The organism is Campylobacter felis (genome assembly GCF_030250085.1).
In the GTDB taxonomy this organism is placed as follows: Bacteria; Campylobacterota; Campylobacteria; order Campylobacterales; family Campylobacteraceae; genus Campylobacter_D; species Campylobacter_D upsaliensis.
In genome coordinates, this window is sequence record NZ_JANURX010000001.1 from 57672 (window position 1) to 114947 (window position 57276).

Genomic DNA, 57276 nt, shown 5'->3' on the forward strand with positions numbered 1-57276 from the left:
ATAAAGAAAGACCATTTTTTAAGGATTTGGTGGAATTTATGATTAGTGGTCCTGTGGTTGTCTCCGTTTTGGAAGGCGAAAATGCTGTGCTTAAAAATAGAGAATTAATGGGTGCAACAAATCCTAAAGAAGCTAAAGCTGGAACCATTAGAGCAGATTTTGCTGAAAATATTGACGCGAATGCTGTTCACGGAAGCGATAGCTTAGAAAATGCAAAAATCGAAATTGATTTCTTTTTCAAACCTAATGAAATTTACTGATGAAAATCGCTTTTTCTAGAATTAATTCTACCGCTTATCCCTTTAGATTAAATTTAGAAAATATAGTCTTTGAAGGGAATTTAAGTAAAATTAATTCCCAGCTTGTAAAAATTCAAGCAAAAATGCAGGGTTTTGTTTATAGACCTTGCGATAGATGTGGAGCTGAAATGGAACTTCATATCGATGAAAAACTGGATCTCTTAGCAAGCGATGGTCTTTATAAGGATTCTAAAAATGAGCTAAGTGATACAATAGAATTTTTTGATTCTCATATCGATTTATTAGAAATTGCTATGGGCGAATTAGAAGCTTATTTGAGCGACTATTTTTACTGCGATTCTTGCAGTAAGTAAAGATTAAATTTTAAAAAGGAGAAAAAATGGCAGTCCCTAAGAGAAGAGTGAGTAAAACTCGTGCAGCTAAACGCAGAACGCACTATAAAGTTAGCCTTCCTAAGCCTATAAAAGATAAAGATGGAAGCTACAAAATGCCTCACCGTGCCAATCCTCTAACTAAGGAATATTGAGAATTATGATAAGCATTGCCATTGATGCAATGGGAGGCGACTTCGGTGAAAAACCTATTGTAGAAGGTGTTATTAAGGCTTTAAATATCAAACCTTTTAACGCCATCTTAGTGGGCAAAAGTGAAGTTTTAAAACCGCTTATTCCAAAAAATTTGGAATATTTTGTGCAATACGAAGAAGCTGAGGAGGTTTTTTCTATGGAAGAAAATGCCACCGATGCCTTAAAACGCAAAGATACAAGCATATATAAGGCTATCGAACTTGTCAAAAATGGCAAAGCTCAAGCCGTAGTTTCAGCTGGACATAGTGGAGCTAGTATGTCTCTGGCAACACTTAGACTTGGAAGATTACAAAATGTTTTAAGACCAGCAATAGCAACATTAATGCCAAATATTACTGGAACAACCCTACTTTTAGATGTAGGTGCAAATACAGATTGTAAAAGTGAAAATTTATTTCAATTTGCCATTATGGGTGGGGTTTATGCAAAAGAAATTATGCAAATTGCAAAACCAAGAATTGCCCTACTTTCAAACGGAGAAGAAGAGTGTAAGGGCAATGAACTTACCAAAGAAACCCACCAATTAATGAAAAAACTTCCAAATTTCATTGGTAACGCTGAAGGGCGTGATATTTTTAATGCAAATGTCGATGTTTTAGTTTGCGATGGTTTTAGTGGTAATGTCATTTTAAAATCCTGCGAGGGTGTGGCTGGAGCGATTTTTAAAATCCTAAAGGAAGATATTAAAACAAACTTAATATCCAAATTGGGAGCAGTGCTAATGAAGCCATCTTTTATGCGTCTTAAAAAGAAAATTGACTGGCAAGAATACGGCGGCGCACCCTTACTTGGCGTAAAAGGTTGCGTGATTATCAGCCATGGAAAAAGCGATGCAAGAGCTATTCAAAATGCTATTTTTCAAGCACTTCATTTTAGTGAAGCTAACATTAATAAAGCTATAGAAAATGAACTCTCCAAATTTTAAAGCCTCTCTTAAAAGCATAGCATCTTATGTACCCAAACAAATTCTTAATAATAAAGATCTTGAAAAAATGGTTGATACAAGCGATGAGTGGATAATGCGTCGCACAGGTATTAAAGAGAGAAGAATAGCGGAAAGTGATGAAAATACCAGCGATTTAGGCACAAAAGCAGCCATAAAAGCCATAGAGAGAGCAAATTTAAAACCAAGCGATATTGATGCAATTCTTGTAGCGACTTTAAGTCCCGATTATTTCACTATGCCCTCAACAGCCTGCAAAATCGCCGCAAATTTAGGGCTTTATAATATCACAGCCTTTGATATATCCGCAGCTTGCTCGGGCTTTATCTATCTTTTAGAACTTGCTAAAAGCTTGGTTGAAAGTGGTGCTAAAAAAAATATCCTCATCATAGGTGCAGAAAAAGCAAGTTCCATAATGGACTATAAAGATAGAAGCATTTGCATTCTCTTTGGCGATGGAGCTGGAGCTGGGATCATCAGCCTTGATAAAGAAAATCCCATCATTGATGTGCATACAGCAAGCAACGGAACTTATGGCGATTTACTTATGACAGAGCGTTCTAAAAGTGTGGAAATTTGCTCTCCTTTGGCAATGAAAATGAAAGGCAATGAAGTTTTTAAAATAGCCGTGCAAATCCTAAGTAACGATGTTGTAGAACTTTTAGAAAAAAATCATATACACTCATCACAAATTGACTTATTTATCCCACACCAAGCAAATCTTAGAATTATCAAAGCTGTGCAAGAAAAGCTCGGCTTAGAAGATGAAAAATGTATCATTACCGTGCAAAAATATGGCAATACTTCCGCTGCCTCCATACCTATGGCGATGAATGATGCCTATGAAGAAAAACGCCTAAAAAAAGGCTCTTTAATCTTGCTTGATGCTTTTGGTGGTGGTTTTACTTGGGGGTCAGCTTTGCTTCATTTTGGAGGAGAAAATTTTTAAGAAAGTCGAAAAGACTTTCTTAAACTACTAAGCATATTTATGACGAAATTCCTTCATAAATTCACATAGAATTTTTACTTGTTCTAAAGTTATAGCATTATAAATACTCGCACGAATTCCACCCAAAATTCTATGTCCTTTAAGTCCTATCATACCAGCGTCCTCAGCCTCTTTAACGAAGACACTTTCAAGCTCATTCTTTACTATATTAAAACTTACATTCATTAAAGATCTATCTTCTTTTTTGGCATGTCCTTTATAAAAGCCCTCACTTTGATCTATCATTTCATATAAAAGATGTGCTTTTTGCATATTTTTTTGATGAATTGCATCTAAACCACCCAACTTTAAAAGCCACTCCATTTCAAGATTAAACATATAAATTGCAAAGGTTGCGGGAGTGTTAAAGAGAGAATTATTTTCTGCGTGGATAGCGTATTTTAACATACTTGGGATATTTTTCTCTTCACTTCTTTCAAGCATATCTTTGCGTATAAAAAGACAAGAAAGCCCTGAAATTCCAGCATTTTTTTGCACACCACCATAAAAAAGAGCAATATTGCTAAAATCCACCTTCCTAGAGAAAAAATCACTCGAAGCATCGACAATTAAAGGCGATTTAGACTTAGGATAATGATGATACTGAGTGCCATAAATTGTATTATTTGAGCATACATAAGCATAATCAGCCTTATCGCTAAATTCTACCTTAGGAATATAGGAAAATTTTTCCTCTTCACTACTAGCTACGACCTTGACATTGACTCCAAGAATTTGTGCTTCTTTAATCGCCTTTTTAGTCCAAACGCCTGTATTGGCATATTCACAAACCCCTCCCATAGCCAAATTCATCGGTATCATAGCAAATTGCAAACTAGCTCCCCCCTGCAAAAATAGCACCTCATACTCATCATTTAAACCATAAAGCTCTTTAGCCTTTTGCATAGCACCAAAATGCACTTCCTCAAAAATTTTCGTCCTATGGCTAATCTCCATAATAGAATAACCCAAACCCTTATAATCACAAAGCTCTTCTTGCGCCTCTTTTAAAAGTTTTAATGGTAGAGTTGAAGGACCTGCACTAAAATTAATCTTTCTCATATTTTCTCCTCATCATAAAATTTTAGCTTCTTTTTCTACATTTTGTGAGCTAAGAAGTAGGGTATCGCCACTTTTTAACTCTTCTAAACGCACTATTTTACCATTTTTTCTAAGCGAAACTAGATGTTTGCTTTTTTCAAAGAAATTTTCGTGTTGCAAGTAGGCATTTTTTAGCTTTTCAAATTCTAAAAAACTGATTTGGATTTTATTTTTAATTAATAAATCCAATTGTTTTTTAAGGCTTTCTAAATGTTTTATTTTCTGCTCTATCATCAAAGGTAAGGAATTTGCTTTGAAAATTTTTTCTAAATTTGAAAGTTTATTTTCTAAATTTTTACAAATTATCATAAAGCTTGTTTTTAATTTATCCTCTATAAAATCAAGTTTTTGCTCCAAATCCTCTTTTGAAGGTAGCAAGATGTTAATGGCAGCACTTGGAGTAGGCGCTCTTAAATCCGCCACAAAATCACTAATCACATAATCAATCTCGTGTCCTATGGCTGAAATTATAGGCGTTTTAGCGGCAAAAATTTCTCTTGCTAAAACCTCATCATTAAAGCAAAATAAATCCTCCCTACTCCCTCCCCCTCTTGCCATAATCAAAACATCAAGCCCTATTGCATCAGCTTTTTTTAAAGCTTTTATTAAAGAAAATGGAGCATTTTGTCCTTGCGTAAGGGCATTAAAAACATAAATTTTTGCTAAAAAATAAGCCTTTTGGGTGATGATTTTAAGCATATCCTCTAAAGCGGCTGAAGTAAAAGAGGCAATAATTCCAATCTTTAAAGGAAATTTTGGAAGATTTTTTTTATGAATTTCATCAAATAAACCCTGCTTTTGCAAACTTTCCTTAAGTGCCAAAAAACGCGCTTCTAAATCTCCAAAACCTTCTTTTTTCATACTCTTAGCGATAAATTGATAACGCCCACTTTCAGTATATAAGCTTAAATTTCCCTCAAGTTCTAAAAAATCACCATTTTTTGGCTCAAAATCAAGCTTAAAATTATTCCCCTTAAACATCACGCAAGCTATGCTTGAATACTGATCTTTTAATTCAAAATACCAATGTCCGGAGCTGTGCATTGTGATTTTAGAAAGCTCTCCACTCACAAATATGTTGTCAAAATGCGATTCTAATAAAGCTTTAGCACTTAAATTTAGCTCACTAACGGTCATTTTTTCTCGCTATAAACATGGAGCTTACTCCAAAGCTAAAGCTTTTAAAATCTACATTTTTAAAGCCTACGCTTTGAAGTTCTGTGCTAAATTCCTCCTTGCTTAAAAATTCTTCAATAGAATTTGGCAAATAAGCGTAAGCTTCTTTATTTTTACTAATAAAGCCTCCTAAACTTGGCAAAATATTTTTAAGATAAAAATCCCTAAAAAACGCCACAAAACCACCCTGCTCTCTTTTAGTAAATTCCAAAACGAGTAAAATGCCACCCCTTTTTAACACTCTAGCAAATTCACCCAAAGCCCTTTGTCTTTCAACTACATTACGAATTCCATAACTAATGCTTAAAATATCCACACTCTCGCTTTCCAAAGGTAGATCCTGTGCTCCAGCTTCGATAAATTCAACATTTTTAAATTTCTTTCTCGCCTCCCTTAGCATTTGTGAGCTTGGGTCTATGCCTCGTATATGCTTTATATTTTTACGGGCTTTTTGCACACTTTCTTGCCAAATTTCTATCATATCTCCCGTGCCACAAGCCACATCGACTATATCTAAAGTATTTTCTTCACATAGCTCTAAAACCCTCTTGCACGCTTTTTTACGCCAACTTACATCTACACCAAAACTCAAAATGCGATTTGCTTTATCATAAGTTGGGGCGATTTGATTAAACATTTCTATAATTTTTTCTTGTTTTTGCATAGTTTTTATCCTTTATAAATTTTTAAATGCTTATTTGTTTTTTGAATTAGCTTTAAAATTTTTTCTCTTTTTTTAATAAATTGAATAAAAATATCCTCATTGAAAAAATTTTGTAATTTTTGCAAATTTTTCTCCCTAAAGAGAAAGGAAAAATGCTCGAGAAAAATGCGAATTTCTAGGCATTTTAGCCTAAATTCCTCATAAGAAAAATTTTCATAAAATCTCTTAAATTCTATCAATTTTAAGCGTAAAATTCGTGCTACAAAAACTTTTAAAAAAACTTCTTCCTTTGCACTTTTATAAAATTCTCCCTCTCTTAAAAATAATTCAAAATCATTCAATAAATTCCTATAAGGTCTAATATTAAAGCGCTTATTTAAATTTTGCCTAAGTTTTTCTTCTAATTTTTCAAATCCCTTTAGCAATTTTTGTGCCATTTTATCATCAAAAAGCTCTATTGCATTTTTTAAAAAGACACAAATTTTCAAAATGCAAAAATGCAATTTTACCTCATTATTTCCTTTTTTCGCTTGACTTTTAAAACTATAAAGTAAATAAAATAAAAGCACTCTAAAACCATCATTTGCATATAAAGATTGAGGAAAATTAAGTGTAAAATTTTGATTTTTTTCTATAATGTTAAAGCAAGTGTGGAGGTCAAAAAAAGCATTTTTATACTTATAAAGTATTAAATTTTTAGAATTAAATTTCCCATCAAGCTCCCTTAAAAGCCTTATTTTTTCATCAGGTTTGAATTGACGAGCCTCTTCTTCGCTTTTAAATAAAACCTTTAAAACAAAGAGTCTTTCTTCTTTATAAATTTGAAAAAGGCATTTTCTATCTCCTTCTAAAAATTCGTAACTTTTTTTAGAAAGCGTTCCAAGTATAGCTTTCTTTTTTGCCTTTTCAAAATCTTTTTTAGAAATTTCCTCTCTCAAATTATTTCTTAATAAAAAGTATCTCTCATCGACACTTTGAAATTTTAAAGTTTCTTTAGAAGAAATTTTTGTGTAAAAAGTCGTTATGGATACGCCTTTTGGCATTTGCCTCGCGTTTAAATCAAAAGAGTGGAGTAAAAAAATTCTTTGAAATAAATTATTCACAACAAGCCCCTGTTAAAACGCTTATTGTAGCCTCTTAAGTTTAATATTTATTGACATTTTTTGCAATTTTTCACATAAGCACAAACAGACAAATGCTCAATTAAATTTGAAATCTTTTTTTCAAGCTTTTCTTGATATTCGTTTAATTCTATTTCATCAAAATTTTTATCCTCGATACTTCCACACCCATTGCAAATAATGTGAATATGCTCTTTTTCATAAATGTCATAGCAGGATTTTTGATTTGCGATGTTAATTTCTACAACTAAACCTTGACTTTGAAGCGTGTTAATATTTTTATACACAGTCGCTAAAGAAATGGAAGGATATTCTCGTTTAATCTCAGCATAAAGCTCATCGATATTAGGATGTTCGTGCCTTTTTAAAATTTTTAGCACACAAAGTCTTTGCGGAGTTGCTTTTAAATCATATTTTTTAAGCATTTGCAACAATTCCATAATCTCACCTTAAATTTAGTTTCAAGCGAAATCATATAAAAAATTTATTTAAAAAATGTTTATATCAAAAAATATTTTTTATTAAATAATATCAAGTATTTTTTGACTTAATTTTTTTACATCTAAACCCAAACTTACTTCAACTTCATTTAAATTTCCATGCGTTATAAACGCATCTTCATACTCAAAGCTCACAACTTTCACATTTAAGTCATATCGATCCACAAATTCCCTAAGCAAACTTGCCACTCCGCCGATTTTAACATTTTCGCTAAAAACAAACCATATTTTAGTTTGACTAGCCAATTCTTTTAGCAAAAGCTCATCTAAAGGCTTAATAAAAATCAAATCGATCAAATTTGCAAAATCATTTCCCAAATTTTGCAAAACTTTCCACGCCTTACCAACACCCTGCCCAAAGCCTAAAAACGCCACTTCGCTCGTATTTTTAATAAGCCATTGAGACTTGGCTAAAGAAAGTTTGCACGGAGCAAATTCTTCCTCCAAAATAAAACTGCCACGCGGATAACGAAAGGCTAAAGGACCTTGATGAAAATACGCATACTCCATACATTTTTCCATCATTTTAGAATCTCTTGGTGCTATAAGAGTTAAATTTGGCACAGCACTTAAAAAACTCACATCAAAAACACCCTGATGCGTCTCACCATCTTCGCCTACAATACCAGCTCTATCCATAGCAAAAACGACATTTAAATTCATAATTGCACAATCGTGAATAACTTGATCATAAGCACGCTGCAAAAAGGTGCTGTAAATCGCTATAAAAGGCTTAAAACCCTCTTTTGCCATAGCTGCCATTGAGGTAACGGCGTGCTGCTCTGCTATGGCGACATCCCAAAAACGCTCAGGATAAGCCTCTATCAAAAGATCAAGTCCCGTCCCACTAGGCATAGCTGCTGTAACGCCGACTATATTTTCATATTTTTGCGCTAAATGAAGCAAATTTTGAGTAAAAATTTCTGTCGCACTAGACTTAGAATTTGATTTTTTGAGACTTTCACCACTATGAATATCAAAAGCGCCTACGCCGTGCCATTTTGCGTGCTTACCCTCAGCTAGCATATAGCCCTTACCCTTTATGGTTTGGGCGTGGATAATGCAAGGCTTTTGCATCATTTTAGCCTGCTTTAAAGCGTTAATCATTTCATTAATATTATGCCCATCAACAGGACCAATATATTCAAGCCCAAGCTCCTCAAATAAAAGCCCAGGCGTGATAAGCTTAAAGCCCTCCTCAAAACGCTTCGCCATATAAGTCGCACTATCTGGCAAGAAATCTAGCATTTTTTCTACGCGTTTTTTAAATTTTTGATAAAACTGCGTTGCCATCGCTTGGGAGAGGTATTTTGAAATCGCACCTATGGGCTTGGAAATACTCATTTCATTGTCATTTAAAATAATAACACAAGGATATTTTCTATCTCCTAATTCATTTAAAGCCTCATAAACCATACCCGCACTCAACGCCCCATCGCCTATTAAAACCACAGGCGTTCTCTCCTCCTTTTTAAGTCTTATAGCCTTACAAGCTCCTATAGCTAAAGAAATGGAAGTGCTAGAATGTCCGGCGATAAAATAATCCCCCTCCTCATCTTTCGTATAGCCACTTAGACCCCCAAAGGTTCTTAGCGTATGAAAACGCTCTTCCCTTCCGCTTAAAAGCTTATGTGCGTAAGATTGATGGGAAACATCGAAAATGAAAGGATCTTTTGTGCTATCAAACACATAATGCATCGCTATACTAAGCTCGACAACGCCCAAATTTGAGCTTAAATGTCCTCCGTTTTGACTTACAACCTCTATGATTTTTCGTCTTAAATTATCAGCAAGCGTTTTAAGCTCTTCTTCACTTAAAGCACACAATTCTAAATTTGTATGAGCCAACTTAGTCATTATGAATCATTTTTTTGATTTTATTTAAGCGTGAGTTAAGATTAGACTCTATGTTACCTGCATTGCTTAAAATCACAACGCTTCCTTTGCTAATAGCATCATCTAAACTCACCTTAATATGACTATCCTGATTAAAATGCTCTTTTAAATATTCAAAATCCTCCGCATTAACTCTTAATTCAAGCTCACTAGCACCCTTAAGCTCTTCCATTAAGTCCTTAGCCAAAGCATAAGCGATTTTTCTAGAATCCTCCTCAAGCTCTTTTAAAATCACTTCTTTGGCAATATCCACAGCTGTATCGGCTAATTCTTTTTCATTTTTAATCACAAAATCATCTAAATTCGCACAAGCTTCCTCAAGCTTAGAAATGCTTTTTAAATACTTATCTTTTAGGGCATTAAGCTCTTTTTCAAATTCATTTTTTGCTTCTTCAAAACCCTCTTTTGTGTATTTTTCTTTAGCATTTTCAAGCTCACTTGCAAGGCGGTTATTAAATTCATTTTCTTGACTTTCAATTTGCATTTGAAGCTTGATGATATTATTAGACATTTCGTCCGTTTTTTTAAGCAAATCCTCCACAAAACTAGGTTGAAAAGCCACTCCTTGTTCTTCAGCTTTGTCTTCTTTTGGCTCTTCGATTTTATCCTCTTTTATGGGTGCTTGAGGCATTGGAATTTTGTGGTGTGTTTGCTCATTTTGGGCTTTTTCTTGCTCACTTGTAAATTCGGAAATGACCTTAAAGCGATAGCCCTCAATGACATGTTGTTTTGAAGTTTCATTAGAAATTACATTACTACGGTTAATCATACTTTTAGCCTATTCTATCATCTCATCAGCATCGCCTGTTTGCACCAAACCCTGCTCTGCTAGTTTTTGCACTACTTCTACGACCTTTCTTTGTGCCTCCTCGACATCCTTCACCCTCACAGCACCCAAAAAGCCCATCTCCTCCAAAAAAGCCTCGCTGGCACGGGTGGACATGTTTGAGAGGAATTTTTGCTTCAGCTCCTCACTTGCACCCTTTAAACCTACCATTAAATCACGCTTATCGGCGACCTTGAGAATTTCGCGTATGGCCGGAGTGCTAAGCTTTTGAATATCATCAAAGGTGAACATAAGCTCCTTAATCGTCTCTGCCAAGCGCTCATCACTTTGCTCGATATAAGTAATGGTCGATTTAGACGCCTTTTGACCTAAGCGGTTAAGCACTTCTGCCACAGCCCTAGGACCACCCACTTCGACCTTATAAGATGTAAGACTTTCAAGCTTACTTTCAAGCACAGCAGAAACTCTTTTGATAATACTTGGAGAAATATCGCCCAAATTTGCCATTCTTATCACAACTTCAGCTCTTAATTCATCACTAAAATACTCCAAAGTCTCCGCCGCTTGGATACTATCCATATGTGCCAAAATGAGGGCTATGGTTTGTGGGTGTTCTTTGGTAATAAAATCGGCTAATTGCTGCGGCTTGATTTGCGCTAAGTAGGCGAAATTTTGATTATTTTCCATACTTTTTGTAAGTTTTTCTAAAATTTTATTAGCGATTTCTGGTCCAAAGGTGCGGAAAAGTATCTCTTTAGCATACTCAAGACCCCCGCTTTTGATGTATTGATTGGATTGGAGCAGGGTGTAAAATTCCTCCAAAACAGCCGTGGCCACAGAGCGATCGACTTGTTTTGCCATGGCAATGTAGCGCGAAATTTCCGTGATGACATCGATCTCCATATGGGAAAATACTGAAGTTGTCGCATCCTCACCCAGCTGGATGAGAAAGATCGCCACCTTTTCAGGCATCGATAAATCATCATAAATCATCTTTTGTTCTTCACTGAGCTTTATCATTATATATCCTTATTGTCGTTGAAATCAGTATCATTTTCCACGAGATTTTGCAAGAGGGCGGCTATCTCCTCGCTCTTATCGCTCACCAAAGCGCGCAACTTCTCAAGCAAGACATCGTATTGTATCGCATCCTCATTGAAACCATCCCCAAAGCCAAGCTGATCCTCGACCTTTTTCCTAGCCGCGTTGAATTTTTCCAGTGCATCCTCCGCATCGTCCAAAGCAGAGAGTGGGATTTGCTGCGCCTCTTCTTGCGCGGACATATCTTCAAGCATCTTTTGCATAAAGGGCGCGATAACCTTTTTGTAAAAAATGAAGAGCAAAATCGCCGCGATGATGTATTTAACAGGCGGAATAAAGGGCTCCACAAAACGCTGGTAGAAGGTCTTAACCCTGCTTTCAACCTTAACCGTCTCCCGATAAAAGGGTAAATTCTGCACCACCACACTATCGCCCCTTGCCGCATTGAAATTAATCGTGTTTCTAACAATACTTTCAACTCCATTAAGTTGAGCTTGTGGCAAAGGCACATATTCGCTTTTAACCTCGCCATTTTCATCGACAACATCTTCATATTTGCCATCAATAGTAACAGCAGCTGAAATGCGTAAAGGCACACCGAAAGATTTTTGTGTATTTGTAATGGTTTTCGAAATTTCGTTATTTGTTGTAACTTGATTTTTCTTATAAGAGTCTATTACGCCATTATTTGCCAAGCCCTCAACAGGACCTATATTAGAAACAGCACCCGGAACGCCTTGAATTTCTGGATCTTTTTTGCCTGTTTTTTCTTCATTGAGCGTTTGCTCACTTCTAACAACCGTATTGGGATCATAAATTTCGCTTTTTGATTCTTGTTTAGAAAAATCGTATTCTATATTAACGCTAACTTGGAGCTTATCGCGTCCTCCTGCAAAGGGTGCAAGAGAGTTGATGATTTTCTCTTCAAGCTCTCTTTCACTATCTCTTTTGTAGCGAATTTGCATAGCCAAAACCTCGCCAGATTCTAACTGCTGCTCGTCTAAAGTATTGCCATTTTGATCGCTAATTTTGACATTCTCTTTAGTGAGTCTTGGCACAGAAGCGGCGACTATATTTTTAACTCCATCAATTTGCTTTCTTGTGAGTCTAAAGCCGTCTTTAATATTAATAGTAACTGAAGCCGTTGGAGGAATTTGTCTTTCTGTAAAAACACTTTCTTTAGGTAAGGCTAAGATAACTGAAGCACTGCGAATCGGCTCTAAGGTTTCTATAATCCTTGCAATTTCTCCCTGTAAAGCTCTTTGGGCTCTAACCTTTTCCTCCGCACTTGTCGCACCAAAAATTTGCTTATCAAAAACCTCAAAACCAACGCGATTATCCTTTATCAAGCCCTCACTGGCAATAAACATTTTTTGACGATTAACTTGATCTTGAGGGACTAAAATGGTGCTTTCATTTTCTAAACGATAAGGAACTCCATTTTGCTCAAGTCTTGTAACAATAGCTCCTGCTGTGCTTGGATTCGCATTTTCTATTAAAGGAACATAGCCATTTGACCCTGCTGGACCATTACGAAAAAGAGCTAAAAAAACCAAAAATCCCACAACAACAACAATGGAAGCGGCTATAACAATACGCTGTTTTCGCGTTAAATTTTGATACAGCTGTCCAATTTGCAGCAACATATTTTTAAAATCCATAGACTCTCTCATACCTTAATTTGCCATTATTTTATAATCAAAAAATTAATTATTTTTTAATCAAAATAAAATTTAATTTTTCTTTAAAATGCTTTCAAATTCCTCAAAAAAGCGTGTGTTTTCATAAGGCTTACCTATGCTAATGCGTATAGCATTTAAACCATAGCTTCTTAAATCTCTCACAATTATACCCTTTTTAAGTAATTTTTCACTCAAATCACTGCTATTTTTTTCCTCAAAAAAATAGGTAATGAAATTTGTGTAAGAAGGAATAAAATCAAGCTGATTTTCTCTTGCAAATTTTTCAAATTCTTGCATTTGGGAAAAATTATTTTCTAGGCTATTTTTGACAAATTCTTCATCATCAAGTGCGGCAGTAGCAGCTTTTAGGGCTAAGATATTGACATTAAAAGGCGCTCTTAATTTATACAAGGCATTGATAAGCTCTTCATCTGCCATACCATAGCCCACACGCAAACCCCCAAGCCCATAAAGCTTTGAAAAAGTGCCAAGATAAAGAACATTGGGGAAGCTTTTGATTAATTTGGCAGGGTCGATGCGCTTTTCCATATCTTTAAAACTTGCAAATTCATTATAAGCTGCATCAATAACAACCAAACAATCTTCATCAATATCCTTTAAAAATTCCTCCACACTAAAGGCGTCTAAACACTCGCCCAAAGGGTTATTTGGTAGGCAAAGATAAAGAATTTTTATCTCGCTTTTATACTCTTCATAAAGGCTTTTAAGTGCGTTTAAATCGTGTGTTATACTTTTTGTTTTATAGGCTTTAGCTCCCACTTGCTTGGCATAAATTTCATACATAGCAAAGCTTACGCCACATTGTAAAAAGGCATTTTGGTGGTTTAATTTAGCATGCGTAGCAAGCTCGATAATCTGGTCGCTTCCCGCTCCTATAATGACATTTTGCATTTTGAGTCCAAATTTTAAAGCTAATGCGTTTCTTAATTCGCTCATACTATCATCAGGATATAAATGTGCCTTTGAAGCGTTTTGGATAATGGCATTTAAAGCTTTTTGAGAAACTCCAAGCGGATTTTCATTACTCGCTAGTTTTATCACTTCTTTCACGCCGTATTCTTTGGCGATTAATTCTATATCCTTACCCGGCTCGTAAGTTTTAAGCTGATTTAAAATTTCGTTAAATTGCATATTTTCTCCTTTAAAGCTTATTATCTTAGTCAATTCTTACTTAAGCTTTGATTTACAAGCTTAAGTTATAATCAAACTCATTTAAATTTTAAGGAAAATTGTGAAAAATCTCATCATAGATCTTGATGGCACACTCACCATAGAAGAGGAAAATGTCCCCTATGAAAAGAAGAAGCCAAATTTAGCCCTCATAAAACAATTAAAAGAGTATCAAAAAATGGGCTTTAAAATCACCATTTTCACCAGTCGTTCTATGCGAAGCTTTAATAATGATATTGAAAAGATCAAAACGCACACTTATCCTAAAATTTTACAATGGCTTCACAAGCATCAAGTGCCTTTTGATGAGCTTATTGTCGGTAAAGCTTGGTGTGGAGATGAGGGCTTTTATGTCGATGATAGGGCTATTAGACCGAGTGAATTTGTAACTTTAAGCTATGAAGAAATTCAAAAGCTCCTCGCAAAAGAAAGTTCACAATGCTCTTAATCACTTCGGCTAAGTATTCTTCTGCGGACTTTACCCTTGAATTTGGCAAGATAGTGCCGTCTTTTTTGCCACTTGGAAATAAAAGACTTTACGAATATCAAGCAAAATTATCAAAAGAAAAAGTCGCATTATCTTTACCAAACAATTTTAAAGTCAATCGCTGCGATCTAGAAAAACTTGAAAAATTAAACATTAAGCTTATTTTTGTCGAGCCAAATTTAAGCCTTGGAGAGTCCATTTTGTATTGCATAAACGCTTTAAATATTAATGGAAATTTAAGCATACTCCACGGCGATACCTTCTTTTCAAATTTAGATTTAAAAGAAGATAGCTTATGCGTAAGTGCTGTTAGGGAAAATTATGAGTGGGCTTATTTAGACAAGGAATTTAACATTGTAAATGAGAGGGAGAGGGAGAGTAAAATCCTCACCGGTGCTTTTTGTTTTAGCGATGCGAGGACATTAGCCAAACACTTAGTTGCAAATCATTATGATTTTGTAAAAAGTGTAAAAAGCTATTCTAAAGAAAAAATAATGTGGGCAATTGAAAATGAAACTTGGCTTGATTTTGGCTTAATGACAAATTATTTTCACTCCAAAAAAATCATATCTACACAAAGAAGCTTTAATGAGATGCAAATTTCACAAAATTACATCATTAAAAATTCTTCTTGGACTGAAAAAATAAAAGCTGAAAAGGCGTGGTTTGAAAATTTACCCTCCACACTTTTAATCTACACGCCAAAATATTTCACACAAAAAAGTGGCTATGCTTTAGAATATCTTTATCATAATACCTTGAGTGAGCTTTTTGTATTTGGGTCTTTGCCTGATTTTATTTGGAGAAAAATTTTTCTCTCTATTAAGGATTTTTTAAACATTTGCGACACTTTTAAGAGTGAAGATAAACTCAATTTTAATTATCAAGAAAAAACTTTATCAAGACTTAAAGAATTTGCCAAGCAAAGAAATATAGACCTTAATAAGCCCTTTATTCTAAATCACACCCCACAGCCCTCTCTTAATGAACTTATCAAGCAAACTAGCGAATTTTTGCCAAGCATAAAAGAATTTAGCCTCATACACGGCGATTTTTGCTTTTCTAATATAATGTATGATTTTAGAGGCAGCTTAATTAAAACCTATGATCCAAGAGGATTGGATTTTGATGGGAAAATCAGCATTTTTGGAGATAAAAATTACGATTTAGCCAAGCTAACCCACTCTGTTTTAGGGCTTTATGATTTTATAATAGCTGGCTTTTATGAATGTGAATTAAAAGATTATAATCTTAGTTTTAAGCTTGAAATTAATGAGAATATTATAGCGATTCAAAATACTTTCAAAGAAATTTTTAAGATCGACAAAGCCCTTATGACGCTTACTTTACATCTTTTTTTGTCAATGTTACCACTTCACAATGATGACGCAAAAAGGCAAAATGCTTTCTTAGCAAACGCTTATCGAATTTATGATTTATTAAAGGAAGAAAGGTGACTATTATTTTTCCTATGGCTGGGCTTAGCTCACGCTTTAGTAAGATGGGTTATACCCTACCTAAATATATGCTAAATTTAGAAGAAAGAAGCGTGTTTTCGTGGGTTTTAGAAGGCTTTAGGGCGTATTTTAAGACAAGTCATTTTTTATTCATTTATAGAGATATTCATCATACAAAAGAATTTATCAAACAAGAGTGTCAAAAACTTAATCTTAAAAATTATCAAAGCCTAAAGCTTGATAGCCCCACACTAGGACAGGCACATACAGTCGCACTTGGACTTGAAAAAATGAGCATTAAAGATAATATTTTGATTTTTAATATCGACACCCTACGCCCCAATTTTCGCCTCCCACAAAATTTTGATTTAGATAAGATTGATGGCTATTTGGAGGTTTTTAAGGGTGAGGGAGAGCAGTGGAGCTTCGTAAAAACTAGCGATGAAAAACTTTGCAAAGTCGCTAAAACAGCAGAAAAAGAACGCATTTCATCATTGTGTAGTAGTGGGCTTTATTATTTTAGAAAAAGTGAAGAATTTTTAAGCATTTTTAAGACAATGCAAGAAAAAAATAAACTTGAAAAGGGCGAATTTTACATCGCTCCTATGTATAATGCTTTAATTTCCCAAAATGCCGATATAAGATATGAATTAATCGATTTAAATCAAATTTTATTTTGCGGGACTCCAAGCGAGTATGAGAATTTAAAAAAATTTAACTTAAACCAAAAATTCCTTTAATCCCAACTATCATCATTTTAACGCCCATAGCCACGATGAAAACTTGAGCAATGCGTGAAAATACATGCAAGATAAGCTTTCCTACGATTTTTTCAATTGTCGCCGCATAATAAAATAAAATCGCCATAAATAAAAAAGCCATCAAAACAGCACCCAAAGCAACTTTAATTCCGCCATCTTCAGCGATTACAACTACACTAGCCAAAGTCCCCGGACCCACTAGCATAGGAAAAGCCATAGGGATAAGACTGCGTCTTAAAAGCTCTTTTTCGTCAAATTCTTGATAATGTGAGAAATCCTGCGTTGCCAATTTAGTCGAAAAAAGTAAATTTTTAACTGCCATTATAATAAGTATCAAACCCCCAGCAATTCGCAAATCGTTCAAATCCACACGAAAAACATAACTCATAAAAAAAGAGCCTGAAAACAAAAAAACTAAGACAATAATAAAAGCAGTATAGAGTATAGTCGCAAAAAGCTTTTTTCTAAGTTTGAGGGGCAAACCCTCACTCATAGCCAAAAACTGCGTCAAATTTCCAAAAGGATTTAGTACAGCAAGTATAGTAATGGCCGCGAAAAACATAAGGTAAAATTCGTTTTCTATATTCGCAAACATCATTTTTTCACAAATTTCAGCGATAAAGAATTGACACAATGCCTCACATTTTTAGGCGTAAAACCCTCATTTTTGAAAATATGTCCCAAATGTGCATTGCAATTCGCACACAAAATTTCAGTTCTAACTCCATCTTTATCAGGTTCTTTTTTAATAGCACCATTAATCTCATCATCAAAACTAGGCCAACCACAATGCGACTTAAATTTATGCGTAGATTCATAAAGTTTTGCTCCACATTGCTTACAAAGATACACGCCCTCTTCAAAAAAATCATTATACTCTCCACTAAAAGGCGCTTCCGTTCCTTTGTCTATGATAATTCTTTTTTCTTCTTCACTTAGCATTATTTATCCTTTGCAAAAATTTCAAGGATAAATTCTAGCACAAATATAAAAATAACTTTCTTTTTTTTTTACGATATTTTGAGTATTTTACTAATCTTTTTATTCATTTAAACTCGTCATTAAAATAATTTCAACAAATAAATGTAAAGCCAAATTTATCTATTTTAAGCAGAAAATATCTTTCTCAAAGCCTTTTTTAACGAAATTAGGGCTAAACTTATCTATGAAAAAAAGATTTTAAAAAGAAGCGAAGATGAAAAAAGAATTTTTTAGTGAATTAGAAAAAATTTTATATGAAAAAAATTTAAAGCTTAAATTTGAACTTTTTGATAATTTTTACGAAGAATTTCAAAAAGAAAATTTGATCTTTAATCACGAACATTTTGCTATTTTTCAAAATAATACTTATGAAAAAATCAAAATTTTACATCCCACTCGCATACGCCGCCCCAAAAGCACAAATAGCACACAGGCTTTAGCAAAGATTATCCACTCGATCGCACATATAGAATTTAGCGCTATTAATTTGGCTTTAGACGCGAGCTATCGTTTTAAAAATTTACCCTTGAAATTTTATAAAGACTGGCTTGAAGTCGCAAAAGATGAAATGAGGCATTTTAAACTTTTAAATAGGGCTTTAGAGGAACTTAACTTTGAATATGGCTCTTTTGAAGCTCACGAGAATTTAGAAGATGCTTTAAAAGCGACTAAAAATTCACTCAAATATAGAATGGGCGTGGTGCATAGAGGTCTTGAGGCTAAGGGACTTGACGCAAATCCTTTTGTCCTTAAAAAAATTCAAAATTCAAATCATAGCATTAAGCCCTTTTTGGAAGAAATTTTACAAATCATTTTAGAAGAAGAAATTATACATGTTAAAAAAGGCGATTTTTGGTGGAATTTTGCTAAAGATGAGAGAGATGATTATTTAAGTCTTTGTAGGCAATTTAAGGAATTTAACCTAGCTGGTAAAAAGCTCAATGATGAAGCAAGACTTAAAGCTGGTTTTAGCAAACAAGAGCTTGAAGAACTTAAAGATTTTTACTCCTAGCCTTTAGTTTTCTTTCTCACTCCAAAAAAGGTCAAAAAAAAGCGTAAAATTCCATACATCACATATAAACTAGCCAAAATTACCAAGCTTTCTAAAGGATACAGATATAAAAAAGAAAAAAGTATCATTAAGAAAACTAGCACTTTTAAAACGCTGGAGCGGTTGAAATTAAGCTTTTTAAAGCTTGGGTAGCGTATATTACTTACCATTAAAATTCCCAAAATCGCTTGCAAAATCACAAATAAAAGCCCATAAGCCTTCAAAAAATCATAACTTAAATAAGTATAAGTATAAATCGCACTTACAATCGCTGCCGTTGGTATGGGAAGTCCTATAAAAACGGAAGGCTCATAAGTGCCTGTGGTTACATTAAAACGCGCCAATCTAATTGCTCCAAAAACGACAAAAAACGCCGCAACCAAAGAGCCAAATTTGCCATAATAAACCCCTATACTCGTATAAAAAAGCACAGCAGGGGCGACTCCAAACGCCACCAAATCAGCTAAAGAATCAAACTCTACTCCAAATTTAGAAGTTGTATTGGTAAGTCTTGCTATGCGTCCGTCAAGCCCATCGAAAAGTAAAGATAAAATAATATAAATCAAAGCCTTATAAAAATCGCCATGTATCGAAGAAATAATCGAAATAACACCCAAAAAAGCCGAAGCGGCAGTGAAAAGATTAGGCAAGATGTAAATGAGTTGGGGTTTATGATTCATTTTTAAACCTTAGGAAAGATAAGCAAGAAGCGAACCTGCTTTAATCTCATCATTTAAGCCTACATGCACTCTTGTATCTTTTGGCAAAAGTAAGCTTACAGAACCATTGAGTAAAAAGCCCATTTTATCACCCGCATTTAGATGATGTGGATTATTTATAAGTTTTAATTTTCTATCCAAAGAACCCGCACAAATTCGCATTATAATATTTTTATCTCCTGCAAAAGCACGGATTATCATTCTTTCATTCATCTTTTTAGCGACCTCAAGCTCACTGCATAAAAAAAGTCCATGCCTTAAGGTTAGTTTTTCAAGTCGCATTTTTATCGGCGTATTTAAATTTCCACAATGATAGAAAGCATTTTTAATATTGATTTCTAAGCACTCACCAAAATCTTCATAATATACATTTTCAATACGCGTAATTCTCCCGTCAATCGGTGCTAAAATAGCTTTTTCATCAACACATACTAAATTTAGTTTCGAAGCCCTAAATAAAAATAAAAGTGCCAAAAGAAACAAAAAAATGATAAAAGAAAAATGCCAAAATGCCCAAAGCAATAATAATGAAAGTAAGGTAATAAAAATAATTACCCAACCTTCCCTTGCTACAAAACGACTCATTGCTCTTCTTTTTTTTCTTCTATCTGCAAGCGTGTCGGTAGGGCATTTTGCTCTTCAAATTCTTTAATAATCTCACGCACCTTAGCACCCTCTATGGTCTCCTCCTCATACAAAGCACTCACCATAGTTTCAATAGCACCTTTGTAGATATTTAGCGTTTGCTTCACATCAGCATAACGCTCGTCTAAAGTCTTTTTCACATAGTCATCTAAAGATTCTGCCATTTTTTCCGAATAGTCCTTAATGCTTTGACCGCCTGTTAAAAAGGTATTTCTTTGCTTTTCAAGCACCATAAGTCCAGCAATTTCACTCATACCATACATAGAAATCATAGCTTTAATGATATCGGTCGCTCTTTCTAAGTCATTGCTAGCACCTGTGGAAATTTCGCCTATGAAAACCTCTTCAGCGGCGCGCCCACCCAAAAGCACATCGACTTCAGCAATTAATTCGTGTCTTTGCATAAGGAATTTGTTTTCTTCAGGAGTATTAAGCGTATAACCAAGTGCCGCCAAACCCCTAGGGATGACTGAAACCTTACTCACTCTTTTTGCACCCTTTGTCGTTTCTGCAATAAGGGCGTGTCCGCATTCGTGGTAAGTTACGATTTTTTTCTCCTTATCATTAATGCGGCGTGATTTTTTCTCAAGTCCCGCAATAGCCCTTTCCACTGCCTCAACCAAATCATCTTGCTCAACAAATTTTTTCCCATCGCGTCCTGCTAAAAGAGCTGCTTCGTTAATAATATTTGCCAAATCAGCCCCAGCCAAACCAGCCGTAAGTCTTCCCACCTCTTCGACTTTGACCTTAGGTGAAATTTTCACATCTTTCATATGCACTTTTAATATTTCACAACGCCCCTTAAAATCAGGCTTATCTACTAAAACTTGCCTATCAAAACGACCCGGTCTAAGTAAAGCCGCATCTAAAACTTCAGGGCGATTAGTCGCTGCTAGGACAATAACAGGAGAGCTTTCTGTGCCAAAGCCGTCCATTTCTGCTAAGAGTTGATTAAGCGTTTGTTCTCTTTCATCATTACCGCCCATTAAGCCATTTGCCGCACGACTTTTTCCTATGGCATCAATTTCATCGATGAAAACTATGGCAGGTGCTTCTTTTTTTGCATTTTCAAACAAATCTCTTACCCTAGAAGCACCCACTCCAACAAACATTTCTATAAAAGAAGAGCCAGAAACGCTAAAAAACGGCACATCAGCCTCACCTGCTACAGCCTTAGCTAAAAGCGTCTTACCCGTTCCGGGAGGTCCCACAAGTAAAAGTCCTTTTGGAATTTTTGCTCCAAGCTTAATATAACGCTCAGGATATTTGAGAAAATCTACTATTTCCTTAACCTCCTCTTTAGCTTCCTCAACCCCAGCCACATCGGCAAATTTAACCTTAGGCTTTTCAGAATTAACAAGCTTTTTTGAACTCCCTATACCTAAAATTGAACTTCCCATATTCTTTTGCATTCTAGAAGCTAAAAACATCCAAATCGCAAAAAAGATAAAAACAGGCAAAACCCAAGAAAAAATCATATCTGTAAACCAATTTGTTTCAGAATAAGCTCCATAAGCAATATTTTTACTATCGAGCAATTTGACCAATTCGGCGTCATTGACCTTTTTTGCATTGTAAATGGTATTATTTGCACTAGAAACAGCTTTAATAGTGCTCTGCCCTATACTAACTTGACTAATTTGACCGCTCTCAATCAGCTTTTTAAGCTCGGAATAAGGCACATTTTTACTTACCTCACTACCGCTTAAATTCCCACCAAAAGAACTAGTTCCTCCATCAAAAAAACTTTTAAATACGACAACCATAACTATCGCAAAGATAGCAAAAACAAAGATGGGATTTTTGTTAAAAAAATTATTATTTTGCGGAGTATTATTATTTTTATTATTTTCGTTCATTTTTTTCCTTTTTATAAACTAAGCTTAGCCATTCATTTTTTCTAAGCTCACAAATGAGGCTTAAATCTTTAAATTTATCCTTAATTCTAGCTTCATATTTGTCTAAAATCCCAGATAAAATAAGTATAGCATTTTCCTCTAAACAATTTTTCATGTCCTTTTCCAAAATTAAAATAACATCAGCTATAATATTTGCTACAATGAAATCATATTTTTCTTTAGCCTTATCTAAGGAGCCTTGCCAAGCATTACAAAAGCTCACATTGTTAAGCTTTGCATTATTTAAAGCACTTTTTAAGGCTAACTCATCTGTATCACAAATATCAACTCTTAAACCGAATTTAGCCAAGATAATAGCCAAAATTCCGCTTCCGCACCCTAAATCTAAAGCTTTCATATCCTTTTTCGCAAATTTTTGCAAAAGCTCTATGCAAGAATGGGTGCTTTCGTGATGTCCAGAACCAAAGGCTAGAGCAGGATTAATTTGTATGTTTAAAAAACCTTTTTTAGCCTTTTGCCAAGTAGTATGGATATAAATTTGATCAATCAAAATAGGCTCAATGCCCTTTTTATATTCTTCTATCCAGTCTTTATTTTCTCTTTTTTCAAGAGCAAAATCAAAATTCAAAGAATGATTTTTTAAATGCGAAAGCTTTTCGCAAAAAAGTTCTAAAGCCCAAGCTATCTCGTCTAACTCTTCGCTTGAGCGTATATAAAAGCCTTTATCTTTTTCTTCTACCGCCTCAACTCCCAAATCAAAAACAAAGTCAAGCACTAAATCCTTATAAGGCTCATCTATCTTAAAAAACAACTCGTAGTAAAATTTTTCCATCTTCAAAAAAATGAAATTTACTCAGCCGCAGTATCACTTCCTACACCCAAAACATCCTCAAGCTTTTCTTTTAAAACTTGAGGTGTAAAAGGCTTAACGATGTAGTTATTTACCCCAGCCTTTAAAGCTGTAATAACTTCAGCCTTGCCACCTTCAGTCGTTACCATAATAATAGGCATATCTTCATATTTTTTCTCAGCTCTTACTTTTTTAACAAGGTCAAGTCCATTCATCTCTGGCATATTCCAATCCGTAATTAAGACCTTAACATCGTCATTTTTCTCAAGTAAGTCCCAAGCTTCAACTCCATGTTCAGCTTCAAGAACATCATTATGCCCCAATCTTGTCAAAGTGTTTTTAATAATCCTTCTCATAGTAGAGCTATCATCGACAACAAGTAATTTCACGGCTTCTTCCTTTCAAAGTTCTCATATTTATAAACCAAAAATGTAAAGCGAAATTATACCATTATTTGCTTATATTTTTATTTAATCTGTCTCTAAAACATTATTATTTTTATATTTTACAGCAAAAATATACACACTAAGCCCAGCTAAGAGCAAAGTAACCCCACAAATAAGATAAATCACATAAACCATTTGCGATAAATCCCCAACCGCAAGTTTAAATACCAACATCAAAGCTTCAATAGCTAAAGCAATGATAATGCTTCCTAAAAACCTTACCATAGTTTTTTGAATGCCTGTTTTTTCCTTGCGACTTTTACCAAGAACCTCTTCTTCTATAATGGTCTTAGCCAAATCAAAAATAGCCAAAGCTAGGGTAATGGCTATCGTGCTTTCAAAGATTTTTTGTATATCGACACTGTGATAATAAAAAAGACTTAAAAAGCCCTTTTGAAACAAAAAACAAGTGATGACAAAAAGCACACTCGCAAAGCAAAAATACACAAGACGACTAAATTGTAAAAAGCCAAATTCAAAATTACTCGCTTGAATAAGCTTTAAAATATCCCTTAATTTAATATCAATACAAACGACAAAAAGCAAATTTTCCCTATTATCGTAAATAGGCATAGAAGCAGTAACGCAAAGCTCATTATTTAAAATAGATGGGTAAGGATCGCTTAAAATGCAACGCTTAAGCTTCACTGCTCTATAAAAATAAGCCTTAGAACTCCTATCCTCTCCCGCTCCTTGCTCATATTTTTTTTCTAAAGTTATGGCATTTTCTATTTGTGTTCCTGAATTATCCAAAATATACAAAGCATCAAAGGCAGAAACATCGTGAGCGATTTTATCTAGTGCCTCTCTAACGCTTTCTAGATGGATATTTGGCAGCCTATCAGGCAAATTTCTTATGAGTATATAACTCATATAAGCCCTTGCTTTATAGCGGTTATCCTCAAATTTTTGAATATCTTTGATTAGCATACATTTCCTTCTTTATTATGCTTAAATTCAGGCACAATTTCTTGTAAAATCTTAGCGATTTCTTCAGGTTCTTCGCTTTTGATGAGTTTGGCAATTTGCTCTTTTAAAAGGCTTAAATTTACTTTTTCATTTTTGGCTACAAAAATGCTTTCATACTGCGTTTTAGCGTCATTTTCGTCAATAAGCAATTCTTCAAAAAGCTTTTCGCCCTTTCTAAGTCCCGTGATTTTAATCTCTAAATCCGTTCGGTTAGATAATAAAAGCATCTTTTTAGCTAAATCCATAATCTTTACAGGCTCACCCATATCTAAAACAAAAAGCTCCCCACCTTTAGCAATAGCTCCTGCTTGCAAAACAAGCTGCACCGCCTCATCAACAAGCATAAAATAACGCACTATATCAGGATGGGTCAAGCTTAAAGGCTCATTGGCAGCAATTTGTGCTTTAAATTTAGGGATAACGCTCCCACTTGAGCCTAAAACATTGCCAAAACGCACACAAGCCACTTCAAATTCCTCGCTAGAAAGTCCCAAAGTATAAAGCTCACAAACCCTTTTCGAACAGCCCATAATACTAGTCGGTCGAACGGCTTTATCTGTGCTTATCATCACAAATTTTTTCACGCCATTTTTCTTAGCACAATCAACTAAAATTTGTGTGCCTAAAATATTATTGATTACAGCAGAGTGAGGATTTTGCTCACAAAGTGGGACATGCTTGTAGGCTGCGGCGTGTAAAATAAGATCTGGCTTCATCTGTCTTAAAAGCTCATCAAGTGCCTTTTGGTCTAAAATGCTTAATAAAATCGGTGTGATTTTTTCTTTATATTTGCTTAAATTTTCATTAATTTGATAAAGATTATATTCGCTATGATCAAGCATAATTAAATGCTTCGCACCAAATTTAATGCACTGCCTACAAAGCTCACTTCCTATCGTGCCTCCCGCACCACTGACTAAGACGACCTTATCTTTTAAAAATTCCGCCACGACTACATTGTCTAAATCTTTAGGTTTTCTAGCTAACAAATCCTCTATGCTAATGTCTCTTGCTTCATTATTGGTAAAAGAAAAGATTTTCACATCGCTAATGCCATAGCCAACAAGCTCTTCAAAAAGCTCTTTAAGCTCCTCTCTTTCAAGCTTTAAAGCAATAATAGCCGTTTTAACGCCCTCATCTACAAATTTTTTAATTTCGCCTTTTTCTTTAACGACAAATTTATCACAATAAGTTCCTATAAGCTCTTTTCTACCATCGACAACAGCCACAGGAAAAAGTCCCAAACTTCCCTCTTTAGCTCCCTTTAAAAGATGCAGCGCCTTAGAAGTCGCACCTACGACTATACAAGGGCTAAGTTCATCTTTAAGGCGTGAGGGTTTAAAGTCTACAAGCATTCTTTTTGAAATTCGCAAAGTGCCGATAAACATATAAGAAAGCACAAAATCAATCCCTACAACACTTCTTGGAAAAGGATTAAAAAAACTAGGATAAAAATAAAATATCATTAAAAAAACAAGTTCCGCTAAAGCAAGGGCGAAAAAAATCTTTCTCGCCTCCCCTAAAGAAAAAAATCTCCAAGCCACCTTATAAATTCGAAAGGCAAATAAAAAAACTATCTTAAGCACCAAAAGCAAAAGTCCAGCTTTTATCATACCCATATAAAAACTTTTAGGAATTTCGCCGCTAAATCTCAATTCAAAAGCTAAAAAAATGCTTAAAACAATTAAAATAACATCACAACTTAAAAAGAAAATAAGGCGTTTATTTTTAGCTAAATTCATCTCACACTCTTTAAAATAAGCTCTGCCACTTCACGCACTTCGTCCTTAGTCATAGCCGTGCCACTTGGAAGACAAATGCCCTTTTTGAAAAAAAGCTCGGCATTGCCATTTAAATACGCCTTTTCGCTCTTAAAAACTCCTTGTGCGTGCATAGCTTTCCATAAAGGACGCGTTTCGATTTGTGCGCCTTGCAAATCCTTAATAAGCTTTGCGATTTTAGGGTGTAAAGGCAGTTCTTTCGCTCCACTTTTAACGCATTCATTTTTTGCAAAAAGTTCATTTTTATTAAAATCTATCAAAGCCGTACTAAGCCACCTATTAGATCTTGAGTTTTCAAGCTCATCTAAAAAGTTAAATTTTTCTGCTAAAAATTCCTTATACCACTCATAAATTTCACGCTTTTTAAGCACTCTTTGCTCTAAAACTTCCATTTGTGCTACGCCAATAGCTCCTAAAACATTACTAAGCCTATAATTATACCCATAGTCTAAATGCTCATAATGTAGGCAATTTTCCCTCGCCTGTGTGCTGTAAAATCTCGCTTTTTCCATTAAAACCTTGTCTTTACCCACGAGCATACCGCCACCTGAAGTTGTGATGATTTTATTGCCATTAAAAGAATAGACCCCAAAATCCCCAAAAGTCCCTAAAGCCTGCCCCTCATAAAAGCTTCCTAAAGCCTCTGCGGCGTCTTCGATTAAGATGATATTATTTTCCTTGCAAATTTGTGCGATTTGCTTAATTTTTGCCGCATTTCCATAAAGATGTGTCAAAACAAGGGCTTTAGGTTTCTTTTCACTCTCTTGTATCGCTTGTTTTAATAGCTTGGTATCCAAATTTAAAGTTTCATCACAATCAATAAAAACAGGCTTTGCCTTAAGATAATAAATCGGTGCAACCGAAGCGATAAAGGTAAAAGAAGAGGCTAAAACCACATCGCCTTGCCCCACTCCCGCCACTCTTAAGGCTAAATGTAAAGCCGATGAGCCCGAATTTAGTGCAAGAGCGTAAGGAGCTTTAGTATAGTCTTTAATGCTTTCTTCAAAACGATTCACAAATTCGCCCAAAGGCGCAATATAATTACTCTTAAAAACCTCATCGATATATTTTAGCTCATTACCTCCCATATGCGGAGGAGAAAGAAAAAATCTCATTTTTTATCCTTTTCTTAAAGTGAAAAATTATAACGCAAATTATTTAACCTAAATCCTCTTTCACTCTAGCCAAAATCGCCTCATCATTTGCAAAGTCAAAGAATTTAAACTCATTGCCGTGCTGGATATAGCCATCTAGCAAATCTCCGCTTAGGCGGTTTTTTAAATCAAGCTCGGCGATTTTAAAGCCGTCCAAAGTGCCGGCAAATTCCAAAAGGCGCGGCGGGATTTCCTTAAGCTTGGTGTAAAGATAGCAAAAGCTCTTAAGTCCTACCCGACCCACGCGACCTCTAAGCTGATGCAGGGTCGCAAGCCCCAGCCTCTCAGCCCCCACGATGATGATGGTGCTAAGGCGTGGCAGGGAAATGCCTACTTCCACAACGGTCGTGCTAAGTAAAATATCGCCCTTTTCTTTAAATTCCTGCAAAATCTTATCTTTTTCTTTATCTTTTCCGTGCGTTACAAAGACATTTTTATAATGCTTTTGCCAATAAATTCTTGCTTCATCAAGCGAGAGGTAGGGGATTTTCTCGCTTTCACTCACAAGAGGATAGATGATAATTATTTGATGATTTTGAGCGATTTCTTCGTCAATTTTAGCCTTGATTTTAGCAAAGTCCTCATTTTGAACGCAATAAGTGCTAATCTCCTTTTTAAAAGGCATTTGCTTAATAAAGCTGAAATTTAAAAGCTCTGATTGTATCATACTTAAAGTGCGTGGTATGGGCGTGGCGGAAAATTGTATAAAGTGAGGATTTAAGCCCTCCTTACTTGCAAGGGTGCTGATTTTTTGCCTTTGATTTGAGCCAAAGCGGTGCTGCTCATCTATCATCACTAAAACCGCTTTAAAACCCTCTTCATAAACGAGTGCGTGTGTGCCTATAATTAAATGAGCGTTTTGAATTTGCTCTTTTAAATTTTTTTCCTTTTTACCTCCCTTTATAAAAAGAATTTGTAAAAAATCAGGCAATAATTTTTGTGCCTCCTCAAAAAGCTGCCCCGCTAAAATGCTAGTAGGTGCCATTAATAAGGCTTGTTTAGGATACACACTTAAAGCCGCCGCAAGTAAAACAAGAGTTTTCCCACAGCCCACATCGCCCATTATCACGCGTCTTTTAGCTAAATTTGAGCGTAAATCCTCCCTAATGTCCCTTATAGCATTAAGCTGGTCTTTTGTGGGATTAAAAGGCAAAGTTAAAAGCCACTCTTTAATATCAAAAAGTTTGATTTCATAAGCGTTAAAATGATTTTTCTTATTTTTAAGCCTTTTCAAAAAATTATAAATTTCAATATATTTTAAATCCTCCAAAAAATGCTCCAAATTCTTAAACAGCTCAAAACTTTTTGCATTATAAGCGTGTAAATTTAAAAGCAAAAAGATAAATTTGTCCGCTATGCCACTTTCTTTTAGATTTTCATAACTCACATAAGTTTCAATAAGACTTTGAATTTTACTATCTTTGATACCAGAAATTTGATACTTAGGCTCGAAAATTCCTGCTTTTTTGATGATTTTAGGATTATAAAATTGCCAAGACTGATTAAAAAAGCCCAGTTTTCCACTCAAAAGTAGAGTCGCACCTACCTTAAAAATTCCCATATGCCATTTATTAAAATGAAAAAAAACTAAGCTAACATTAACCCCCCAAGCCTCACAATAAGCCTTTATTAAAAGGGTATTTGCTCTAAAATTCTGTGATACAATGCGTAATTCTTGCACACAATTTTCATTTTCTAAAGGCTGTGGAGTGAGATTTAAATTTTCTATCTTCTTCGGTAAAATAAGAGCTAAATCAATGGCACTTTTGATTTTCAATTTTTTAAAAAGCTCTAAATCACTTTCTTTAACTTTCATTTTGCACGCTTACAAAGCTTAAATTTAAAATTTCATTATGCTTTTTAATGTAGGCGTTAAGCTCCTTTAAATTTGCCTTTTCGATTTTGTCAAGCTCCTCTTTAAAAGCACCGATTTTTAAACCTTGATAAAATTCCGCAAAGGCGATAGAAAGCCTTTTGCTAAGACTTTCATAACGCAAAGGCGTGCTTCCAAGTATGAAATTTTTAGCCTGTTTTAATTCTTCTTCACTCACACCCTTTTGAATAAAATCGCTAAAAATTTGCCTAACAACCTCTTTAGCCTCTTTTGCGTTTTCATTTTGTGTTTGCAAATAGCCAAAAACACGGCTATAAGAATTACACATATCTAAACTCGCATAAGCTGAATAGGCAAGTCCTCTTTTGACGCGAATTTCCTCCATAATCCTCGAACCAAATCCCCCCTGCCCTAAGATAAAAAGGGCGATTTTAGCCAAGTGCAAATCCTCATCTTTAAAACTAGCCTTAAAAGGCGCAGCAAAATAAATATAGGCTTGCTCGCTAGGTTTTTGCAAAATCTCATCTTGAATTTTGCTCTTAAGCTCGTAGCGTTTTTGTAGGCTTTGCTTACCCTTTTCTAAGTTTTTGAGTAAAGTTAAGCTTAAATTTCGTGCCTCTTCCTCCTCTAAAGCCCCTCCCAAAACCACCGCTGCATTATTAAGATGAAAAAAATGCTTATAAAAAGCTTTTAAATGCTCTAAATTTATGGCTTTAATGCTTGTTTCATCGCCCTCATTAGCACTTTGAAATTCTTTTTCCTTAAAAATTGTGCGATTAAGAAGCTTTTTAGCTACATCATCATAGTCATTTTGCAAATTTGCAAGCTCTCCAAGTGCGTTAATTTTAAGTCTTTGCAGGGTTTTTTCCTCAAAACGAGGATTTTGAAGTAAATTTGCAAGAGCTTTAAAGGCATAGTTTTTATGCTCTTTCAAACAAGAAAAACTGAGCTCTAAATTCTCAAAACCGCTACTGGCTTCCAAATTTATCGCTCTAAATTCCAAATCCTTAAAAAATTTATCGCTCACGCCTTCGTTTAAAATCCTCGCAAACATGCTTGCCACCCCAGCCACCTCGTCAAAACTGCGCCCACAATTTCTAAAAACAAGACGAAAAAATATAATAGGAAAATCGCTATTTTTCTCAAAAATGAAAGGGACTTTTACACCCTTGCTCTCTAAATACTGCATTAAAATCTCTCCAAAATTTCATAAGCTGTATTGCGTTTAGCCGGCTTTTCCCCAAGACTTCTAATAAGCCTTATCATCTCATCTTGATTCATTTTATAACTTGCCCCTGCGGCTGAAACGACATTTTCCTCCATCATCGTAGAGCCTAAGTCATTGGCGCCAAATTTCAAAGCGAGCTGCCCAATGAGTGAGCCTTGCGTTACCCAAGAGCTTTGTAAATTTTTAAAATTGTCCAAATAAAGCCTCGCAAGTGCGAGTAATCTTAAATATTTATTAGAGCTTTGCTTTAAAATTTCAGGGTGCTTAAGTTTTAATTTCGTATTTTCACTTTGAAAACTCCATAAAATAAACGCCCTAAAGCCGCCCGTTTCATCTTGCAATTTTCTTAAATGCTCAAAATGATCAATCAATTCCTCATCATTTTCCACCGTGCCAAACATCATCGTAGCCGTGCTTTTCATGCCTATTTGATGGGCGCTTTTATGCACTTCAAGCCAAGTTTTAGTGTCGCATTTATGTGGAGCTATCTCATCTCGCACCCTATCACTTAGCACCTCAGCCCCCGCTCCGGGTATGGAGAAAAGCCCTTTTGCTTGAAGTCTTTTTAAAACCTCTTTTATACTTATCTTAGAAATTTTAGCAATATAGGCAATTTCTACCGCCGAAAAGCCGTGCACCGTGATATTTGGGTAATGCTTACTTATCCACTCGACTAAATCTTCATACCATTCGATTTTAAGCTTAGGATGCACTCCGCCTTGAAAGAGAATTTGTGTCCCACCGATGGCTTCAAGCTCCTCTATCTTTTTGCCAATTTCCTCATAGCTCAAAATGTAGGCGTCCTTGTCCTTAGCGTGCCTGTAAAACGCACAAAAATCGCAATCGATGCAGCAGACATTGGTATAATTGATATTTCTATCCACGACAAAGGTGGTGATTTTTTCAGGGTGAAGCTCTAATTTTCTCTCATAAGCCATAGCGCCAAGCTCCGCTAAAGTAGCGTTTTGAAGCAAATCAAGCGCTTCTTTTTTGTCTATTCTTTTCACTTTGTAAGCCTTAAAATAAGTTATTTGTAATTATAATGAAAAATCTTAACAAAATTAAAAATAATTTTAAGCCTATCAAGCAAAAACGCCTATTTAAACTAAAATGCTAAACTTTCGCATTTCAAATAAGGACTTTTAATGTATCCCCTAAACCTCCCTGAAGAAGAGCTTAAAAGCAAAGTCGCGGCGGATTTTTTCAGCCCAAATCCACAAAGTGAAATTGTAAAGCTAGACAAAGAGCAAAAAGCCCTTTTAAAAACTCTAGATTCCACGCAGATTCTAGGGCGGATTGATTTTTGTATAAGCTACAACGCAAAGACACTTTTTCAGCCTATAAACTTTTTGTGGGCAGAAGCCAAAAGGGGCAATAAAGCCGATATTATAGAATCTTTTATCCAGCTAATCCTAACCATAGGCAAGGAAAAAACCTATGAAAACAATCTCCCGCCCATTTTCTTAGGAGCTTTTGATTGTGAGAAAATAGCCTTTATCCCCTACCACGAGCTAGATTCTATCTTCACACAAAATGACTTTAATTGGAATGTAACCCCAAGCAACCACGATACAAAAGAGTTTAAAACACTCCACACCAAGACAAAAGAACTTTTAGAATCTAAAAAATTGCAATTTAGCTTCAAAAGCGACTATAAAGAATTACAATCTTTCATACAAGCAAATTTCACGCTAAATAACGAAAACATCGCCAAAATCCCCATAACCAAAAACAACTTCACTACCATTTATCAAAAGTGGCTTACAAGCGTAGCCCCAAGCATTGGCATTGATTGGAATCTCGCTAAAAACGCAGGGATTTTAGACGCAGATTTCTATCTAGCAGATTTACTAAGTGCTGAAAATCAAAGCCTACTAGACAAACTCTTTGTCGTGCTAAAACAAACGCATTATGAGTTTAATAAAACCACCACATTTATGGGGACACAGCAAAAAGATACCGCAAGTTTTAATGATAATCAAAAAGCCCACACAGCCTTTTGGAATCTCTATGAACGCCCACCAAAAGAAGAGTATTGGAGCTACATTATAGATAGGCGAGATTTGCTAGTGCCTAGCGATATTAGAGAACGAAAGGGCGCATTTTTCACCCCGCAAATTTGGGTTAGCAAAGCGAGGAGTTACCTAGAAAAAGCACTAGGTGAAAACTATCAAAGCGAGTATTATATATGGGATTGTGCCGCAGGGACGGGCAATCTACTCACAAACCTTACAGAATCTCACAGACTCTATGCCTCTACCTTAGATAAAGCCGATGTAGAGATTATGCAAGAATTATCAAGTGAAAATGCTCTGCACCTACTGCCAAAGCATATTTTTCAATTTGACTTTTTAAACGATGAGTTTTTTGACACAATTTGTGAAAAACATCAAAAAGAGGGCTTAAATTTCGCAGACGAAAAGTGCGAAAAATGTCAAAAATCCAAAGTCCCAAAATCCCTGCAAGAGATTCTAAAACATGAGGCAAAACGCAAAAAGCTTATTATTTTCATCAATCCACCCTATGCGGAAGCCACTTCAGGCACGACACCAGCAGGCACAGGCAAAAATAAAGATGGCGTAGCCTTAGGCAATGCCACCTATGAACGCTACAAAGATTCTATGGGAAAAGCAAGTAATGAGCTTTTCGCACAATTTTTCTTTAGAATCTATAAAGAGATTCCACACTGCCACCTAGCCGCCTTTTCAACGCTTAAATATGTCAATTCTAGCAATTTCACAAAATTTAGAAAGACTTTTAAAGCAAAATTTCTAAAAGGCTTTATCGCTCCAGCTTATACTTTTGATAATGTCAAAGGAAACTTCCCCATAGGCTTTTTGATATGGGATTTAAGCCAAAAGGAATAAAACATAAGAATTTTTGCTAAAATTCAAGCAAAAAAGGAGTAGAAAATGACTTTGATATTAGAAAATGTAGATTCTAAACTTTTGCAAGTGATTGAAAGCTTAAAGGGCTTAAAAAGTGATTTAAAGATTACAAAAGAGCCAGAATCTAAAAGCGATTTTGAAAGTGTAAGAGAGCAGTTAAAAAACAAGTTACAAGACCCAGAGATTCGCTTAGTATTTGAAAGGCTTAAAGATAAATGAGATATTTAAGCTTACAAGAAGTGCAAAAAATCCACGATGATATGCTAGATGAAATAGGCGGACTAAAAGGGGCAAATCCTAAGCAAATCGCTCTTTTAGATTCTGCTTTAACACAAATCCAAAATGATGATTATTACCCAAGCTTTATAGACAAGCTTACGCATATAATGTTTGCCTGTGTGAAATTCCACCCCTTTGCAGATGGCAATAAACGCACCGCATTGCTCATCGGCGATGCCTTTATAATGCTCAACCACAAAGCCACACCAAGGGACTTTTACCAAAAGCTAGAAGATGTAATTGTAAGCGTAGCAAGTGATGAGATAAGCAAAGATGAATTCAAAGAAATTTTAAGCACTTTACTAAAGGATTAAGAAGTGAAAAACATTATTTTAGATATTTTTGATGAAAACGGAGCGAGTTTAGGGAAAAAGCGATTCTATACAACGCTAGACAATAAAGAAAGCATTAACAAGTGGATTAAGCGATATGATGATGAAGAAAATTTTAGGGCTGGGCTACTTGATACAAGGGGCAACGATTTTCAAAATCAGCAATACATAAATATAAAAAGCCAAGATTTCATTATCACCGCACACAGCACAGGCTTTTATTTAACACATTATAATCTAATCCCTATGGCAGTATATTTCTCCGTCCGCCATTGTATCCCACATACTTGGATAAATCACAACGACCAATTCCTAAACCCAAATAAAAAATGGGAAAAGGACACAGAGTTTCATAGCGACTGCCTTATTTTTATGCTTTTTCACGGAAAAAATAGAATCACAAACAAAGAGGGTATAAATCACTTTATCCCCTTTAGCGAAAAAGAGATAAACGCAGCGGAAGCCTTTGAAAGCCACTTTATGCAAGACTTTCTTCAAGGTAAAATCAAGCAAGATTCTAAAAGCACCGATAGTAAAAGTCTCTTTAACGATGAGCTAGAATCTACCTTTATCCCCACAAAGCCGCTAATTTTTAGCGATGAAGCAAAAGAAGTGCTACAAGCAGGAAAGGAGCTTTTCAAGCACTACCACACACAAGCAAAAGATAAGGAAAATTACAATCCAAACGCCGCACTCTATGACATCAAAGCCCACTTTCAAGGCTTTAATGACAAAGGCAAAATGAACCCACCTCAAAAAGCACAAGATGAAGCCTACAAGCAAAAGCTAGGAGAGCTTAACTACGCCCTAAAAAACTTAGCTAAAAAGATAGAAGTAAAAGTCTATGAATATGAATTTTTACTAGAATGAGCGTTTATAACGCTCTTAATGCTTATGTGGGAATTTGTGGGGGTTAGAATTAGCGCTTACTTGCTTAACCGTGCCATTTTCTATATCATAAGCCGCCCCAAAGCCCTTCACAAAACGCCCCTTGCCAAATTCAAGCTTCACTAGGTGAAAATCAAGCATTTTGCGTATAGTCTTAATGCCACCCTCGCCTCCTGTTTGTCTCTCAAACTCATCATAAATCCTATCAAAGTCCTCGCCCCTTTCTAAAAAACTCGCCCTCACTCTATAACGAAGCCTTTTTCTAAGTATCACTGAAGCGGCTTTGCTTTCATCTTCTAAAAACATAATTTCAATATTGTTTGGATTTGCTTTAATATTTGCAAAATGCTCACTCACCTCGCTAATATAGATGAAATTCCCCCACTGCGTGCTAAAAAAAGGCGCATAAGAGCAAACAACCTCGCCTTTTTTATTTAAGGTCGCTAAACAAACAGAATTAAAACTAAGCATAAATTCCTTTAGCTCTTTTTCCACGCCGCTGGTATCCCCCGTGCTTTTTGCCCCCATACAAAGTGCGATGATAGTGTCTTTAAGGGTGCTTTCATCGGCTTTTTTAGGAAATTCTACGCGTAAATTTTCGTCCCCATTATAAACAATGTCTAAGCCGTTAAAATCCACGCTTTTTAAAAAAACCTCTTTCACATCTTCTACGCCACCAAATTTTTTACACAAATCCACCAAATTTGACCGGTGATGCTCGTTCATATGAGAAATAATACTTTCGTAATTCATTTTTTTCCTTTCTTTTTGCAAAATAAAATAGCTTAGAAAATAATATCAATTATCAAATTAAAAAGGACTTAAAAAATTTTAAATTCCTATTTTTTCGTAAATTTATCAAAGTTTAAGTTAAGAAATATTAAATTTTCGCCTCTTTTATTATGATATACATTATCATTATTTATTTTATTTAGGAGTAAAAATGCAAGAATCAAAAATCATCAAACTTTCCTTACTCACCGCACTTTTTTTAGCTAATTTAGAAGCTAAAGAGCTAAGCGAAAATGTGAATTTACAAAAAATCGTTGTCAGTGCTTCGGGCTTTGAGCAAGAGGCGGACTCTAATTTACGCAATGTCATTAGCATAGAGGGTAAAGACTTGCAAAATAAGGGCTACACTTCGCTAGAACAAGCTTTAGAAAGGGTCGCTGGGATAAACTTTGTAAATTTTGGCTTAGGTCGCAACATCGACTTAAGAGGGCAAGGAACTAAGTCAAATATAGCTGTAAAGGTGATGATAGACGGACGCTCTATTAATGTGCTTGACAATTCTCACGGAGTAACCCCACTTCAAAGTGTGAATTTGGATAATATCGAGCGTATAGAAATCGTGCCAGGTGGAGGCTCTGTGCTATATGGAAATGGCACAAGAGGCGGTGCGATTAACATCATCACTAAAAAGCAAAAAAAAGATGCTCTTGCCTTTAGCGTGAGTGGTGGAGGCTTTGACGGGGGGCATCTTGGCGGGAATTTGGGACTTAATGCGGCGAAAAAAATCGATGAAAATTTAGCCTTTAGCTTTGACTTGCAAGGCTTTAACAAAGACGGCTATCAAGAAGGCTATAATCAAAAGGGCTATTATCTTAATACCAAAACCTACATTAATGTAAGTGATGATGGCGATTTAACCCTAAGTTATAATTATTTTAGAACTCTTAATACAAGCAGCGGCTATCTTACCAAAGAACAAGCGCAAAATAATCCTAGTCAAAAAGGAAATAGTGAAAATATTACGCAGATTAACCGCCCTGAACTTGCTTTAAATTATCATCATTATTTTAACGATTTTTATGAATTTAGCCTTGAAACTTTTTGGCAAAATCAAAAAATACACTATTTAAAAGATGTCTCCACTATGACTAGTAGAGGAATGAGTGTGCCTGTGTATCAAAGTGGTAGTGGCTTTGAAGATACGCTTATGGGAGTGAATTTTAAAAATAAACTAAATTACGCTAATAATTCTTATTTTGTCTTTGGCTATGAATTTGCCAATCAGGACGCAAAAAGAAAAAGCATAGTGCATTATAACCTTACCAAGCCTATGCAAATGAACCACACAATGACAACGCTTATGGATATGGATAAGCAAAGCCACTCCTTTTTTATGCTAGATTCTCACGAATTTAACGACTTTTTCAGCCTTTCAGGTGGGGCAAGATATGAATTTAGCCTTTATGATACCAATAGAAATTACAACTCAAATATGATAATGATGGGACGCCCTAAAAATACTAAAGAATTTTTTAATACCGATGATACAAGTCATAATCTAGCCTTTGAACTTACGCCAAATTTCACATACTCAAACACAGGAAAAATTTACGCAAAATATGAAAGAGGCTTCATCTCGCCTAGCCCATCGCAACTTGTCAATAAAGACCAAAAAAGTCAAAAATACTATTCAGCAAACTTAGACCCTGAAATTTTTCACACCTTTGAACTTGGGATTGACGATTTTTGGTGGGATTTTTACGGCTTTAATTTAAGCGTTTTTTATACTCTAAGTAAAGATGAAATTTCATATCTTGGTAACCCACACGCAAAGGGTGGTGCTTTTTGGAAGTATTATAATATCGATGAGACAAGGCGTTTGGGAGCGGAGCTAAATCTTAGCCAAAATTTTTTAGATGAAAGCTTGATTTTAAAACAAAGCTTGACTTATTTAGACGCTAAAATTTCAAAGGGTATTAATGACGGACTTAAGATTCCTTATGTCTCTAAAATCAAAGCCTTAGCAGGGGTGGAATTTGCTTTTAATCCAAATTTCTCAAGCTTTATTGATTTAACCTATTTTTCAAGAGCTAAGGATGGTGGTAAAATCGATGAAAGAACGGGTAAAATGAGCCAAAATGCTTGGATAAAAGATTATTTTCTAAGCGATGTGGGCGTGAATTATCATTACAAAAAATTACAAGTTTTAGCAGGAATTCGTAATCTTTTTGACCGAAAATACTACACCTATCAAGATAGCGTTAATAACCAATACCTAGTAGGAAATGGCAGAAATTACTATGTGGAATTTAAATATATCTTTTAAAAATTTAAGCCTAGCACTTTGCGTCGCTTATGTGCTTGTTTGTCTTAGCTCTCTTTGTTTGGGAGATGAGAATTTAAGCCCTGCTAGGCTTTATCATTATCTTTTTAGCGAAGAAGAAATTATGCGTCAAATCATCATCGATGGGCGTTTGCCTCGCATTATTATGGCGATTTTAATCGGTATGCTTTTAGCAAGTAGCGGGGCGATTACGCAAACTATCTTTGCAAATCCCATAGCAGATCCTTACATCATAGGCATAGCTTCTGCGGCGACCTTTGGGGCGGTTTTGGCGTATTTGCTAAACTTGCCTGATTATTATTATGGAATTTTGGGCTTTGTTTGCTCGGCTTTTTTCGCTTTAGCTATATTTAAAATTTCTGCTAAAGCCTCCATAGCCACCTTACTTATCATAGGTATAGCCACTTCGTCTTTTTTGGGAGCTTTCACTTCGTTTTTTACCTATCTCATCGGTGAAGATTCTTTTAAAATAGTCGCTTGGCTTATGGGAAATATAGGCTCTGCTTCGTGGCTTAGGGTGGGAATTTTAACCCTGCCTTTAATCTTTTGCTTATTTTATTTTTATGCGCATAAAAATGAGCTAAATATCCTTTTAAGTGGCGATGAAGAGGCTAGAAATTTAGGCGTTAATGCTAGAAAATTAAAAATCAAACTTCTCATCGTCTCTTCTTTAGCCGTGTCCTTTGCAGTCGCTTTTACAGGACTTATTGCCTTTGTAGGGCTTATCGTGCCACACATCATAAGACTTTTGATAAAAAATTATAACAACGCCCTTGTTGTCCCACTTTGCACGGCACTTGGAGGACTTTTCTTACTCATTTGCGATACTTTAGCAAGAAGTCTTTTAGCCCCCGTTCAAATTCCCATAGGAGTTTTAACCTCTTTTTTTGGAGCGCCGATGTTTTTATACTTAGCTTTAAAAGCAAGGAGGTTTTTATAATGCTAAAAATTAGTCATTTAAACTTTTCCTATCATCAAAAAGCCCTGCTTAAAAATGTCAATTTAGCACTTGAAAATAACGCTTTTATAGGCATTTTAGGACCTAATGGCTCGGGCAAAAGCACACTTTTAAACCTTATCCTTAAAAATTTGGAATTTAAAGAGGGAGAAATCGCCCTTTTTAACACAAATATTAAGCATTTTAGTCTTAAAGAATTTGCTAAAATTTGCGGTTTTGTCCCACAAAACTCAAAATTAAACACCCCGCTCAAAGTCATTGATGTGCTTTTAATGAGTAAATATACAAATTTAAAACACGCCTTTAGTTCTTATTCTAAAGAGGATATTTTGGAGGTAGAAACACTTGCTAAAGAATTGAAGATAGAAAATTTTTTGCAAAGAAGCGTTTTGTCCTTAAGTGGAGGGGAATTTCAAAAAGTGCTTTTAGCTAGAGCCTTACTTAAAAAGCCCAAAATTCTGTTCTTAGATGAGCCAACCTCTGCTCTTGATCTTAATCACGCCATAGAGCTTTTAAGCCTATGCGAAAGGCTTATAAAACGCGATAATATCGGCGTTATAGCTATTTTACACGATTTAAATTTAGCCTCTTTATTTTGCGATAAAATCATCTTTTTAAAAAATGGAGAAATCAAGCATTTTGGAACAAGTAAAGAGCTTTTTACTAAGGAGATTTTAAAAGAAATTTATGGTTTAAATTGCGAATTAATCTATAAAAATTCCAAACCTTACATCTTAGCTTTAAAGGAGACACAATGAAAAAATTTTTACTTATTTTAGTTTTGCTTTTTGTAATATCAAACGCCAAAGAACGCCTAGTCGTGCTTGATCCTGCTAGCATTGAAACGCTTTTTATGCTTGATGCTGAAAAGCAAATCGTAGGCATTGCGAACTTACAGCACTCAAACATTTATCCAAGCGATAAAAGCTCAAAACTCACAAGCGTAGGCACTTTTTCAAACCCATCCTTAGAAAAAATCATTTCTTTAAAACCTAGCTTAGTCATTTTAAGTTCTTATTCTTTAAATTTGGAAGAGGGACTTAAAAATTTTGGCATTAAAAGCCTTTATTTAAAAGCCAATCGCTTTGATGATATTAAGAAAAATATCCAAATTCTTGCTCAAATCACCCATAAAAATGAAGAGGGCAAAAGGCTTATAAAAGAATTTGAAAAAGGACTTGAAAGCTTAAAAAATGAGCCTTTAAATCAAAGTGCGATTTATCTTTACTCAAATAATCCTCTTATGGCTTTTAACGACAATTCTTTAATGGCAGAAATTTTAACCCTCATAGGCATTAAAAATCTAAGCCCAAAAAGTCAAATAGAACGCCCCATTATCTCGGCTGAGTTTATCCTTAAGCAAAATCCCGACTTGCTTATACTTGGCATTAATGCAAATCAAGCTTTTTTAACGCAAAATGCACTTTTAAGCCAAACAAAAGCCCTCAAAACAGGGCAAATTTACACAAATGAAAAAACGCATATTTTATTACGCTTAAGCCCTAAAATCATCGAAAGAATAGCAGAATTTAAACAAGCCTTAAAAAGCCTTAAAGACTCTTAATTTCATAAGATATAGGCAGGGTAATTTTTAAATTTCTCTCATAACTTGGGAAATTTAAAGACGCCTTGCGTATGCTTTCTAAGGCACTTTTATCAAGTAGAGTATAGCCTGAGCTTTGGATAATTTTTAAATCTGCTAAAGTCTTATCACTCATCCACATAAACTCCACTTTTACCACACCGCTCATACGCTTTTTTTGTGCGATTAGTGGATAAATTTGAGCTTTTTGTATGGCTTCTTGTATTTTATTAAGAGCGACTTCTTCACTTTGCTTAGAATTTAAAATTGAATTTTTGGTGCTTTCATTAGATTTTAAATTTGAGTTTTCAATTCTTTCATTAAGTGGCTTTGCCGAAGTTTTGCTTTGTGATTTTTTAGGAGCTATTTTGGAGCTTTGTTTGGGGGTTAAAGCTTGTTTTTCTGGCGCTAAATAAGACTCGTTTTGAATAAAATATTTCATCGCCAATTCCAAACTTTCTTCCTTATTTATTTGAGTTTTAAAAAGACTATGTGTATAAATTAAGGTAAAAAGCAAGGGTAAAAAAGCCAAAAAAGTGATATAAGAAGCTTGAACTTTGGTGTTTAATAATGCGTTTTTCATCTATTTTTCTCCGTAATGATTTGAATTTTTTCGTGTTCTTTAGCTTTTAAAAGATCGATGATTTTAACAAAGCTTTCAAATTTGGCAAATTTGTCGCTTTTTAGTGCGACCATAGTGTCTTTATCAAGTGCTAAAATGGCATTTTTAAGCTGATTTAAATTCACCTTTTCATCATTTAAAAAAAATTCATCTCTCTCATTAATGACTATGAAAAATTTATTTTGACTTTCATTAAAACTTGTCGAATTCTCACTTACTGGGAGTTTAAGCTCTATTTTGCTATGCGCGATGAAGCTTGAAAGACTTAGAACTATGGCAAGTAAAACAAGCATAATGTCTATAAATGGGACTATGTTTAAACCTTCATTTTTTGGGAGTTTAAGCATTTTTACTTCCCTTATAAGCACTGCTTAAAAGAGTAATTTTGCGCAGCAAAGCATTATAAGCCATTAAAGAGGGAATTGCCACCAAAAGTCCTAAAGCTGTGGCTTTTAACGCTAAAGATAAGCCTATAACTATGGATTTTACATCGATATCCCCTACCACGCCCATTTCGTAAAAGGTCATCATAATGCCAATAACCGTGCCCAAAAGCCCTATATATGGAGCGTTAGAATAAATAATATAAAGGGTGGTTAAATTCTCACTGATTGCATTGTCAAATTGCTCTTGATTTTTATAAGCCTTAAAATCAAGCTTTCTAAAAAATAAAATTCTTTCAACCACACACCAAAACGCCACAAAAGCCATAATTCCAAGCATTGAAAAGATGATAAAATCAACATAATTTTTCAAAAATTCCACAAAGCACACTCCAAATTGATTTTCATTATTATAAACTATATAATTTAATATTAATATTAATTATCAAAATTTTAAAACAAAATTTGACAAATCGCACCGCTTTCTTTGGTTAATTTTGTATAAATTTTTGCTACAATTTCGCAATGAAACATTTAATCTTATTAAAAACCAATCAAAATATCCGTATCTTAGCCATAGCTCAGTTTATCGTCTATTTTGGTGCTTTATTTTCACAAATAGGCGTTTTTACCCTCTTAGTTCAGCTCAATGCCCCTACTTGGGTAACCGCTACTAGTGCGATGTTAGCTTTTTTACCCGGTGTGCTTTTTGCACCTTTAAATGGCGTTATCGTGGAGAAAAATAAGCCTAAAAATTTACTCATCGGCACGATTAGTATAGAATTAATTTCCGTTTTTTTACTCATTTTTGTAACAAGCTTAAATGATCTTTGGCTTTTGTTTATTCTCATCTTTTCGCGTCTTTGTGTGGCTATGATTTATGGACAAGCTGAAATGAGTCTTATGGCAAAGCTCTTAAATCAAGAGGATTTAAAACTCGCTAATGAAATTTACAGCATTAACTGGTCAGTTTCTTATACGCTTGGTATGGCAAGTGCTGGCTTTTTTATCCATTTTTTCGGGGTTAAAGCTGCCTTTTTATTTGACACTTTTTTATTGCTTATAGGCATACTCATTTTACTCAAACTTTCTCTACCAAATTTCGTCCAAAAAGTCGAAGGGCATTTTTTTGTTATGATAAAGGAAGGTTTTTACTATGTTTTGAAAAATAAAATTGTCCTACACCTCATCATACTGCACGCTTTTATAGGATTTACAGCTTATGAGACCTTAGTTACACTTTTAGCACAGCACGAATATAAAGAAATCCTATCCGCTGGGCTTGTTATGGGCTTTTTAAACGCTGTTCGTGCCCTTTCTTTAATCATAGGACCTTTTATTTTAAGTCGCTTTTTAAAAGATAGTGTCATAAGCTTTCTATATGTAGGACAAGGACTTGGAATTTTACTTTGGGCTTTCACGCAATTTAATTTTTATATCAGTTTCATAGGGCTTATTGGGGCTGGGTTTTTCACAACCTCGCTTTGGTCTTATACTTACACAAGCATACAAAAACACTGCGATGAGAAATTTTACGGACGCGTTTTAGCTTATACAGATATGGTTTTTTTAGCGTTTTCTGCTTTCATCTCGCAATTTATGGGCTTTTTATTTGAAGCTAAAATGAGTCTAATGAATATCACAGCCCTACTTGATATAATTTTCATCTTGGCAGGACTTTACTGGCATCTTTTTTACAAAAAATATCTTTGCTAATTTTTTTGCGGCAGGGTTTTATTTGCCATTTGATAGATAAAGGCAAAGACCTCCGCCACAGCTTTATACATATTAGGCGGAATTTCATCACCCAAATCAAGTTTGCTTAAAATTTCTATCAAATCCTCATCTTCTTTAATCGGCACTCCGTGTTCTTTAGCTAAAGATATAATCTTCGCCGCACTTTCACCCCTACCACTTGCTAAAACCTTAGGGGCGGATTCTTTTTTTTCCCTTTGATAGCCAAGCGCTACGGCTTTTTTAATAGATCTTTTAATCCTACTCATACCTTTTTATCCATACCCATTTGCAAGTCATAATTTCTCAAATCTCTAGGATCAAAATGAGAACGGATAATGTCCCCCACAAAGAAATTTGAGCTTAAAAGCCCAGCTTTATTGATATTTCGTTTAAGCTCGTGAGCATTTTCATAAATCATTTTTCTAAATTCTTTATTTTCCGCCATTATATTAATGTCAATATACTTTTCATTATTTAAAGAAACAAGAATTTCTAAATCGCCCAACTTTGCAAATTCAAGCTTGATTTGTGCGAAAAATTTATCCTTTTTTCCGCGTCTAAAAATGATCTTAGATTCATTTAAATCCTCCCACGAAAAAGGCAAATAAGTATTAATAGAGTCATTTGCTAAAGATATTAGCTGATTCATCTCAATTTGTGCTAAAAGGCGGTTTGCTTGATTATAAATGGCGTCATTATTTTCAGCTTTAGCTTGACTTGCCACTTGAAGTAGGGTTGATTTAATGTCATTTTGAATTTCATAACTCACATCTTGCACATTTTTAAGCCTGATATTTTGCAAGTCTTTAACCGCACCTATTAATTTATTTTCCAAGCCTTTAAGCTCGTTTAGATTAAGCTTTGCATTTTGCGCTAAGGGGTCAAGCTGCTTTAAATTTTCATTAATTTTTCTATTAAGAGTTGTAATATCCTTACTCAAGTTTTCAAGCCCCTCTAAATTCTGTCCTTGCGGGGCTTTAAAGGCTAGATTTTTAAACACCTCTTTAGTAAATTCTTGCTGTTTAAAAATGCTTTCTTGAGCTTTATTTTGCGGAATTTGAACTCTATCCTCTTGTTTAACCGCACCTTTTAAAGCTTCTTTTGGATACTCTCTTACCTGCTCTTTTACTATCTCTTTTGCCTGATGTTTTTGCTCCTTAGGCTCCTCTTTAATGTCAGCTTGTTTTTTAACGACTTCTTTATCTAAATTTTCTGCGTTTTTTTCCGTGTCTTTTTCTAAATTTTCCCCCACATTTTTCTCTGCATTTTTCTCTGCATTTTCTAGCTTTTCATCTTTGCTAAAATTTTCTTTTTGCACCTCTTCTTTTTCAAATTCTCTCTCAATTTCCTCTTTATTTTCGATTTTTTCGTTTTCTTTTTCTTTTTCGCTTTCGTTTTTAAATTCCTCTTTGCGATCTTTTATGTGTTCTTCTGGCTCATCTTGCGTTTTTAATTCCCCTTTTGTTTTCAAAGGCTCATCTTGACTTTCTAATAATTCTTTTGATAAATCTTCATTTTCTATCTTAACGCCACTTTCTGCTTTTTGAATGATTTTATCCAAATGATTTTGTAATTTTTCAAAGCTTTGCATAGCCTGCTTTAAAAGGACAGGGTCTTTAACGAGTAAATTTTCAGGCTTAGATAAAATTTTTATAAAATCATCTTTAATCTTGGCTAATTCCTTTGCAAAATTTTGTGCTAAAGAGCCTATTTTACTTTCTGCAAGTTGGGGATTTTTATTAATATATTTTTTAAAATTGTCTAATTTTTGAGAAAGCTCAAGTAAGGGCTTAAAAGTGCTATGACTTACAATGTTTTTATTTTCATTTTTATTTTGGATTATAATGCTAGCCAACTCCTTAAGAGAGTCTTTAGCACTCAAGCTCTTATCCGCTAAAGTGGCTATTTGTGTGGCTATTTTCTCACTGCTTAAAGACTTTATAGCATTGATGAGCTTATAAAAACTCTTTGGCAAAAGCTCTTCATTTAAAGCATTTTTAAGTTTAGCTTCAAAAAAAACGCCCGAATTTTTAAGAAGAGGGGCGAGGTCTTTAGCCTTTATTTCGCTTGCTGGCTTTAAAAGTATTTCTATCTTATTAAGCAAGGGTGCAAAATTCTCATTTTTACTAAGCTCTTTACTTAAAAGCTTAAGTTCATTGACAAAATTAGGTGCGAAATTAAGCAAATTTGCCTGTTTTAAAATGGGCGAATTTGGATTTTTATGGGTGCTAATTTGATTTAATAATTTATTGACAATTTCTTGTAATTTTTGATTAAGCTCATTTTGTGCGAATTTTTGCAAAGCCTCATTGGGAGGAGACATTTGCTTACTAAGTCCTAATTTCTGCCTTAAATTTTGCGTTAAAAGCTCGTTTGGACTTAATTTTTCTTTATCTTTAGTTAAATTTAAATCGTTTTTTAAATCCGTTCTTTGCGTAGCAACTTGTGAGTTTAGCTTAGTATTAATCATTAAAAATCACCGCGTTGCCAAGATTTTTCTTAAATTTCTTATTTAAAATATTAGGCTTATTAATGGCAAAAAGGATTAATGCCCCAAGCAAGATAACATAAAACCACACAAAGCCCCTAAAACCATAATGCTCCATCAAAACCCCCAAAATAAGAGGAGCAAGCAAAGAGCCTAGAGAATAACAAAAAAGCACCCCCCTACCAAGCTCCACCGCCCTACCCTTATCTTGTAGCATATCATTAGCCCTTGCTAAAGCCAAAGCATAAAGACAAAAAATTCCCATACCTAAAAAAATGGCAAGGACATATTGCAAATAAAGATGTGGTGTGAAAAAAGCATAGCAAAGCATAGTCGCAAAACCTATACTAGCACAAAAAATAATGGCTATTTTACGCCCCATTTTATCGCTTATCGTGCCGATAAACATTTGTACGATAAATCCTCCCATAATCGCACAAAACATAAAATAAGAAACGACCTTAGCATCATAATTTTGTAAGAGTATAAACAAAGACGCCATAGAAAAAAAACCATTAATCAAAAGTCCCGCAACAAAACTCGTCATAATCGCCAAAGGAGCAATGTCAAAAACCTTAGGGATAGAAACCTCACTCGCCTTTGGCAAAAGCGGCTCTTTAATTTTAATTAAATTGAGTGGCAAAGAAGAAAATAAAATCAAAGCCGCCGAAACAATGAAAACATTGTGAGGACTTAAATCAAAAGCAATGATTAAAATCCCCACTCCAAAAGAAAGATAAAAAACAAGCTCATAAAAGGCTAAAATACGCGACCTAACGGCATTTTTAGCCTTTTCATTTAGCCAAGATTCTATAATCATTAGCAAACTATAATAACAAATTCCTATCAAAAAGCGTAAAAAAGCCCAAAAAATCAAATTTTCACTCAAGCTATGTAACATAGCAGAGATGCCAAAAATAGCTCCAAAAAGCCCAAAAGAGCGTATGTGTCCTATGCGTGAAATGATTTTTTGCGAAAAAATCGTCCCACACATCGCCCCTATAAAAAAACAAGCACTCACAACGCCCACAGCAAAGGAGCTTGCACCATTATGCTTTAAAATAACGCCTATGGAGCTTATAATTAAAGCATTTCCGGCAAATAAAAAACCCATACCGAAAAAAAGGGCTGTCATTGATTTAATAATTCTTTTTGCACTACTCATTTTTCACACACAACATATACGCAAAAATTCCCACCAAAAAGGCAGAAATTCCGCCCAAATATCCAGCTATAAAAAGTAAATTTTGCCTTTGTAAAAACAAAAATCCACCCACCAAAATCCCATAAGCTAAAAGCTTAAATAAAGAAAAAAACAAAGAAAAATTTTTAAATTTATCTTTAAATTTTATCACTAAATCGTCATTGTAGTGTTTAAAATTTATAATTTTGGAATTTTTTGGAATTTTTTTAATAAAAAGCGCCAAAGGCTTAGGCTCATAATTGAATTTAGAGCTTTTAATTAAAATGTTTTTCTTATAATGCAAATAAGAGCTTAAAATCACAAGTAAAGTGCTAAAAAAAGCCACTTCATAACTTAAAATCAAAGCCCAACTTAAGCCCTTAAAAGCAAAAAAAGCACACAAAAAAAGCACATTAAAAATACAAAGGATGCAAAAAAGAGTCTTTTTTTGAGTCATTATCACTCTTTTTTAAGGCTTTCTTGTATCAAAGCATCGCGTTTTTCAAATTCCTCATAACTTTTCATTTGTGCCTTATAAGCCTTATAGACATTTAAAATCGCCGCCGCAACGCCTATAAAAACACCCACCCAAAACAGCCAAGGCGTGATATTTTTAAGCAAAAAGCCAAGTCCAACGCCCAGCAAAACAGCTACAACCATAGAAATGCCAAGACTCAATCCATCAGCTGCCTCTAAACCTTTGCGAATAAAAACTTTTCTCATAAGGCTTTAAAACTCTTTCTAGCGGCTTCTAGAGTTTTTATCATCATCTTCTCATTCATTTTATCGCAAATAAATCCTGTTTCAAATTGAGAGGGAGCTAAATAAATTCCTTGTTTTAGCATATTTTGATGAAATTTTGCAAAAAGTTTCAAATTTGATTTTAAAGCGTCTTGATAATTTCGAACAGGATCTTCTGTAAAAAAATAGCCAAACATCGATCCCACAAAAGTCGCATTAAAAGGCACTCCTTTTTCTTTAGCTAACTCACTTAAGCCTTGCGTTAAAATTTTGGCAAGTCTTGCGAGTTTTCTATAAAGCTCTTTGTCCTTTTTCGCCTTTGAAATGCTAGCAATGCCTGCTGCCATAGCTAGAGGATTACCGCTTAAAGTCCCTGCTTGATACACGCCTCCTAAAGGGCTTAAAATGTCCATTATCTCGGATCTTGAAGCAAAAGCTGCCGCAGGTAAGCCCCCACCTATAACCTTACCAAAGGTTACAATGTCCGCTTTAATTTTATTGACCCCAAAAGAGCCTAAAAACGAAGCTCTAAAACCACTCATTACCTCATCAAAAATCAGTAATGCCCCATTTTGCCTACAAAGCCTAGCAAGTTCTTCTAAAAATTCCTGCTCCCCTAAAACAAGCCCCATATTACCCGCAATAGGCTCGATAATCACACAAGAAATTTCCTCTTTATGCTTTTTGAAAAGCTCCCTAACGCTTTCTATATCATTATATCTTGCGACTAAAGTTTGCTTGGCGACTTCATTTAAAACGCCCAAAGAGCTAGGAGCATTAAAGGTCGCCGCCCCACTTCCAGCACTCACGAGTAAAGAATCGCTATGTCCGTGATAACAACCCTCGAATTTAAGAATTTTTTCTCTTTTTGTAAAGCCTCTAGCAAGGCGAATCGCACTCATAGTCGCTTCTGTGCCACTATTTACAAAGCGAATTTTGTCCAAATGCGGAAAATTTTCAAGCACAAGTTTAGCCAAAACACTCTCACTTAAAGTCGGTGCTCCAAAGCTTGTGCCTTTTTTTAAAGCCTTTTTGCAAGCCTTAACGATGTCCTTATCACAATGCCCAAAAAGCAGAGGTCCCCAGCTTTGCACGAAGTCTATATAACGCTTACCCTCAATGTCCTTGATATAAGCACCCTCACCCTCCGCGATAAAACAAGGCTCACCCCCCACACTAGCAAAAGCCCTCACAGGTGAATTCACCCCACCAGCTATCACCTTAAAAGCCTCTTTAAATGCCGCTTTATTTGTCATCATTTCTCCTTGCTAACTTGTTTGATATAATTATATAAAGTTATTATCTCATCATTAGTTAATGAGTAAGTTGGCATTATGGACTTAACATCTTGCTCCTTAGTCAAAGCCTCTTTAAAACGCTCAAAGCTTAAATTTTGAATATTTGGAATTTCATAAGCCTTTTTTTTATCTTTATGCGTGTAATAGCCCAAAATTTGTCCATCTCCCTTGGCTCCGTGGCATTTTTTACAGCTAATGCCTCTTGGATTTTCATAAAGCATTTTTGCATATTCTTTTGGGGTGATAAAATCTGCACAAAAACCTAAATTTAAACTCAAAAAAACAAATAAAATACCCCTCATACTTCCCTCATCTTCGCAGGAACACCCACATAAATGCCTTGTTTTAGAGCATTTTTAGCTAAAAGTGCGCCTCCGCCTAAAACACTCCCCTCACACAAGCTTAAATTCGGCAAAATGGCAGAATTGATCCCCATAAAGCAAAGCTTTCCTACCTTGACATTTCCAGCACACTTCGCCCCCACGCTAATATGAGAAAAATCTCCTATCTCACACTCGTGCTCAATCACACAAGCCGTATTTAAAATTACGCCTTTTCCTATGTTAGCCTTAGCATTAATCACAACTTTTGGCATAATCAAAACCCCGCTTTTTGCTATTTTAGCACTAGGGCTAATAATGGCACTTTTATGGATTAAATTCACTATATTAAAGCCGTATTGTTCGACTTTTTGACTAATTTTTGCACGAATTTCATTAGTGCCTATACTAATAAAAATATCAAATTTCTCAAGCTCTTTACTAAATGCCAAGCCTTTATAATCGTCCAAAAATATTACTTCCTCATAGCCCATATTAAAAGCGACATCCGCGCACACAAGCCCGTGTCCGCCTGCTCCATAAATGTAAATTTTCTTAGTTCTTTCCATTAAATTTCTCCGTTGTGGCTTGTCCTTCTTTATTAACCCCGCTTCGTTTTAGCACCTTAAAGGCAGTTAAAAAAAGAATTTTTAAATCCAAAAAAAAGGAGATATTTTCCACATAATACACATCAAGCTCGAATTTTTTCTCCCAAGAGATATTATTACGCCCATTGACCTGTGCCCAGCCTGTAATGCCCGGTCTTACCCTATGTCTTAATTTCTGCCTTGCATTGTAAAGACTTAAATACTCCATTAATAAAGGTCTAGGTCCCACAAAACTCATATCGCCCTTTAGCACATTAAAAAGTTGCAAAAGCTCATCTAAACTAAGGCTTCTTACAAGCTTACCAAAGGACTTTAAGCGTAATTCATCGGGCAAAAGCTCGCCCCTTTCATCTCTTTCATCACTCATTGTTTTAAATTTATAAATCACAAAGGGCTTTTCATCTTTTCCCGGTCTAAGCTGCGTGAAAATCACGCTTTTTTGTGTGATTTTAAGAAGTAAAGCTGTCAGTAAAATAAGAGGAGAAAAAAGCACCAAAAGCACTAAGGCTAAACTAAAATCAAACGCCCTTTTTATCACATTTTCATACATTTTTTACACTTTCATCATAAAGTTTTAGATACTTTCTAGCTATCTCATTTTCATCGTATTTTAAGGCTTCTTTAGCGGCATTTTGTGCTAAATTCGCTCTTAATTTTTCATCATCTAAAAGCAGGCTAATTTTTTCGCTTAAATCTATCGCATCGCCTGTTTTTGCCCAAAGCCCATCATAAGCATTAGAAATAGCCTCCACACACCCCTCGCAATCACTCACCACACAAGCCTTAGCACAAGCCTTAGCCTCCATAATGGTAACAGGAAAGCCCTCCCTATAACTTGGCAAAACAAACACATCACAAAGCCTTATTAAATCAACCACATCACTCCTAGCACCCAGATAAAACACCGCTTTATTTTTAAGAAATTCCATACTCGCACAAGAGATATTATCATCACGCCCTCCCACAAAGATAAAATTCGCTCTTTCTTTTAAAAGCTCTGCCGCTTCATAAAATTCTCTCACACCCTTATGCCACAAGGCTCTAGCTACCATTAAAACTAGAGGTTTATCAGGCATTTTGTGCGTGTTTAAAAAGGCGTGTTTTTGCTCTTTTGAGATAGGCAAGGGAAAAAATTTTTTAAGATTAATGCCAACGGACTTAATCACGCAAATTTGTTCCTCTTTTAAGCCTAAATCTCTCATAAATTTAGCATTGCTTTCATTGACAAAAATAAATTTATTCGCACACTTAAAGGCTAGTTTATAAAGAAAATTAATATTTAAACGCACTAAAGCACTCTTAAAACTTGTATCGATATAAAAAGAGCCAAGTCCCTCAACAAGTGCGAATTTATAAGGGATTTTAGCAAAATGTGCCGCGAAAATTCCAAAAGTATTACTTTTATGCGCACTTGTTTGCAAGAGGTCTAACTTTAAGCCTTGAAGCACTTTTTTAAGGTGTAAGAAATTTTTTATCACCACGAAAGGATTAAGGCTTGAGCGTTTTAAATCATAAAAGATAATGGGACATTCAAGCTCTTCAAGCCTCTTAGCATACTCATCATTTGGCACTAAAAGAAACACCTCATCACCCCTAGCCTTTAAAGCTTTAATAATAGGCGCTCTAAAATGATACACGCTAGCACCCGCGTGGCTTAAAAATCCTACTCTCATAATTTTAATTTATACACCTTTGCTTCTTTACTATCAACGATTAATTCATACAAACTCTCATCATACTTACCAAAGAAAAACATTTGCACGAAAGCACTCTCATACATCGCCTTATCCATTAGGATAAATTGCACATTAGGGATATTAGCGTCTTTGATGTGAAAGAGATAATATTTAGCATTTTTATCAATCTCCACAACACTATAATATTTTTGCTGCACTGAAGTAAATTCCACCAAAGAATTAATCGCATAATTCTTGCCATTTAGCTCAAAGCTTCTAAAATCACTATGAAGGAGCATATTATTACTTAAGACGAGTTTGCCGTCCTCATTTCCCAAATAATACGCCACACTATAAACAAAAGGATTTTCAAGCTCACCCGTTTCTAAACTCATATAAGAAAAACTTGCCACCGTGCCAAAAATCGCCGCCATACGAGAAGGCATATAGATGTAAATATCTCTAGTTTTAGGCGTTTGAAGAGTAAAATCCTCCTTAGAAAGTACCGCTAAAAATAAATTCACATTATTAAAATTATAATCCTTCATCATCGCTTCTAAAAGGTCATTATAAGGCGTTTTAAAGCCTTTTTCTGTGTATTCTACGCTAAGTCTTGCCATATTTGCCGCTGCGCGTGGATTTTGACTTAAAACAAAAGAAGGGAAAAAATTATCCTTACCCAAATGCTTACCCCCATCAGCTAAGGTTTTCACATCGCTATAATAACGAATAGGATAGCCATAATCCCACCAAGCCACAATATAATCTTCCCTAGAAACATTAGCTTTAAGATTATCTAAAATACTCGCTTCATTGTAATTAAAAACGGTGTGCGCTCTATAATTATAAATATGACTTAAATTCGCCCACAAAGAAAAAAGCAAAACCCCCACAATATAAAAGCTACACACAAAGCGAATGTCCTTTTTTCTCCATAAAAGCTCAAAAATCAAAGGCGTAAAAAGGGCTAAAACAAGCAAAGAAAAAAGCAAAGTATCTTCTATAAAAAAGCTCACAAAGCTCTTTTGAAATTCCACTCCCATACTCTCATAAATAGCACTTTGACTAAAATAAAAATAAGCCCCCAAAACAAGCACAAAAAGCGGAAATACTGCGTAAAAGAATATTCTTAATTTTCTAGTCTCTTGTAAGGGACGCATTTTTTGGATTAAGCTTAAAAGTTGAACGCTTAAAAAGCCAAAGCCAAGCGCCATAATAGGCACAGCATAAATAGTAAATCTAAGCCCGCCTCTAAGTGCTAAAAAACCAAGCAAAAGCATAGGCAGGGTTAAAAGCATTATTTTATGCTTTTTTAAAAGCCATAAAAAGCCAAAAAGAGAAAGTAAAAACACAAGCTCACTTCCGCTAATTCTTTGCATAAAAGTGCTTAAATCGATACTTTCAACCTCTTGTATGGTTAAATTTACATTAAAATACGCAAAACCACGCGCTAAACTTGCACTCTCATCACTTCTTAAAAGATAGAATTTAAGCTGATACAAAATAGGGTCTATCCCCCCACTTAAAGCTAAAAAGACTAAAACGCCTAAGGCTAAAAGTGCGATAAATTTAAAATTAAAAAGCGAATTTTTAAGCATAAAAAAGGCAAAAAACAAGACAACAATAGCACTTTGATAAAACCAAGCAATATTTGAAAGGGTAATGGCACACAAAAGCGCTGCCATATAAAAAGACCTTTCTTTTCTATGATAAATCAAAACATAAAGGATAAAAAGTGCGATAAAAGCGACATTTAGAGTATAGCTTGAGGGATACCACCAAAGATAAAGTCCCATAAAAAACGGCAAGGCAAGTAAAGAAATAGCATCTTTTCTTAAAACAAGCCTGATGAAAAAATATAAAATAAACATAGGAAGCACAATGGCTAACATATCTGTATCATAATATCCTGCCATAGTGCGGTTATAATAGCTTTTTGCAATGCTTGCTAAAAACGCCGCAAAAAGTCCCATTAAAGGGCGTTTAAGCTCATTAGCAATTAAAATAAGCGGCACAACTATAAGCGAAGAAAAAAACACACTCATATATAAAATAATGCTTTCAAAGCTAAAAGGCGTGATTTTATAAAGCACATAGGTCAAAATAGAAAGAGAGGAATTAATAAAGCTTAAATCATTTTCTTGATGAAAGCCCGCTATCTTATCTCTAGCACCCTCTGCGAAAGTGTAGCCGTCATTTGAGTTTATCATAAGCTGATTATTAAAAAAATATTCGTTAAAATCACTCGCCCAATAAATCCAATAAAAGCGACATAAAACACTAAAACCAAAAGCTAGTAAGATAAAAAATACTAGTCTCAAATTCGCATTTTTCACAGCCTCATTTTTCATTTTGTCCCCATTAAGTATTTTAAAGCCACTCTTGCGATTTTGACCTTATCAAATTCTAAAGCTCTCATTTTAGCCTTTTTTTTATAAGCCGCTCTTAATGTGTCATTTTCTAGCATCGTTTTTAAGCCTTGCAACATAGAATTTTCACTACCCACCTCGACCAAAAGTCCAAATTCATCACGCCCAAAAAGCTCTAAAGCCCCACTTTGATGCTCGGTGCAAACCACAGCACAGCCGCAAGCTAGACTTTCGATTAAGACATTAGAAAAACCCTCAAATACGGAAGCAAAAGCGAAAAATTCACATTTTGCCATATATTTGTAAGGATTATTATCAAAACCTAAAAGCAAAACCCTATCTTCTAAACCAAGCTCCAAAACAAGACTTTCAAGCTCCTCCCTTAAAACGCCCTCACCCAAAATCACAAGTTTTAAATTTGTCTTAAGTTTAGAAAAGGCACGGATTAAAAGAGCGTGATTTTTCCCCTTATCAAGTCTCCCCACGCTTAAGATAAAAGGTTCTTTAAGTGAAATTTCTTCCTTCATTTTTAATTCAATAGCCTCTAAATCCACAGCATTATAAAGCAATTCGCATTTTTCCAAAGCTATGTTAAAATGGCTAATTAAATCCTCCCTATTTCCCTTAGAATTGGGCAAAATCAAATCCGCCTTAGGATATAAAAACCTTATCAAAAACTTATTTGCAAAAGAATTAAAGTTATTTTTCGCATACATTACGCTAGGTGTGGTGCATTCATTAATAATTAAACGCGTTTTAGAGCCAAATAAACGCGCCATTAAAGCGATATAATTAGGACGATTTAAAAAAACAAATTCCGTATCTATGTCTAAATTTTTACAAAGCTTTTTATATTTTAAAGCTAAAAAGGGCAATTTGATAAATTTTAACAAGGCGTTTTCATTGGGACTTGAATTTTCTAAAAAATGAATTTGAACATCTTCAAGCTCGTAAGAAATTTTCTTATTCATTAAAATAATATGCACATCAAAATGTAATTTTAAAAGCGGAGTCAAAGTCGCCACAACCCTTTCAGCCCCACCACTACCTAAGGAATAGATAAAAATCGCTAATTTTTGCATAAAGCCACCCTTAATTTTGATAAATTCGCCACCACACCACTTGGCACTACGCTTAAAAATAATAAAATCAAAGCGGGGGCGTTAAACTTAATCCTTAAGCTTTTTAATAAACACACATACATTTTTCGATACTCATTTGCAAATTTCGCATAATACGCCGCCATTTTATAATAATTCGCACATACAGCCCTATAATCCTCGTCATTTTTAAGTTCATTTTCTAAAATTTTTGCAAGTTCTAAATAACCCAAATACACCCTAAAAGCGTGTTTTTGCGCCCCTAAGGTAACGCTATCTTCTCTTTTAATGCGGTAAATCCTTAAAGCCTTATGGATATAAAAACTTTTTTCCTCATATAAATTCACCCAAAGCGTAGCCTCATTACCATAAAATTCCTCATTAAAACGCTGATTTTTAAGCAAAGATTTTTTAAAAATGCTTAAAAACTCTCCGTGAAATTTTTGCATTAAAAATTCTTTCTTACTCACCTCACAATCTTCATTTAAGCCTTTGCCGCTAAATTCCTCACTCAAAATCCCATCTTTTTCTATCACGCAATTACCAAAAATATGTGAATAACCCTCATTTGCTTTTTGCATTAAAAGACTTAGCGTTCCCTCAAGCATTTCATCATCATCATCTAAAAATCCTACAAATTCACCACTTGCATAATCAAGTCCATTATTTTTATTCCCATTAGGACCTTGTTTATAGCGAGTGTTTAGCACATATTTAATGCGACTATCCTCTTTTTGTAAATCCTCCACAAGCTCTTTTGTGCCGTCATTTGAATGATCATCGCTAATGATGATTTCATACTCTTTAAAATCCTGCCTTAAAACGCTTTCAACTGCCTTTTTTAAAAGTTCTGCCCTATTATAAGTGGCGATGATAATAGAAAGTTTCATACAAGCTCCCTAATTAAATCAAGCCATTGTTTTTTAATATGAGAAAGCTCATAATCTTTTTGCCTTTTTCTTGCATTTTCCACCAAATTTTTTCTCAACTCCTCATCGCTTAAAACTCTCTCAAGTGCTAAAGCAAGGGCTTTTTCATCATTTAAAGGCACGATAAGTCCGTCTTTTTCATTTTCTATCAAATCCCTCGCGCCATTATAATACTCACTCGAAATTCGGCACACATCAAAATATAAGCTTTCTATTAAAACGGTTGGCAAACCCTCGACAAAAGAACAAAGACAAAGTGCCCTAGCCCTAGCATAAAGCGAAGCCATATCCTCAATGCGTCCTAAAAACTCCACTTTTGCACCCAAAGCCCTAGCCTCTTGCTCTAAGGCGCTCTTAAGCTCTCCGTCCCCCACTATGCAAAAACGATAATTTAAAAGCAAATCGCCCTTTAAAAGTGCCACCGCTTTAATAAACATCGAAGCATTTTTATTAAAATCCAAACGCCCAACAAAAAGCACCAAATTTTCTTTTTGTGGTAAAGAAAGCTGATTTGAAGAAAAATGACAAGGATTATTTAAAACCAAAACCTTCTTAACAAATTTTTCATAAAATGCCTTATCACTCGCACCAAGCACACTCAAAGCACTCGCATAAGGATAGCTCAGTCTTCTTAAAAGTCGCCAAAATTTAGATTTTAAATAAGCCTCATTGCTATGCTCACTGATGATTAAAGGGGTTTTAAGTCCTATTTTAGCAACGATACAAGCGATATTAGTCGTATCCAAAAAAGAGATAAAAACATCGCTTGGACTTTCTTTTAAAGCTTTTCTTAATGCAAAAATTTTCTTAATGCGACTTGCGATTTTATGGTAAAGATTATGAAAACTAAACTGTGGCAGGGTTTTTAAGACTATCTCTTTTTCAAGCTTATAAAAAGAATCTTCTGGGTGAAATTTAATAATACAAACCTCGTGTTCCTTACAAAGTGCATTTGCTAAGGTTACCAAAACCCTCTCCGCTCCGCCAGAATTTAAAGTCGCTATGATGAAAGTGATTTTCATAAAGTTTGCTCCAAGCTGATTTTACCTTTTTCGACCTTATAAATTTTATCGCAATTTTTTATCGTAGAAAGCCTATGTGCTATGATGATGAGGGTCTTATCTTGAGAAATTTTATAAATTTCGTCCATAATTTTTGCTTCACTTTCATTATCTAGTGCCGAAGTCGCTTCATCTAGGATGAGAATTTCGGGCTTTGTATAAAGTGCTCTTGCTATGGCGATTCTTTGTCTTTGTCCTCCGCTTAAATTACTTCCTCCATCGCCTACTTTAGTTTGCACACCTTCTTCTAAATTTTGGATAAAATCCTCCAAATTTGCCTGTCTTATCACTTCTTTTAGTAAAGCTTCATCAACCTCATCTCCAAAGCTAATATTTTTAGCAATGCTGTCATTAAAAAGATAAATTTGCTGAGGGATATAGCCTATCTTTCTACGAAAGGTTTTGATGTTTTTTTCACAAAGTGGCGTGTCATCGACAAAAATTTGCCCACTCGTTGGCTTTAAAAGTGAGCTTAAAATATCCACAAAGGTGCTTTTTCCACTCCCACTTTCACCGATAAATGCGATTTTTTCACCTTTTTTAAGCGTAAAATTGATATTTTCAAAAAGCATAGCTTTATTTTCGTAATGGAAGCTAAG

60 protein-coding genes (2 of these 60 running past the window's edge) are annotated in these 57276 nt (G+C 34.9%); 18 read left to right on the top strand and 42 right to left on the bottom strand.

Going from position 1 to position 57276, the window contains the following annotated elements:
- The 5 genes in view from ndk to NYG92_RS00305 are tightly spaced (at most 26 nt apart) and all read left to right on the top strand, a layout consistent with a single transcriptional unit that may run on beyond the window.
- Positions 1-260, top strand: partial view of a nucleoside-diphosphate kinase gene (gene ndk / locus NYG92_RS00285; protein WP_289233180.1) — the 3' portion only. Its footprint begins 154 nt before the window's first position; 260 of the gene's 414 nt are visible here — the last part of the coding sequence; its start codon lies beyond the left edge, outside the window; its stop codon occupies positions 258-260.
- Positions 260-613: a DUF177 domain-containing protein gene (locus NYG92_RS00290; protein WP_214146312.1), complete on the top strand. Its 354-nt coding sequence runs from the start codon at positions 260-262 to the stop codon at positions 611-613. Before ndk ends, NYG92_RS00290 begins: the two co-directional genes overlap by 1 nt.
- Positions 614-639: 26 nt before the next feature.
- On the top strand, positions 640-786 hold the full coding sequence (rpmF, locus tag NYG92_RS00295; protein ID WP_004276400.1) for a 50S ribosomal protein L32: 147 nt from the start codon (positions 640-642) through the stop codon (positions 784-786).
- A gap of 5 nt (positions 787-791) precedes the next feature.
- A complete protein-coding gene (plsX, locus tag NYG92_RS00300) occupies positions 792-1772 on the top strand; it encodes a phosphate acyltransferase PlsX (RefSeq protein WP_270976367.1) in 981 nt (326 codons plus the stop codon).
- Entirely contained in the window at positions 1753-2739 is a 987-nt protein-coding gene (locus NYG92_RS00305) for a beta-ketoacyl-ACP synthase III (protein ID WP_270976366.1), read from the top strand. The genes plsX and NYG92_RS00305 overlap by 20 nt, the downstream gene beginning before the upstream one ends.
- 27 nt (positions 2740-2766) lie before the next feature.
- On the opposite strand, the gene serC is transcribed toward NYG92_RS00305, so the two are convergent.
- From serC to hisC, 10 genes are all read right to left on the bottom strand, one after another.
- Positions 2767-3840, bottom strand: a complete 1074-nt coding sequence (gene serC / locus NYG92_RS00310) for a phosphoserine transaminase (protein ID WP_289233181.1) — start codon at positions 3838-3840, stop codon at positions 2767-2769.
- A 12-nt stretch (positions 3841-3852) separates the two neighbouring features.
- On the bottom strand, positions 3853-5016 hold the full coding sequence (gene xseA, locus NYG92_RS00315) for an exodeoxyribonuclease VII large subunit (RefSeq protein WP_289233182.1): 1164 nt from the start codon (positions 5014-5016) through the stop codon (positions 3853-3855).
- The gene (gene ubiE / locus NYG92_RS00320; RefSeq protein WP_270965826.1) at positions 5006-5719 is read right to left on the bottom strand and encodes a bifunctional demethylmenaquinone methyltransferase/2-methoxy-6-polyprenyl-1,4-benzoquinol methylase UbiE; all 714 of its coding nucleotides are present in this window, start codon (positions 5717-5719) and stop codon (positions 5006-5008) included. Before ubiE ends, xseA begins: the two co-directional genes overlap by 11 nt.
- Positions 5720-5724: 5 nt before the next feature.
- A complete protein-coding gene (locus NYG92_RS00325; protein ID WP_289233183.1) occupies positions 5725-6822 on the bottom strand; it encodes a hypothetical protein in 1098 nt (365 codons plus the stop codon).
- Positions 6823-6869: 47 nt separating this feature from the next.
- On the bottom strand, positions 6870-7280 hold the full coding sequence (perR, locus tag NYG92_RS00330) for a peroxide-responsive transcriptional repressor PerR (protein ID WP_004277556.1): 411 nt from the start codon (positions 7278-7280) through the stop codon (positions 6870-6872).
- 81 nt (positions 7281-7361) lie between these two features.
- Positions 7362-9200, bottom strand: a complete 1839-nt coding sequence (dxs, locus tag NYG92_RS00335; protein WP_289233281.1) for a 1-deoxy-D-xylulose-5-phosphate synthase — start codon at positions 9198-9200, stop codon at positions 7362-7364.
- Positions 9190-10005 (bottom strand): flagellar assembly protein FliH, encoded by an 816-nt coding sequence (gene fliH / locus NYG92_RS00340; RefSeq protein WP_270976361.1) that lies wholly within the window; start codon positions 10003-10005, stop codon positions 9190-9192. Before fliH ends, dxs begins: the two co-directional genes overlap by 11 nt.
- Positions 10006-10014: 9 nt before the next feature.
- Entirely contained in the window at positions 10015-11043 is a 1029-nt protein-coding gene (fliG, locus tag NYG92_RS00345) for a flagellar motor switch protein FliG (protein WP_289233184.1), read from the bottom strand.
- Entirely contained in the window at positions 11043-12725 is a 1683-nt protein-coding gene (gene fliF / locus NYG92_RS00350; RefSeq protein WP_289233282.1) for a flagellar basal-body MS-ring/collar protein FliF, read from the bottom strand. Before fliF ends, fliG begins: the two co-directional genes overlap by 1 nt.
- A gap of 72 nt (positions 12726-12797) precedes the next feature.
- Positions 12798-13898 carry a histidinol-phosphate transaminase gene (gene hisC / locus NYG92_RS00355; RefSeq protein WP_289233185.1) on the bottom strand — a complete coding sequence of 367 codons (1101 nt, stop codon included), beginning with the start codon at positions 13896-13898 and terminating at the stop codon, positions 12798-12800.
- 100 nt (positions 13899-13998) lie between these two features.
- Here hisC and NYG92_RS00360 point away from each other — a divergent pair, with 100 nt between their 5' ends.
- From NYG92_RS00360 to NYG92_RS00370, 3 genes are read left to right on the top strand one after another with little or no spacing between them, the layout of a single operon-like run.
- Positions 13999-14385: an HAD-IIIC family phosphatase gene (locus NYG92_RS00360; RefSeq protein WP_270976359.1), complete on the top strand. Its 387-nt coding sequence runs from the start codon at positions 13999-14001 to the stop codon at positions 14383-14385.
- Positions 14376-15881 carry a capsular biosynthesis protein gene (locus NYG92_RS00365; protein WP_289233186.1) on the top strand — a complete coding sequence of 502 codons (1506 nt, stop codon included), beginning with the start codon at positions 14376-14378 and terminating at the stop codon, positions 15879-15881. Before NYG92_RS00360 ends, NYG92_RS00365 begins: the two co-directional genes overlap by 10 nt.
- The gene (locus NYG92_RS00370; RefSeq protein WP_270968314.1) at positions 15878-16621 is read left to right on the top strand and encodes a glycosyltransferase family 2 protein; all 744 of its coding nucleotides are present in this window, start codon (positions 15878-15880) and stop codon (positions 16619-16621) included. Before NYG92_RS00365 ends, NYG92_RS00370 begins: the two co-directional genes overlap by 4 nt.
- Here the strand turns inward: NYG92_RS00370 and NYG92_RS00375 are convergent.
- A complete protein-coding gene (locus tag NYG92_RS00375) occupies positions 16596-17225 on the bottom strand; it encodes a MarC family protein (protein ID WP_270967477.1) in 630 nt (209 codons plus the stop codon). The two genes, NYG92_RS00370 and NYG92_RS00375, sit on opposite strands and share 26 nt — an antisense overlap.
- Before the next feature lie 11 nt (positions 17226-17236).
- A complete protein-coding gene (locus NYG92_RS00380) occupies positions 17237-17584 on the bottom strand; it encodes a methionine-R-sulfoxide reductase (protein ID WP_270960040.1) in 348 nt (115 codons plus the stop codon).
- A gap of 253 nt (positions 17585-17837) precedes the next feature.
- Here NYG92_RS00380 and NYG92_RS00385 point away from each other — a divergent pair, with 253 nt between their 5' ends.
- Complete coding sequence (locus NYG92_RS00385; protein WP_270968315.1) at positions 17838-18635, top strand: ferritin-like domain-containing protein; 798 nt, start codon at positions 17838-17840, stop codon at positions 18633-18635.
- On the opposite strand, the gene pssA is transcribed toward NYG92_RS00385, so the two are convergent.
- The 11 genes from pssA to NYG92_RS00440 form a co-directional block, all read right to left on the bottom strand.
- The gene (pssA, locus tag NYG92_RS00390; RefSeq protein ID WP_270976356.1) at positions 18632-19354 is read right to left on the bottom strand and encodes a CDP-diacylglycerol--serine O-phosphatidyltransferase; all 723 of its coding nucleotides are present in this window, start codon (positions 19352-19354) and stop codon (positions 18632-18634) included. The genes NYG92_RS00385 and pssA overlap by 4 nt on opposite strands.
- A 9-nt stretch (positions 19355-19363) precedes the next feature.
- The gene (locus NYG92_RS00395; RefSeq protein ID WP_115633013.1) at positions 19364-19978 is read right to left on the bottom strand and encodes a phosphatidylserine decarboxylase; all 615 of its coding nucleotides are present in this window, start codon (positions 19976-19978) and stop codon (positions 19364-19366) included.
- Positions 19975-21897, bottom strand: coding sequence for an ATP-dependent zinc metalloprotease FtsH (gene ftsH, locus NYG92_RS00400; RefSeq protein WP_289233187.1), 1923 nt, complete (start codon positions 21895-21897; stop codon positions 19975-19977). The genes NYG92_RS00395 and ftsH overlap by 4 nt, the downstream gene beginning before the upstream one ends.
- Entirely contained in the window at positions 21884-22729 is an 846-nt protein-coding gene (locus NYG92_RS00405; RefSeq protein ID WP_270976354.1) for a 50S ribosomal protein L11 methyltransferase, read from the bottom strand. Before NYG92_RS00405 ends, ftsH begins: the two co-directional genes overlap by 14 nt.
- A gap of 17 nt (positions 22730-22746) precedes the next feature.
- Positions 22747-23136, bottom strand: a complete 390-nt coding sequence (locus tag NYG92_RS00410; RefSeq protein WP_004277573.1) for a chemotaxis response regulator CheY — start codon at positions 23134-23136, stop codon at positions 22747-22749.
- An 81-nt stretch (positions 23137-23217) separates the two neighbouring features.
- A complete protein-coding gene (locus NYG92_RS00415; protein WP_289233188.1) occupies positions 23218-24123 on the bottom strand; it encodes a PDC sensor domain-containing protein in 906 nt (301 codons plus the stop codon).
- Entirely contained in the window at positions 24117-25904 is a 1788-nt protein-coding gene (gene pglF, locus NYG92_RS00420) for a UDP-N-acetylglucosamine 4,6-dehydratase (configuration-retaining) (RefSeq protein ID WP_289233189.1), read from the bottom strand. The genes NYG92_RS00415 and pglF overlap by 7 nt, the downstream gene beginning before the upstream one ends.
- Positions 25901-27058: a UDP-N-acetylbacillosamine transaminase gene (gene pglE, locus NYG92_RS00425; RefSeq protein WP_289233190.1), complete on the bottom strand. Its 1158-nt coding sequence runs from the start codon at positions 27056-27058 to the stop codon at positions 25901-25903. Before pglE ends, pglF begins: the two co-directional genes overlap by 4 nt.
- A gap of 43 nt (positions 27059-27101) precedes the next feature.
- On the bottom strand, positions 27102-28913 hold the full coding sequence (gene recG / locus NYG92_RS00430; protein WP_289233191.1) for an ATP-dependent DNA helicase RecG: 1812 nt from the start codon (positions 28911-28913) through the stop codon (positions 27102-27104).
- Positions 28903-30120, bottom strand: a complete 1218-nt coding sequence (locus tag NYG92_RS00435) for a M16 family metallopeptidase (RefSeq protein WP_289233192.1) — start codon at positions 30118-30120, stop codon at positions 28903-28905. The genes recG and NYG92_RS00435 overlap by 11 nt, the downstream gene beginning before the upstream one ends.
- On the bottom strand, positions 30120-31166 hold the full coding sequence (locus NYG92_RS00440) for a dehypoxanthine futalosine cyclase (RefSeq protein ID WP_289233193.1): 1047 nt from the start codon (positions 31164-31166) through the stop codon (positions 30120-30122). The genes NYG92_RS00435 and NYG92_RS00440 overlap by 1 nt, the downstream gene beginning before the upstream one ends.
- Before the next feature lie 138 nt (positions 31167-31304).
- Between NYG92_RS00440 and NYG92_RS00445 the strand changes: the two genes are divergently transcribed.
- The 4 genes from NYG92_RS00445 to NYG92_RS00460 are packed head-to-tail and all read left to right on the top strand — an operon-like array spanning position 31305 to position 34528.
- Positions 31305-33026 (top strand): hypothetical protein, encoded by a 1722-nt coding sequence (locus NYG92_RS00445; RefSeq protein WP_289233194.1) that lies wholly within the window; start codon positions 31305-31307, stop codon positions 33024-33026.
- 45 nt (positions 33027-33071) lie between these two features.
- The gene (locus NYG92_RS00450; protein ID WP_289233195.1) at positions 33072-33266 is read left to right on the top strand and encodes a hypothetical protein; all 195 of its coding nucleotides are present in this window, start codon (positions 33072-33074) and stop codon (positions 33264-33266) included.
- Positions 33263-33640 (top strand): type II toxin-antitoxin system death-on-curing family toxin, encoded by a 378-nt coding sequence (locus NYG92_RS00455; RefSeq protein ID WP_289233196.1) that lies wholly within the window; start codon positions 33263-33265, stop codon positions 33638-33640. The genes NYG92_RS00450 and NYG92_RS00455 overlap by 4 nt, the downstream gene beginning before the upstream one ends.
- Before the next feature lie 3 nt (positions 33641-33643).
- The gene (locus NYG92_RS00460) at positions 33644-34528 is read left to right on the top strand and encodes a hypothetical protein (RefSeq protein ID WP_289233197.1); all 885 of its coding nucleotides are present in this window, start codon (positions 33644-33646) and stop codon (positions 34526-34528) included.
- A 15-nt stretch (positions 34529-34543) separates the two neighbouring features.
- Here NYG92_RS00460 and NYG92_RS00465 read toward each other — a convergent pair whose 3' ends face one another.
- Positions 34544-35299, bottom strand: coding sequence for a HugZ family heme oxygenase (locus tag NYG92_RS00465; RefSeq protein ID WP_289233198.1), 756 nt, complete (start codon positions 35297-35299; stop codon positions 34544-34546).
- A gap of 190 nt (positions 35300-35489) precedes the next feature.
- Between NYG92_RS00465 and NYG92_RS00470 the strand changes: the two genes are divergently transcribed.
- Genes NYG92_RS00470 through NYG92_RS00485 form a run of 4 tightly spaced genes read left to right on the top strand, consistent with a single transcriptional unit; the run spans position 35490 to position 40144 of the window.
- Positions 35490-37604 carry a TonB-dependent receptor gene (locus NYG92_RS00470; protein WP_289233199.1) on the top strand — a complete coding sequence of 705 codons (2115 nt, stop codon included), beginning with the start codon at positions 35490-35492 and terminating at the stop codon, positions 37602-37604.
- Positions 37579-38562 carry a FecCD family ABC transporter permease gene (locus NYG92_RS00475; protein ID WP_289233283.1) on the top strand — a complete coding sequence of 328 codons (984 nt, stop codon included), beginning with the start codon at positions 37579-37581 and terminating at the stop codon, positions 38560-38562. Before NYG92_RS00470 ends, NYG92_RS00475 begins: the two co-directional genes overlap by 26 nt.
- Positions 38562-39338, top strand: a complete 777-nt coding sequence (locus NYG92_RS00480; RefSeq protein WP_289233200.1) for an ABC transporter ATP-binding protein — start codon at positions 38562-38564, stop codon at positions 39336-39338. Before NYG92_RS00475 ends, NYG92_RS00480 begins: the two co-directional genes overlap by 1 nt.
- Positions 39335-40144 (top strand): ABC transporter substrate-binding protein, encoded by an 810-nt coding sequence (locus NYG92_RS00485; protein ID WP_289233201.1) that lies wholly within the window; start codon positions 39335-39337, stop codon positions 40142-40144. Before NYG92_RS00480 ends, NYG92_RS00485 begins: the two co-directional genes overlap by 4 nt.
- Here the strand turns inward: NYG92_RS00485 and NYG92_RS00490 are convergent.
- From NYG92_RS00490 to exbB, 3 genes are read right to left on the bottom strand one after another with little or no spacing between them, the layout of a single operon-like run.
- Positions 40131-40745, bottom strand: a complete 615-nt coding sequence (locus tag NYG92_RS00490) for an energy transducer TonB (protein ID WP_270985766.1) — start codon at positions 40743-40745, stop codon at positions 40131-40133. The two genes, NYG92_RS00485 and NYG92_RS00490, sit on opposite strands and share 14 nt — an antisense overlap.
- Complete coding sequence (exbD, locus tag NYG92_RS00495; protein ID WP_115635979.1) at positions 40742-41131, bottom strand: TonB system transport protein ExbD; 390 nt, start codon at positions 41129-41131, stop codon at positions 40742-40744. The genes NYG92_RS00490 and exbD overlap by 4 nt, the downstream gene beginning before the upstream one ends.
- Positions 41124-41549, bottom strand: coding sequence for a TonB-system energizer ExbB (gene exbB, locus NYG92_RS00500; protein ID WP_115636245.1), 426 nt, complete (start codon positions 41547-41549; stop codon positions 41124-41126). Before exbB ends, exbD begins: the two co-directional genes overlap by 8 nt.
- A 143-nt stretch (positions 41550-41692) precedes the next feature.
- Here exbB and NYG92_RS00505 point away from each other — a divergent pair, with 143 nt between their 5' ends.
- On the top strand, positions 41693-42883 hold the full coding sequence (locus NYG92_RS00505) for an MFS transporter (RefSeq protein WP_289233202.1): 1191 nt from the start codon (positions 41693-41695) through the stop codon (positions 42881-42883).
- Here the strand turns inward: NYG92_RS00505 and NYG92_RS00510 are convergent.
- The 15 genes in view from NYG92_RS00510 to pglK are tightly spaced (at most 2 nt apart) and all read right to left on the bottom strand, a layout consistent with a single transcriptional unit that may run on beyond the window.
- Positions 42880-43170, bottom strand: a complete 291-nt coding sequence (locus NYG92_RS00510) for a FlhB-like flagellar biosynthesis protein (RefSeq protein ID WP_289233203.1) — start codon at positions 43168-43170, stop codon at positions 42880-42882. The two genes, NYG92_RS00505 and NYG92_RS00510, sit on opposite strands and share 4 nt — an antisense overlap.
- Positions 43167-45374 carry a flagellar hook-length control protein FliK gene (gene fliK / locus NYG92_RS00515; RefSeq protein ID WP_289233204.1) on the bottom strand — a complete coding sequence of 736 codons (2208 nt, stop codon included), beginning with the start codon at positions 45372-45374 and terminating at the stop codon, positions 43167-43169. Before fliK ends, NYG92_RS00510 begins: the two co-directional genes overlap by 4 nt.
- Positions 45367-46557, bottom strand: a complete 1191-nt coding sequence (locus NYG92_RS00520) for an MFS transporter (RefSeq protein ID WP_270976336.1) — start codon at positions 46555-46557, stop codon at positions 45367-45369. Before NYG92_RS00520 ends, fliK begins: the two co-directional genes overlap by 8 nt.
- On the bottom strand, positions 46550-47032 hold the full coding sequence (locus NYG92_RS00525) for a hypothetical protein (protein ID WP_270976335.1): 483 nt from the start codon (positions 47030-47032) through the stop codon (positions 46550-46552). The genes NYG92_RS00520 and NYG92_RS00525 overlap by 8 nt, the downstream gene beginning before the upstream one ends.
- A gap of 2 nt (positions 47033-47034) precedes the next feature.
- Positions 47035-47298 carry an AtpZ/AtpI family protein gene (locus tag NYG92_RS00530; RefSeq protein ID WP_270976334.1) on the bottom strand — a complete coding sequence of 88 codons (264 nt, stop codon included), beginning with the start codon at positions 47296-47298 and terminating at the stop codon, positions 47035-47037.
- On the bottom strand, positions 47295-48572 hold the full coding sequence (gene hemL / locus NYG92_RS00535; protein ID WP_289233284.1) for a glutamate-1-semialdehyde 2,1-aminomutase: 1278 nt from the start codon (positions 48570-48572) through the stop codon (positions 47295-47297). The genes NYG92_RS00530 and hemL overlap by 4 nt, the downstream gene beginning before the upstream one ends.
- Complete coding sequence (locus NYG92_RS00540; protein WP_270984438.1) at positions 48572-48916, bottom strand: c-type cytochrome; 345 nt, start codon at positions 48914-48916, stop codon at positions 48572-48574. The genes hemL and NYG92_RS00540 overlap by 1 nt, the downstream gene beginning before the upstream one ends.
- On the bottom strand, positions 48913-49503 hold the full coding sequence (gene pglD, locus NYG92_RS00545) for a UDP-N-acetylbacillosamine N-acetyltransferase (protein WP_027303544.1): 591 nt from the start codon (positions 49501-49503) through the stop codon (positions 48913-48915). Before pglD ends, NYG92_RS00540 begins: the two co-directional genes overlap by 4 nt.
- Complete coding sequence (pglC, locus tag NYG92_RS00550; protein WP_289233205.1) at positions 49490-50092, bottom strand: undecaprenyl phosphate N,N'-diacetylbacillosamine 1-phosphate transferase; 603 nt, start codon at positions 50090-50092, stop codon at positions 49490-49492. The genes pglD and pglC overlap by 14 nt, the downstream gene beginning before the upstream one ends.
- A complete protein-coding gene (gene pglA / locus NYG92_RS00555) occupies positions 50085-51215 on the bottom strand; it encodes a N,N'-diacetylbacillosaminyl-diphospho-undecaprenol alpha-1,3-N-acetylgalactosaminyltransferase (RefSeq protein WP_289233206.1) in 1131 nt (376 codons plus the stop codon). Before pglA ends, pglC begins: the two co-directional genes overlap by 8 nt.
- Positions 51212-53569, bottom strand: coding sequence for an STT3 domain-containing protein (locus NYG92_RS00560; protein WP_289233207.1), 2358 nt, complete (start codon positions 53567-53569; stop codon positions 51212-51214). Before NYG92_RS00560 ends, pglA begins: the two co-directional genes overlap by 4 nt.
- Entirely contained in the window at positions 53566-54669 is a 1104-nt protein-coding gene (pglJ, locus tag NYG92_RS00565) for an N-acetylgalactosamine-N,N'-diacetylbacillosaminyl-diphospho-undecaprenol 4-alpha-N-acetylgalactosaminyltransferase (protein WP_199360855.1), read from the bottom strand. The genes NYG92_RS00560 and pglJ overlap by 4 nt, the downstream gene beginning before the upstream one ends.
- Complete coding sequence (gene pglI, locus NYG92_RS00570) at positions 54657-55577, bottom strand: GalNAc(5)-diNAcBac-PP-undecaprenol beta-1,3-glucosyltransferase (protein WP_289233208.1); 921 nt, start codon at positions 55575-55577, stop codon at positions 54657-54659. Before pglI ends, pglJ begins: the two co-directional genes overlap by 13 nt.
- Positions 55574-56638, bottom strand: a complete 1065-nt coding sequence (pglH, locus tag NYG92_RS00575) for a GalNAc-alpha-(1->4)-GalNAc-alpha-(1->3)-diNAcBac-PP-undecaprenol alpha-1,4-N-acetyl-D-galactosaminyltransferase (RefSeq protein WP_289233209.1) — start codon at positions 56636-56638, stop codon at positions 55574-55576. The genes pglI and pglH overlap by 4 nt, the downstream gene beginning before the upstream one ends.
- Positions 56635-57276 carry the 3' portion of a BC-type lipopolysaccharide transporter PglK gene (pglK, locus tag NYG92_RS00580; RefSeq protein ID WP_082199438.1) on the bottom strand. The gene runs 1059 nt beyond the window's last position, so only the last 642 of its 1701 coding nucleotides appear in the window; the start codon falls outside the window, past its right edge; it ends in the stop codon at positions 56635-56637. The genes pglH and pglK overlap by 4 nt, the downstream gene beginning before the upstream one ends.

Excerpts from the sequence above, each read along its gene's own strand:
- NYG92_RS00290 (WP_214146312.1), top strand. The coding sequence starts at position 260 with ATGAAAATCGCTTTTTCTAGAATTAATTCTACCGCTTATCCCTTTAGA.
- rpmF (WP_004276400.1), top strand. The coding sequence starts at position 640 with ATGGCAGTCCCTAAGAGAAGAGTGAGTAAAACTCGTGCAGCTAAACGC.
- plsX (WP_270976367.1), top strand. The coding sequence starts at position 792 with ATGATAAGCATTGCCATTGATGCAATGGGAGGCGACTTCGGTGAAAAA.
- NYG92_RS00305 (WP_270976366.1), top strand. The coding sequence starts at position 1,753 with ATGAACTCTCCAAATTTTAAAGCCTCTCTTAAAAGCATAGCATCTTAT.
- serC (WP_289233181.1), bottom strand. The coding sequence starts at position 3,840 with ATGAGAAAGATTAATTTTAGTGCAGGTCCTTCAACTCTACCATTAAAA.
- xseA (WP_289233182.1), bottom strand. The coding sequence starts at position 5,016 with ATGACCGTTAGTGAGCTAAATTTAAGTGCTAAAGCTTTATTAGAATCG.
- ubiE (WP_270965826.1), bottom strand. The coding sequence starts at position 5,719 with ATGCAAAAACAAGAAAAAATTATAGAAATGTTTAATCAAATCGCCCCA.
- perR (WP_004277556.1), bottom strand. The coding sequence starts at position 7,280 with ATGGAATTGTTGCAAATGCTTAAAAAATATGATTTAAAAGCAACTCCG.
- fliH (WP_270976361.1), bottom strand. The coding sequence starts at position 10,005 with ATGATTAACCGTAGTAATGTAATTTCTAATGAAACTTCAAAACAACAT.
- fliG (WP_289233184.1), bottom strand. The coding sequence starts at position 11,043 with ATGATAAAGCTCAGTGAAGAACAAAAGATGATTTATGATGATTTATCG.
- fliF (WP_289233282.1), bottom strand. The coding sequence starts at position 12,725 with ATGGATTTTAAAAATATGTTGCTGCAAATTGGACAGCTGTATCAAAAT.
- hisC (WP_289233185.1), bottom strand. The coding sequence starts at position 13,898 with ATGCAATTTAACGAAATTTTAAATCAGCTTAAAACTTACGAGCCGGGT.
- NYG92_RS00365 (WP_289233186.1), top strand. The coding sequence starts at position 14,376 with ATGCTCTTAATCACTTCGGCTAAGTATTCTTCTGCGGACTTTACCCTT.
- NYG92_RS00380 (WP_270960040.1), bottom strand. The coding sequence starts at position 17,584 with ATGCTAAGTGAAGAAGAAAAAAGAATTATCATAGACAAAGGAACGGAA.
- NYG92_RS00385 (WP_270968315.1), top strand. The coding sequence starts at position 17,838 with ATGAAAAAAGAATTTTTTAGTGAATTAGAAAAAATTTTATATGAAAAA.
- pssA (WP_270976356.1), bottom strand. The coding sequence starts at position 19,354 with ATGAATCATAAACCCCAACTCATTTACATCTTGCCTAATCTTTTCACT.
- NYG92_RS00395 (WP_115633013.1), bottom strand. The coding sequence starts at position 19,978 with ATGAGTCGTTTTGTAGCAAGGGAAGGTTGGGTAATTATTTTTATTACC.
- ftsH (WP_289233187.1), bottom strand. The coding sequence starts at position 21,897 with ATGAACGAAAATAATAAAAATAATAATACTCCGCAAAATAATAATTTT.
- NYG92_RS00405 (WP_270976354.1), bottom strand. The coding sequence starts at position 22,729 with ATGGAAAAATTTTACTACGAGTTGTTTTTTAAGATAGATGAGCCTTAT.
- NYG92_RS00415 (WP_289233188.1), bottom strand. The coding sequence starts at position 24,123 with ATGCTAATCAAAGATATTCAAAAATTTGAGGATAACCGCTATAAAGCA.
- pglF (WP_289233189.1), bottom strand. The coding sequence starts at position 25,904 with ATGAATTTAGCTAAAAATAAACGCCTTATTTTCTTTTTAAGTTGTGAT.
- pglE (WP_289233190.1), bottom strand. The coding sequence starts at position 27,058 with ATGAGATTTTTTCTTTCTCCTCCGCATATGGGAGGTAATGAGCTAAAA.
- recG (WP_289233191.1), bottom strand. The coding sequence starts at position 28,913 with ATGAAAGTTAAAGAAAGTGATTTAGAGCTTTTTAAAAAATTGAAAATC.
- NYG92_RS00435 (WP_289233192.1), bottom strand. The coding sequence starts at position 30,120 with ATGCAGTATTTAGAGAGCAAGGGTGTAAAAGTCCCTTTCATTTTTGAG.
- NYG92_RS00445 (WP_289233194.1), top strand. The coding sequence starts at position 31,305 with ATGTATCCCCTAAACCTCCCTGAAGAAGAGCTTAAAAGCAAAGTCGCG.
- NYG92_RS00450 (WP_289233195.1), top strand. The coding sequence starts at position 33,072 with ATGACTTTGATATTAGAAAATGTAGATTCTAAACTTTTGCAAGTGATT.
- NYG92_RS00455 (WP_289233196.1), top strand. The coding sequence starts at position 33,263 with ATGAGATATTTAAGCTTACAAGAAGTGCAAAAAATCCACGATGATATG.
- NYG92_RS00465 (WP_289233198.1), bottom strand. The coding sequence starts at position 35,299 with ATGAATTACGAAAGTATTATTTCTCATATGAACGAGCATCACCGGTCA.
- NYG92_RS00470 (WP_289233199.1), top strand. The coding sequence starts at position 35,490 with ATGCAAGAATCAAAAATCATCAAACTTTCCTTACTCACCGCACTTTTT.
- NYG92_RS00475 (WP_289233283.1), top strand. The coding sequence starts at position 37,579 with ATGTGGAATTTAAATATATCTTTTAAAAATTTAAGCCTAGCACTTTGC.
- NYG92_RS00480 (WP_289233200.1), top strand. The coding sequence starts at position 38,562 with ATGCTAAAAATTAGTCATTTAAACTTTTCCTATCATCAAAAAGCCCTG.
- NYG92_RS00485 (WP_289233201.1), top strand. The coding sequence starts at position 39,335 with ATGAAAAAATTTTTACTTATTTTAGTTTTGCTTTTTGTAATATCAAAC.
- NYG92_RS00490 (WP_270985766.1), bottom strand. The coding sequence starts at position 40,745 with ATGAAAAACGCATTATTAAACACCAAAGTTCAAGCTTCTTATATCACT.
- exbD (WP_115635979.1), bottom strand. The coding sequence starts at position 41,131 with ATGCTTAAACTCCCAAAAAATGAAGGTTTAAACATAGTCCCATTTATA.
- NYG92_RS00505 (WP_289233202.1), top strand. The coding sequence starts at position 41,693 with ATGAAACATTTAATCTTATTAAAAACCAATCAAAATATCCGTATCTTA.
- NYG92_RS00510 (WP_289233203.1), bottom strand. The coding sequence starts at position 43,170 with ATGAGTAGGATTAAAAGATCTATTAAAAAAGCCGTAGCGCTTGGCTAT.
- fliK (WP_289233204.1), bottom strand. The coding sequence starts at position 45,374 with ATGATTAATACTAAGCTAAACTCACAAGTTGCTACGCAAAGAACGGAT.
- NYG92_RS00520 (WP_270976336.1), bottom strand. The coding sequence starts at position 46,557 with ATGAGTAGTGCAAAAAGAATTATTAAATCAATGACAGCCCTTTTTTTC.
- NYG92_RS00525 (WP_270976335.1), bottom strand. The coding sequence starts at position 47,032 with ATGACTCAAAAAAAGACTCTTTTTTGCATCCTTTGTATTTTTAATGTG.
- NYG92_RS00530 (WP_270976334.1), bottom strand. The coding sequence starts at position 47,298 with ATGAGAAAAGTTTTTATTCGCAAAGGTTTAGAGGCAGCTGATGGATTG.
- hemL (WP_289233284.1), bottom strand. The coding sequence starts at position 48,572 with ATGACAAATAAAGCGGCATTTAAAGAGGCTTTTAAGGTGATAGCTGGT.
- NYG92_RS00540 (WP_270984438.1), bottom strand. The coding sequence starts at position 48,916 with ATGAGGGGTATTTTATTTGTTTTTTTGAGTTTAAATTTAGGTTTTTGT.
- pglD (WP_027303544.1), bottom strand. The coding sequence starts at position 49,503 with ATGGAAAGAACTAAGAAAATTTACATTTATGGAGCAGGCGGACACGGG.
- pglC (WP_289233205.1), bottom strand. The coding sequence starts at position 50,092 with ATGTATGAAAATGTGATAAAAAGGGCGTTTGATTTTAGTTTAGCCTTA.
- pglA (WP_289233206.1), bottom strand. The coding sequence starts at position 51,215 with ATGAGAGTAGGATTTTTAAGCCACGCGGGTGCTAGCGTGTATCATTTT.
- NYG92_RS00560 (WP_289233207.1), bottom strand. The coding sequence starts at position 53,569 with ATGAAAAATGAGGCTGTGAAAAATGCGAATTTGAGACTAGTATTTTTT.
- pglJ (WP_199360855.1), bottom strand. The coding sequence starts at position 54,669 with ATGCAAAAATTAGCGATTTTTATCTATTCCTTAGGTAGTGGTGGGGCT.
- pglI (WP_289233208.1), bottom strand. The coding sequence starts at position 55,577 with ATGAAACTTTCTATTATCATCGCCACTTATAATAGGGCAGAACTTTTA.
- pglH (WP_289233209.1), bottom strand. The coding sequence starts at position 56,638 with ATGAAAATCACTTTCATCATAGCGACTTTAAATTCTGGCGGAGCGGAG.